Source organism: Microcoleus sp. T3_B1, assembly GCF_036700445.1.
Taxonomy (GTDB): Bacteria; Cyanobacteriota; Cyanobacteriia; order Cyanobacteriales; family Microcoleaceae; genus Microcoleus.
Genome location: NZ_JAUBOX010000046.1, coordinates 1 through 56596 on the forward strand (window position 1 = coordinate 1; position 56596 = coordinate 56596).

A 56596-nucleotide genomic window follows, 5' to 3' on the forward strand; every position below is an offset into this window, starting at 1 on the left:
TCCCGAACAGGTGCACCTCGAACCGGAGACTAAATTAGTAGATGCACCCTGATTAATTAACTCCCGACCAATTTTGGTTTGGGTTTTTTTTTTGTGATCGCACTCTATACCACAAATCAGCACTAAATCAACGCCTGTCAGTGTTAATCTGCGTGTATCGCGGTTAAAAATCAGATTTGTCCTGAAAAAGGTGCTGTGAGGCTGGAGAAAAGTTTTAGTCCACAAAAGCAGATGGCGAGATGTGAAATAACTCTCCGAGTTTTTTTAATTGACCGACAGTTAGTTCTCTCTTGCTCATCATAACTTCGTTGAAAATCTCTTCACTCTCAAAGATTTCTAACAATTTTTCTGGCGAAACGTTATCTTCATGTATTAATGTTTTCACCAGGCCAATTCCTTTCAATGTAGGCCAAACTTCGTGTTCTTCTTCATAGTCATACACCAGTGTACCCAACACTTTTAAATAATCCCGATCGTCCGAGGTGATACTTGCTCGATCGAGAATTTCATTAATGCGAGTTTGCGTGGCGATTAATTCATCATCATTAGTGATTGGACGCGGTGGAAAGGTGGTAATGAGTTCCATATAGTAGTTGCTAGGAGTTTTTAAACCAACTGTCATTTTTCCAATTCTCCTTGTTATATTCGGCATGAGTTAGTACGCGACGGATGAAAATTAGCTGATATTCATAATCGATAAAGGTAATGAGTCGGTAGTTGTTGCCACTGATATTGAAAATTGTAAAATTTCCTACGATATCGGCCCAGAGAAAAACTTGGCGGACTTCGGCTAGGTTTTTCCATGCTGCCTCGGACGTTCGCTGATACCATTGTAATAAATTGGGTTCTGCATTGGGGTGTTTGTCCCAAAAGTCTCTCAGGGTTCTTTTGCTGATAACTCGCATAAATTTAAAAAAACAATCAGGTATCAATTCATCAAAATAAACTCATTGAGTATATTTTAAACTGTTTTATAAATGATCGCTGTAAAAACGAGAACTAGATTAGTAGATGCACCCTGATTAATTAACTCGCGACCTTCTTAAGGCGGGTTTTTTTTTTTGATCTATCGCACCCCAAACCACGAATTTCCCCAAATTTACCCAAACTGTCCCGAACAGGTGCACCTCGAACCGGAGACTAAATTAGTAGATGCACCCTGATTAATTAACTCCCGACCAATTTTGGCCGGGTTTTTTTTGGCGATCGCACCCCAAACCACAAATTCTCGCAAATTCTGCCAAAGTGTCCTGAAAGAGGTGGTGTGAGGCGGGAGATTAAATTAGTAGATGCACCCTGATTAATAAACCCCAGCCAATTAAGGCCGGGGTTTTTTTTGCTCGAAAGCTGGATTAGTCGATCGACCTACAACACCTCAAAAGACTGCACCTCAAGAACCGGGCCGATCATAGCAAAAGTCATCACATCCTTGCGGACTTCACCTTTGACACTTACTTTCAAACCAGCTTTTTTCAAGTCAGAAGAAGCATCCTTAAGTTCGTAAGTTTCGCCATCTTCGCCCACCAAAGCCCAAGTGCCCGGGCCTAATCCTTTGCGTTCAATTTCACCTTTGACAGTAATACTCATGCCGATCGCACCTCTGTTTTAATTGCTAAACGTGCCAGTCCGAAACACAGAAAAGCATTGACAATCAAGAATGTTTGTGCTACCAAACCTGTGCCCAATCCCCAGACTGCGGGAGACACAAAAGCATTCACCGCTAAACTGCTGGCAAAACCGATCGAAATTGCGATCGCGATCCACTTCCACTGTTGATGTCCCAACAGCAAAGCAATCAAAATCCCAGGAACCAAAACGCTAGCAAAAAAGGGATTCAGCATACTGCTGCCATTAATTGCGCCGCCGAGTTCGGGAATAGAACTGCCCATCACCCGCAGCGGCCACTGCGGCAAGTCAAATACAAACAAGTTCCGCAGGAAAAAGAATCCAGAACTACCAGCCATCAAGCCGCCGGAAAAGCCCCAAGTCCACTGGAACGGAAAATAATTCCGCAAAAAGAAAGCCAGCAGGTAAGAACCGAGCACCATTGCAATTTTAGGCAACAGGGCGACTGCACCGCCGTCAATCCAAAAGCGGGGGTTGAGATACCCGTTATCGCGCAGCCAGCGGAAGAAATCGCGGAAGTTGATTTGTCCGCGTTGGGCTAGCTGAACTGCTGCGGCTGCGTCTAGGTGTCCTGAACCAAAATGGTTTAACGGATCTTCAGTGACAGTTCGCGAGGATTGCAAGAGTACGCTGCGAATTTCGTCTGGTTCTGTGATGCCGGAAGCCTTGACAAGGGCTGCAACGGCAGCAACGTGGGGAGAAGCCATGCTAGTGCCTTGGTAGCCTTCAAAGACTTCAGCGCCAGTTTCCGGGTCGATCGTACTTTGCAGGATTTTGCCCATTTCAGAACCGCCGGGGGCTGCAATGTCAACCCCTGCGCCGAAATTGGAGTAAGAGGCTTTTTCCTCGTCGGGGCCGAGGGCGGAAACGCCGATGACGTGGGGATAGCGGGCGGGATAGGAAGCGGAACTGTCGCCGGAGTTGCCGGCGGCTGCGATGATGACAACGCCTTTAGAGTGGGCGTAGTCGATCGCCTCTTCCATTAACTGACTTTCACCGCCACCGCCAAGACTCATGTTAATCACATCAGCGCCGTTGTCAGCAGCAAATTTAATTGCTTCGGCGATGTCGGAAACCGTGCCACCACCGCTGCCGCTTAACACTTTTAGCGGCATTAAAGCTGCTTCGTAGGCGATGCCCGCAACGCCGTAATTGTTGTTAGTTGATTGGGCGACAGTACCTGCGACGTGAGTACCGTGGCCGTTGTCATCGTAGGCTTGGGCGCGATCGTTTACAAAGTCGTAGCCCGGTACAAATTTGGTTTCTTTTAAGTCAGCGACTGGAGTAATACCCGTGTCAATTATCGCTACTGTTGTGCCGCTGCCTTTGGTTTCGTTCCAGGCAGATTCTACGTTGATGCTGCGGAGATTCCACTGCTTGGTATACATGGGGTCGTTGGGAATCTCGAAAGCGCTGTAGACAAAGTTCGGTTCAATGTATTCGGTATCTTTAGCCAAATTTGATTTTCTCAGGGCGTTTAGCAAAGTGCGATCGCCCTTAACTACATATACATTGTCCCCCGCTGAGAATTCGCTGTTGAGTTGCGGTGCGACTTGGTACTGTTGGGCGATCGCCTTTACTTGCTTGGCGATCGTGGCATTACCGACATCTTCGCGGAAATCCAGCACAATCGAGTCGTAAGTGCCTTGAGTAGCAAGTCCTGGGAAATTAGAAATCGCCCAGCCGAGACCGATTAAAAATAAGCACAGAAGGAAAAACTTTTTCATTGCCGATCGTCCGTTTAGGGAAGGCGTGTTCACCACAATAACCCACTTTTCACCGCCAGCGCCAGTTTTCCTTGCTGCGACTTGTGGGGCTCTCGCACGCGGGCGTTTGGTAGTTTTCGGCGGTGGCTGTTGCTAGATCAAAAATTGCTCTAATTTCTAGTTGAAATTGCAGAGCAAGTTTTAGGACTTCAATTAATTGTATCATTAGAGAAGATGAGAAACAGAACAAGCGAGTATTTTCAACAAGGGTATTGCATGGAAAGAGGTTTAATGTGGCTGCCGCTGCTGGCAATTTTTATTGGGCTAGCTTGGGCTGGATGGAACGAGTATCAAAAGCTGGAAGCGTATCGCGTCTGGGCCGAACAATTCGCTAAAGCCAAGTACGATATTTATGCTGTACTCGGTCAGCAAGAAGACAGTTTAACTTGGGGAAAACCTACTCGCAGCGGGCCTGTGAATTTGCAAACTTTTTCTTTAAAAGATGTGCAGTCGCTGCGGTTGTTAGTCAACTCTCAGGCAGTTGATTTAGAGTCACCGCCGAATTCGGGAAGTCCAATCGCCCTCGAATTTTTGTTGAAAGATGCTGCTGCGGTGCAGGTTCCTTTTACAGAAATTCCTCTAGCGACTAAATGGGGAAAACACTTGCAGCAAGAATTGCAGCGCTTTAGGTAAAAACACTCTCCGGCTGGGCAGCGTATCAGATAGGAACTCGGCTACTTGAAAGGGAGCATCTCACCTTTGCAGCCCTCCGCTAGAAATTGGAGTTTTGAGGCAGGAGGCAGGAGGCAGGAGGCAGAAGGAAAGAGGCAGAAGGAAAGAAGAAGAAGGAAGGAGCCACAAGAAGGAATGAGCCAGAAGAAGTATTTTTACAAATATGAGATGCTCCCACTTGAAATTACAAAAGTCTGTAAAACTGGTAGTAGAAATAGAACTTAGGCAACAAATCCTTTGAACTGCCATCTATAGGGGTAAAGTACGCACGGATCACCCGGAGGACATGAGTTCTTGCAGTAAGTAATAGGAGTAGTGTTCCCGTGCTTAGCCCGCTCGTGTTCCGCGCGTACCTTACAGTTCAAGTTATTGACCCCCTCGCATCCAGGATACAAGCCCCCGGATTCATTCCTTCGGAGACTCAGGACCTGGGAAATAAAAAACCTGTATCCGATGAAACTTGCCGAACGTATTTATCTGTGGGGTCAATGCTTTAATCTAAAATCTAAAATCTAAAATCTAAAATCGATTGACCCGCGCGTCCTAAAACAGCTAAATTGCCAGCCCCCCAATCTGCGGAATGCAAACACAAGAATTTTTACAGCGCTATCAACAGGGAGAGCGCAACTTTGGTCACATTGACCTCAGTGGCGCTAGTTTAAGCGGTGTTAACCTGCGAGAAATAGACCTCACTGGTGCTAACTTGACCGGTGCTAATTTGAGCTGGTCTTTTTTGAGCAATGCCAAGTTGATAGGGGCTTGTTTGCGGCGCGCGGATCTCCGCAGTGCGGGGCTGGCTGGGGCGAATCTGAGCGGGGCAAATTTGAGCGGGGCAAATCTTGCTAAAGCGGATTTGCGCCTTGCTTGTTTGGAAGCAGCAGAACTCAATTGGGCTGCGTTCCCGGAAGCGGATTTGGGGGGTGCTAATCTTCAAAAAGTTAAATCTGACCAAATTAATTTTGCCGGGGCTAAACTCGACGGCGCGAAGTTGATGGCGGCGGAATTGATGGAGGCGAATCTCAACCGCGCCAGTCTTGTTGGTGCTAATTTAACGGGCGCTAATTTGCGGGAAACGCATTTGGTGGAAGCGAATTTGCGATCGGCAATTTTGAGCGGTGTAAATTTGATTGAAGCTGACTTGAATGGCGCTCAAATGCGATCGACAAATCTGACGGGCGCTGACTTGCACCGAGCTGTGCTGGCGGGGGCGGATTTGACTGAGGCGGTGCTGGATAACGCTGATTTGAGTCGAGCTAATCTGGCGGGTTCTTATTTATTGAAAGCGAGTTTTAAGAAGGCGCTTTTGCTGCGAGCTAACTTGCAAGGAGTGTATTTGCTGCGAGCTGATTTGAGCGAAGCTAATTTGCGAAGTGCTGATTTGCGGAAAGCTGATTTGAGTGGCGCTTATTTGATGGATGCGATTTTGGGTGAGGCGGATTTAAGAGAAGCTTGTTTGATTGAGTGCCGTTTGATTCGGACGAATTTGGAGGGGGCGCAGCTTACGGGTTGCTGTATTCAAAATTGGCAAGTTCAAGATGTCGATCTGTCGAGAGTTGAATGCAGCTATGTTTTTACTGGGTTTGATTATACTGCGAAAGTTGCGGCAAATCGCTTTCCGGTCGATCGCGATTTTGAGTCGGGGGAATTGGGGCGGCAGCATCAAGAGGACAGTTCTACTGTGAAGGTGTTTTTTGATGAATCTCCTAATTGGGAGGCTTTGGTTTTTACGCTGCGTCGCGTGGAGTTGGAAAGCCACGAACTCAAATTCAACGTTCAATTTTTTGAGTCTGCCGGAGAACAAAATTTACTGCGGCTGAGCGCGAACCGTTTGGTGAACGGCAAGATTTTGGGCGATCGCATTTTGGAGCTTTATCCAGATATGTTGGAAAAGGTTTTAGCCAAGGGCGCTGAAATTTTGAGTTTGCTCGACTTGGCTGTTCCTAGTAACAATGCGGAGCCGAGTAACAAGGAAGCGTTGCTCAGAAGACAGGAAATCTACCAGCGAATGGTGCGCCAAATTTCGTTTATTTTGATGTCTCAGACGCCGGATAAATTCTCCGAAAGCGTGCAGCGGCTGTTGGATTATTTGAAGCAGCAAGGTATCCCGACAGAGCAGATTCAAAAGAAAGTCATCAGTCAGGCGATCGTGCAGCGGGCCAAGCAAGACCCGGTTTTTCGGGAACAGTTGCTCACGTGGCAGAAAACGGCATCCGATCGCGTTCGTGGTTCGATGATGGGGGAAGCGGTGCGGTATGCCATCACCCTTTTGATCGATTATTAACAGTTAATTGTTAAAACTTGAAGCCGGCGGCCCGCTAAAGCCCGCACTTGCTCTTCTGCGTCGGAAACTGCAAGCCTCGTGCAGCGGGGCAAGCAATACCAAGTTTTTCGGGAACATTTGCTGGCGTGGGAGAAAACGGCTTCGGATTGCGATCGATGTTCGGTAATGGGGGAAGCGGTGCGGTATGCGATCGGCCTTTTGTGGGAATGAATAGACATAGGAGTGAAAAGCCGCTCTAGGGAGGGCTGGATGCCTGTCCCACAAGAATTGTTGGAGATGTCTTAATGTATAGGATATACTAGACTGAACAGCAAAAAAAATTAAAATTAAAAAAAATGTTAGAAAACATTTCTTTAGAGAACTTCAAAGGGTTTAAAAATTTACAGGACTTGAATGTTAAACCAATCACAATTTTATGTGGAACCAATAGCTGTGGCAAAAGCTCCATCCTCCAAAGCATACTTCTGCTCAAACAAACTCTGGAAAGCCAAGATCCCAACCAAATTCTTTTACTAAATGGAAGGTTCGTAAATTTAGGCTCATTTGAAAACATAATTTTCGAGAAAAACTTGGACAATCGCCTAGTATTTGAATTTACTTTTAAACTGCATAACGAAAACGAAGAATCACCTAACTATATAAATACTATTCAACTAAGAAGGTTGCTTATAGATTTCGCACCAAAAATAGGATTACTCCAGACTGAAGATATTTTGATTTATATCAAACTTGTGGTGAAAACGCCTAAACTTAAAATTAAAAACAGAATTAAAAGTAAAAATCATATAAAACGAATTACTGTTGAGCAGCTCCAATTTAGGATTGAGACAATAGACTCAGATAAACAAAAAATTCCAGGTTCTTCTATTGATATACAACTTGTTGTCGATAAGGATTTATATACAGTTAGCTGGCAGAATATAAAAAATAGAATCAGACGAGATGAGGAAAGTAGTCAAGACGGAAGACTGACTGCAAAAGTTGAATTTACAAATTTATTTTCATTTTTATCATTCTCAGTGAGTGAAACTGACTCTACAAGCCTAACAGGTTTATCAGATATTGCATTTTCATTTGACAGGATAAATAATTTATTTAAAAGACTTTTTTCATCCTATAGCTATATAGGTCCATTAAAAAAAGGACCTTCTAGAAGATACATAAACGAACAAGAAAAGACAGAAATTGGTGTAGAAGGTGAAAATGCTGCATATATTTATTCAACAGACAAAGATCAAACTATTTCCAATCATTATTTTTATGATACTAAAAGTAATTCTTTTAAGCAAAAAAAGGAAATGACCTTATCTAATGCTGTCGAAGAATGGCTAGATTTGATGAATATAAAAGGATTCAAGTCTGAGCTTAGTAATGAAATTGTTTATCTAAACCTTAACTCAAACTCTGCATCCAAAACTCGTGTTAGCATCGCTGATGTAGGTTTTGGAGTAAGTCAAATTTTTCCGATCCTTTTAGAAGGATTAAGGATGCCACAACGGCATACGCTCTTACTTGAGCAACCAGAAATCCATCTACACCCCAATCTTCAAATGCAATTATCTGATTATTTTATTGCACTAGCTCTTTCTGGGAAGAAAGTCATGGTTGAAACTCACAGCGATCACATTATCAATAGGTTAGTGAGAAGAATTGTTGAAGATGACACAGGTACGTTAAAAGATTTAATTGGAATCTATTTTATTAGTGCAACCGATTCGGGATCTGTCTACGAAGAAGTTTGCATTGATGAAAATTTTGGAGTTACTAATTGGCCTGTAGACTTTTTTGATCAAACGGCATTGGAGCAAGAAAAGATTTTAAAGGCCGGCCTAAAAAAAAGACAACTTGCCAGAAGCAGTGCTAGTAAGAATGAACAGGAGAAGCAATGAAAGCTGTCTTCGAGCCTGAAATTCTTTTTATATCTGAATCAGATTGGCAAGATTCTGAAAAAAGAGATACTTTTTTAAAGCATTTGTTAGATAATTTGGAAAATATTAATAACTATCAGATTACAAGGGTATATTGGACAGATGACCTCGAGGGATTACTTTGGGATCATCCTCAATTGCCACCTTGGCGTCAAGATAGAGATTGGAAGTTACAAATTGTTCCTATTATATATAAAGCTTTTAATACCGCCAGACAATTTATACAAAGCCAGGAAAATTTATCTTCATGTCTAATGCAGCCAGTTTTGAAGTGTAGCTGCTTTGAAGGTTTAGCTTTGTGTGCTTTTTTGGAGTTAATGCACATAGTTATAGAGCGAGAAGAAAATGTGTACTTGTGTTTGGGCGTTAATAGGATAAGGGAAGAATTTACCTTTCTTTGTGACTGCCATTCTTTTCAAGTTAATCCTGTGGTGATTGCTAAACCAATTGAATGGCTTGACCAGATTGACTTAACAGAAAGTTACTGGCCTAGTAATATTGATGAGGAGGGAAAATTTAATACAGCTTTAGAGATTGCATTTAAGAAGCTGGATAAACAACCGATCTATGAATACGAATTTTCAAAATCTTTCTTAAAGGATATCATTAAAGTTCAAAATCACAGAACGTCTATTATTGAGCGGACTGCAAAAAGACTAACATTAACTAAGCAAGAAGCAGCTAAAGACTCAAATTTACAAGATGAGTGGCTGACGAATAAAAAAGAGTCTCGTTTTAGGATTACCCAACGACCATCCTCAACCAGGATTCATTACAAGTATGTTAATAAAAAAATGAAATTTTTAAGGTACTACGATGAAGGTGAACACGATGACGGCTTGTAGAGCTTTATTACAGAATACCCGCCGTAGCTACCAAAAAACGGGCTGATATCGCCAATTTTTACTCCTATGTCTAAAAGATTGTTTCTGTTTACCAGTCTTGGCTGCGTAGTCGGCGACCCGCTAAGGCACGCACTTGCTCTTCTGCGTCGGAAACTGCAAGCGATCGCAACAACGGCACAACTCCCGGATTTTCGGGATAATGTTCGATAATCGCTTCGAGCGCTGTAAATCTGGGATTGTAAGGAAAAGAACCGTTTTGATTGTCAGGATCGCTCAAAGCTCGATCACGCAAAAACTCAAACATTCCCGGCTCGTCTTTCCATCCCCGCATTAACTCTACCAGGGCGATCGCCCGCACCTGCGAATCTTCATCCTTTTGAGATCTACTTTTGAGCCACTCGAAAGTTTGAGACTGATTTGTCCGTGCCCGGGCTAACTTTTGCAAAGCGATTTGCCTGACAGCGGGACTCTCATCGCCCTCTGCTTTAGCCTCCAGCAGCATCCAAGTTTCAGGATTGTCTGGCCAGTTGTAAGCTAGTTCAAGCACCACCGCTTGCCGCACCAGCGCTTCCCCAGAATCGAGCTCAATTTTCAGCCAAGGCAAGGTTTCCGGGTGGTCGGGCCACCCCCGCACGATCGATCGCACTAGCACGCTCAGCAGGTGAGAATCATGCTCCAACTCTACCCGGCTTTTGAGGAAAGGCAGCGTCTCGCCCCGGTGAGACCAGCGTTTTGCGATCTCTTCCACCGCAGTTTCTCGGACGTTGAGGTGTCTGTCTGACGCGGCGAGATTTTGCAACCAGCCAAAGACTTCGAGACTTCCTGACGCCACTGCGGCGACAGCCTCCACTACTACTTGCCGCACAGTCCAGTAATCCTCGGAATCAGCTATTTTTTGCAGCAGGGGCAGGGTTTCTGGGTGGTCGGGCCAACCTGCGGCTATCTGTTGTAGGGCTATTTCGCGCAGGTCGGCGTCGCGATCGCCCAATGCTATATTTTTCAAAAAAGTCAGAGTTTCGGGGTTCCCGCGCCAGCCAGAGGCAATTGCTTGCACTGCTGAGCGCCGGACGCTCGAACTCGCGTCGGACTCGGCTTTAGTCTTCAGCAGCGGGTAAATGTCTGGTTCGTCGGGCCAGTGCGAGGCCAATTCTTCTAAAGCTGCTGTCCGCACTTCTTTGCTGCTGTCAGATTCGGCTAGGCTTTTCAGCAGCAGGCAAACGTCGGCTGCAGCAGGCCAGCCCGCTGCCAACTCCCGCACCGCTACGGTTCGCAGGATAGAACTTCCTGTCTGGGCAAGGTTTTTGAGCAGGGAGGCCGTGCCTAAAAGGCTGTGCCAACCTCTGGCTATTTCTTGCCACGCACAGACTCGCACTCCCAAATTTTCGTCGGATTCGGCGGCCTTTCTCAGCAGCAGCAAGGTATCTGTGCGATCGGGCCAATTAGAGGCCAACTGTTCCAGTGCTGCGGTGCGAACTGCGGGACTTTGATCTGACTGAGCCAGGGCAGTCAGCAGCGGCCAGGTATCGCTCGTGTCTGGCCAACCACAAGCCATTTCTCGCACACAGGTCGATCGCACTGCCCAGCTTGGATCGGATTTGGCGAGTTTTTTGAGCATCAGGTAAATTTCTGGCTGGTCTGGCCAACCACGGGCTATTGCTTCGACTGCTGTGGATCGGACTTCGCCACAGTCGGTGGAGTGAGCGAGTATTTTCAGCCAGGGCAGGGTTTGCGGGTCGTTTTTCCAAGTTTGGGCGATCGCGACGATCGATCGATTACGAATTTGATAAGTTTCCTGCAATTCTTGAGCGCTTTGATAAAGAATCAGGAAACCCGTACCGTATTGCGATAACTTTTTTAAAGCGTTTAACAGTTTTTTTTCGGTTTTTTTATTAACATCATTTTTAACTTTTAACAAGCATTGCGCTGCTAAAAACAAATTAATAAATTTTTCTTGTTGACCGTTCTGATCAGTGAGATATTCTATAATTTGGCTCGCTGTTTCTTTGTCGAGCTTAGCTGCAATTTCTCTGAGAACTTCGTGCAAAGATTCGTCCCGCCAGTGCTGGCCGAAAACTTGTATGTTGAGTTCGCCCCAAGTCAGTTGACCGATTTTGAGTTGGGCATGGATTAACTCTGCTACAGTCTGGGGATTATTTTCGGAAACAAGTTTTTTTAACAACATACTGATACCCTGCCCCTGAAGTTTGTTTGCATTGACAATCCTCGCATCAGCTCCGATATTAGTTGAGATTTTTTTGAGCGAGCGTGGAGTATGGAGCCAATCGACTCTATTTTATACGAAAAATACTGAGTCGGGAGGGCCCCAATGCAAAATCCGCCAGCACCCACAGGAATGTTAGGTGGTGGCGGATGGCGATCGAACAATTAAGCCGCTGAATCTAACTAACAGCTACTTGGACGCGATCGGCTACAACCCGAACCGCAAAAGTAGGAATCTTTACCGTTTCATCATCCAGACATTGCCCGGTAGTGAGACTAAAGTTTTGCTTGTAAATGGGAGAAGCAACTTTGAGAGTGCCGTTGCGATCGCCCACAATTCCCCGCGACAAAACAAAAGCTTTACTAAACGGGTCGTAATTGCTAAGCGCATAAACTTCATCCCCGTTTCCCACTCGGAAAATCGCCACTTGTTCGCCTTTAACTAAAGCGCAAACTCCAGTATAAGGGGCGATCGCATCCAGAGAACACACATCTACCCAAGTAGTCACAGTATCTGAAACTTGTAATGATTGAACCATTTTCTTTTCCTGTTATTTTACTTCAATCTCGTTCCCAGTCTCCGGCTGGGAACGTAGGTTTCGAGGCTCTGCCTCGCCTCGCCGAAGGAGGCAGAGCCTCCCGGAATTCATTCCCAGGCAGAGCCTGGGAACGAGATTAATACTCTTGTCCCCCCCTTATTAAGGGGAGTAGGGGTTGAGTAGGGGGCAAGCTAAGGGGGGATCGATTATTCCGAAACTCCAGCCAGAGCCTTTTCATGTTCGTTAGCCGGCCGCGTTTGTCCCCGTTCCGCAACACGAACAATACTCGGATCTGGCAAATCGGAATTCACAAAATGCTGGAACCGCTGCACCTTTTGTGGATCTTCAATCGTCGTTTTCCACTCACATTGATAAGTATTCACTAAATGTTCCATTTGCGCTTCTAATTCAGCACAAATGCCCAGAGAATCCTCAATTATTACCTGTTTCAAGTATTCAATCCCGCCCTCAAGTTTGTTCAACCAAGTAGCAGTGCGTTCCAATCTGTCGGCCGTGCGGATGTAGAAAACCAAGAATCGATCGATATACTTAATCAGCGTTTCCTTATCGATATCCGTCGCCAGCAAAACCGCGTGTTGTGGCTTAATACCGCCATTGCCACACACGTACAAATTCCAACCATTCTCTGTCGCAATTATCCCAAAATCCTTGCTTTGAGCTTCGGCGCATTCGCGAGTGCAACCAGAGACAGCAGATTTGAGCTTGTGGGGCGATCGCAAACCACGATACCGCAATTCAACTTCGATCGCCAAACTCGTAGAATCCTGCACCCCAAAGCGGCACCAAGTGCTACCCACACAAGATTTTACAGTACGCAGAGCCTTACCGTAAGCGTGTCCCGACTCAAATCCCGCATCAATCAACCGACGCCAAATATGCGGCAATTGATCCACACGAGCTCCAAACAAATCAATCCGTTGCCCGCCAGTAATCTTAGTATAAAGCCCAAAATCCCTGGCAACTTCACCCAAAACAATCAACTTATCCGGCGTAATTTCTCCCCCCGGTATTCGGGGCACCACCGAATAAGTACCGTCGCGCTGAATGTTTGCCAAAAAGTAATCGTTCGTGTCTTGCAAACCGACGTGAGACTTCTCTAAAATATGGTCATTCCAAGTAGAAGCCAACATCGAACTAACAGCTGGCTTGCAAATTTCGCAGCCCTTACCTTTGCCGTGTCTTTGAATCAACTCCTCAAAGGTTTTAATCTCTTGAGAACGCACTAAATGGTACAATTCTTGACGAGAATATTCAAAATGTTCGCAGAGATTATTTTTGACTGCAAACCCAGCTTTCTTCATCTCCGACTTGAAGATATCTGTCACTAAAGGCACGCAGCCACCGCAACCCGTCCCAGCTTGAGTGCATTTCTTGACGCTGGCAACATCGGTTAAATTATGATCGCGAATCGCTGCACAAATCTGCCCTTTGGTAACATTATTGCAAGAACAAATTTGAGCCGAATCCGGCAAACTGTCTACTCCGAAACCGGCCGATCTTCCCCCTTCTCGCGGTGGCATCAACAAATCTTCGGGATGCGGCGGCAGAGCAATTTCATTTTGCATGAATTGCAGCAAAGTGCCGTAAGCCGAAGCATCTCCTACGAGAATTCCGCCTAAAATCCGGCTGCCGTCTTGATTTAAAACTAATTTTTTGTAAATGCCTTGGAAGGTGTCAGCAACAACAATTTCTTTAGCATCGCCCGACTTGGGAAAAGGCTCTCCAAAACTAGCAACATCCACCCCCAATAATTTGAGTTTAGTGGACATATCTGCACCTGTAAAAGTGCTTGTGGGACGGGCATCTTGCCCGTCATCCGCTACACTGCTCAAAATATCTGCTGCTACGCTTGCCATTGTATACCCAGGCGCAACTAAGCCGTAGATGCGATTTTGATAAAGGGCGCATTCTCCGATCGCATAAATGTCAGGATCGGAGGTTTGGCAGCTATCATTAATCAAAATGCCACCGCGTTCTCCTACTTCTATACCGCAACTTCTGGCAATTTCGTCGCGGGGGCGAATGCCAGCAGAAAACACTATCATATCTGTTGCCAATTCCGAACCGTCAGCAAACAGCATTTTAGTAACTTTGCCATCTTCGCTAACAATTTCTGTTGTAGATTTGCTGGTGTGAACCGAAACCCCCAACTCTTCTATTTTGCTACGGAGAATTGCCCCGCCAATTTCGTCAACTTGCACGGGCATCAGCCGCGATGCAAACTCAACCACGTGAGTTTTTAGACCCATATTTTGCAGAGCATTAGCACACTCTAGACCTAACAAACCGCCGCCAATTACTACGCCAATTTTGCAATTTTTAGCGTAATATGACATCGCTTCCAGGTCGTCAATTGTCCGGTAAACAAAAGTTCCTGTAGCGTCTTTGCCTTTAATTGATGGCACAAATGGATAGGAACCGGTCGCGAGAACAATTTTGTCGTAGGGAACTTCTAAACCGTTGGCTGAAGAAACTATTTTTTTTTCCCGGTTGATGGCGACTGCTTTGTCGCCAATGTGAATCTGGATGCCGTTTTGTTGATAAAATCCCGGTGCAACTAAAGATAAATCTCCCGCTGTTTTGCCAGAGAAAAATCCGCTGAGGTTTACGCGATCGTAAGCAACGCGCGGTTCTTCACAAAAAGTAATTAAATTCCAGTGTTTGGTAGCATCCGAGCTCACCATTAACTCCAGGAACTTGTGACCTACCATGCCATTGCCGATTACAATGAGGTTTTTTTTGGCTGTCATTAGAATCTCTTTTATCCCGTTTATCAGTCGTTGGGTTAATTAATATAAGACTTTATTGTAAACTTTTGTACTTATATATACAAAAAATGGAGATTTATGCAATTGTCGAATACTCCCGATTGCATTTTTGCATGATGTCTGCGATCGACTTAAGTAGGTGCGTCAGTCGATTTTAGATTTTAGATTTTAGATTTTAGATTTTAGATTTATATCATGTCAGGTCGATTACCCGAAATCAGGTAGGGGCGGGTTCACCAACAATATCTGCCAATAATTGACAATCTCAAAAACCCGCCCGGCCGGGATATTATGGTCAATCGATCAGACATGATATTACTCGACAGTTAAGTAGGGTGCGTCACGTCTTTTTGACAAAACAATTAACATTTTTACTGTGACGCAGCTTACAGTTTTCTAATTTTTAATTATTATTTAAGCTCCCATGCCCGAATACTGCTTCAAACCCTGCCGCCAAAGCCAGCGATTCCACACAAAAAACACCGCACTCCAACCCAACATTACCAACAAACCACGGCCTACATCTACGGGTAATCCTATCAAGATTGAAGCGGGAAAATGAATCAAATAAGGAAACGGCGTCCACAAAACTACTTCGCGCACGGGTGCGGGAAACACTTGTAGCGGCGCGATAAGTCCCGATAAAAATAGGTAAATTAAAAGCCAGAATTGTTCGATCGCACTTGCCCTTTCCAGCCAAAAAGCAAACAGCGCAAAGGTATACTGTATCAAGAACCGCAAGCAAAAAGCCAAGACGATAACCAACAAAAACAGCAAAAACCTGCCCAAACTCGGCAGCCAAAAAGCCTGCGGGTAAAGTGCAAAAAACAGCAGCACTAATCCGCATATAAACGGCAGCCTCGCAAACCTTTCGGAAACGTGAGATGCAAAGTGATGCCATACGGGATCGAGAGGCTGCAACAATCTATTAGATAGCTCGCCTTTCACTACTTGCTTTTCAAAATCCCAAATCACCCAAACTACATTTGTTTGCCTGACAATGAAAGCCGCTAAAAAATAACGGGCAAAGTCGATCGAATTCAGCCCAAATTGACCAGTTTCGGCCGCCTGCATCCAGACGCCCATCAAGATAAACGGCAAAGCTCCCGACAGCGCCCACAAAAACAACTCTGCCCGATATTCGAGCATATAAGCGTAGTAGGTAACTAGCAAAGTTTTAGCAATTTTGATGGATTTTGTCATATCAATTGTAGATTTAATTTTTCGGTGTTAGCAACGGGCAAGATGCCCGTTCCACAAAACATTGAAACTTTAGTGGAACAGGCATCTTGCCTGTTCAATTTTTCGGTGTTAGCAACGGGCAAGATGCCCGTTCCACACAACATTGAAACTTTAGTGGAACAGGCATCTTGCCTGTTCAATTTTTCGGTATTAGCAACGGGCAAGATGCCCGTTCCACACAACATTGGAACTCTAGTGGAACAGGCATATTGCCTGTTATGGAGAATGAAGCCAGCCAAAAACATTAAACTTTTCCCGTGCGAAAAACTCTACCAATAACCTCTTCAATGGGCGGATCGGTAACAGTCAAATCTATCACGTCCAAGTCCGCCAAAATCTTCGCCACGCTCACCGTCAGCTCTTCCCTTTTCACCAAAAAACGCACCGATTGTCCCTCAATAGATTCTACCTCCCCGTAAGCAAAAGCACTATCTTTGGCCAGCGGCTTAGCTAATTTTACCTGAACTTCCCGATAAGGTGCAAACCTGTCGAGCAATCCGTCTAAACTGCCATCATAAACTAATTGCCCTTCATGGATTAACAAAACGCGCTTGCACAAAGCAGTAATGTCAGCCATGTAATGGCTCGTCAACAACACCGTTGCTTGATAGCGCTCGTTATATTCTCGCAGAAATTGCCTGACGCTAAACTGTGCGTTTATATCCAAACCTAAAGTCGGTTCATCTAAAAATAATACCTCTGGCTGGTGCATTAGTGCGGCCATCAATTCCGCTTTCATGCGTTCGCCTAAAGACAGCTTTCGCACCGCCTGATTTAACTTGCCTTCTAGTGACAGCATTTCGGTCAATTCTCCGACGCGCCGCCGATAATCTGTATCGGGAATGCCGTAGACAGCGGCATTAATTCGGAGAGAGTCAAGCACAGGTAAATCCCAAATTAACTGCTGTTTCTGCCCCATCACTAAGGTGATTTTTTGCAGAAAATCTGCTTCCCGACGGAAAGGAGTACGATCGCACACACTCACCGTACCCGCAGACGGATAAATCAAACCCGTCAGCATTTTCAGCGTAGTAGTTTTGCCCGCACCGTTAGCACCGAGAAACCCCACGACTTCCCCCGGTTCAATACTGAAAGAAACGCCCTCAACTGCTTTGATATTGCGGTAAGTGCGACTAAAAAAGTGTCGCACTGTTCCTTTAAGCCCCGGTTCTTTAATCGCTACCGGATAAACTTTGCTCAAGTCTTCAACTAAGATAATTGGCATCGGCTCAAATTTTAACTTTTATTTTAATCTAGGGTATTTCCATCAGGCTTGTGCCAAGATGGAGCGATCGAGCTATCTAGTAGGGTGCGCCAGCGATTGCTCGATCGCGAGTGAGGAAGTAACTGTGTTCTGGCGCACCCTAATAAGCTGTAGAATATTGCACAATATCCATGCTCACATCGCATCAAGTTTACAAATATGGTACTCACACCAGATAATTCAGGCATCTCTCGTTTGGTAGGAGACAATTCTCCTGAAAATATTACACTTGCACCAGGACAGCTTGCTAGTTTTCCTGGGGGACTTTGGATGCTGGGCGGCAATGATACTGTCAGGGGCTCGTCAGATGTAGAACGGATTTTCGGCAACGATGGTAAAGACAGTCTGTTAGGCGGTGTCGGCAATGATTCTATTTACGCCGGCAAAGATGATGACGATGTTTTGGGAGAAACTGGCGACGATTTCTTGACAGGAGATAGAAATAGCGATTTCCTAGATGGGGGTGCGGGAAATGATTTGTTGCGCGGAGGACAAGGCGTTGATTTGTTAGTGGGCGGTGACGGTAATGATACTTTAATTGGCGACAGAGATGTGGATATTTACCAAGGTGGTGGGGGGAGCGATGTATTTGTTTTTAGAGTCGATCAAGCGGGAATCCGAGTAGTTGGAATTGAAGTTCCTGACGCGGTAATTGTGGATTTTGATAAGTCTAGCGATTCGATTGGAATTAGTGTGGCATTTACCAGCAGCAATATCTCCTTGGAAGAGGTAAGTTATAGCTTGAACGATCCGAGACTGCTGCTGATCGATCCTGCAAGTATAGCCGGTGGAACTAGCTTATTAGCCAAGGGCGGCATCTCCCAGCGAAGTCTCGATCCCGATGGCAACGGCCGTGTGGAAGCTACTAATATTAGATTCGGTTTTACTAATGCTTTGTTGGGTACTGTTTTGAATGTGACCCCAGCCGATTTAAACGGCCGTTTTATTAATGCTAATTCTTTGCTTTAATTCGTTGCTTATATATCTCTAGTAGGGTGCGCTAGGCGCACCTTACCCATTACCCATTATCTAACTCACCGTCAAAACTGCGCGATAGCGCACTTGATTGTCCCGGACTTTCTGAATTGCTTCATTCGCTTGTGCGATCGCAAAAACTTCGACAATCGGCTCAATCTCAAACTTCTCTGCAATTGCCAGCATTTCATTAATCATAGCGCGACCGCCGATGAGAGAACTCACAATTCGGCGTTGCTTCATCAGCAGCGAAAATAACGGAATGCTCAAAGGTTCGTCGGGAACTCCCACAAAAGCAAGCGCACCGTTAGAATCGAGAAAATCAATGTACGGAACCCAATCTAAAGAAGCAGGAACAGTGCTCAACAAAATATCTAATTTGCTGCTGGGGGCTTGAGGAATTTCGCCTTTTCCTACTACAATAGCTTCGTCCGCCCCCATTTTATGTGCAAATTCTGCCTTATCTTGGGAAGTAGTAAAAACTGTAACGCGGTTTCCTAATTTTTTCGCAAATTGCACCGCCATGTGTCCCAAACCGCCGATGCCGAGAATGCCAATTTCTTGCCCGGAACTCATCCCTGCATTTCGCAAACCGGCGTAAACTGTAATTCCGCCGCACAACAGCGGCCCCGCTACGTTGGAATCGATGCCTTTGGGAATAGGAAAAGCAAAGCGGGAATCTACCATCAAATAATCGGCAAAACCGCCCGGGCCTGTAACAATTAATCCCTGGTTTTCATCGCAGAGATTTTCGTTACCGCGCAAGCAGTCGCGGCACTGCAAACAAGACGACCGTTGCCAGCCGACACCAACGCGATCGCCCACTTTTAAATGAGTCACTTGCGGCCCTATTTCTGCCACTTCTCCGATAACTTCGTGGCCCGGAACGAGGGGATATTTTGATTGACCCCAGTCATTGTCAATCATGTGCAAGTCAGAGTGACAAATGCCGCAGCTTAACACTTTTATAATACATTCATGTACTTTTGGAGGGGCGACATCGAATTTGTATTCTTCAAGCAATCCGCCTGTTTTTGTAACTGCAAGTGCTTTGATTTGCATGGTGTATGTCCTGGTTTGTTTGCCATTATTATAGTGTTCGGGCGGCTTTCACAGTCTCTTTCTTTAGTTGTATATATTCAGGTGAACAGATCCCTAGGACTGATGCGCGTTACTAATAATTTGTCTGGTGCTTATGGCGCACCTTACCAATTAGCAATTACCAATTAGCAATTACCAATAAGTCTCACAGCTTGCCCTTTTCCATTGCCCACTGCATCAAACCGGGGAACAAACGATAAGCTTCCGACGCTACAAAAGCAGGGCCGACGGTAACTTCTGCACGCTGATTTTTCACAGCATCCCAGATAGCTTTAGCAATATCTTCGGGCTGAGTTGCCCACTCAGATTTCAGCATTTTGCTCATTTGCTGGCGGCGCGATTCGACTGCGGGTTCGTCTCGATCGCGAAATTGAGCTCTTTCTAAAAAATCGCTGTTAATCAGGCCCGGATGCACGGCGCAAACGTGAATACCTTGAGGCGCTAATTCCAATCGCAAAGTTTCTGTTAAACCGGTTACTGCATATTTGCTGGCGCAATAAGCAGTCATTTGAGGCAAAGGCATTTTGCCGCCAATGGAACCAACATTGACTATTGTCCCTGTTTTTCGTTCCAAAAAATGTGGCAACATTTCTTGAATTGTGTTAACGCAGCCCCAAAAATTGGTATTCATTAATTGCTGCCAGTCTTCGGAGGTAGTGTGCTCGATCGCCCCCGTGAGACAAATGCCAGCATTGTTAACTAAAACATCGATGTGGCCGCAGGCATCTAGGGCTTTTTGGACGATCGCCCGCACTTGTTGAATGTCGCCCACATCCCCCGGAATAGCTACAGCGGAAGTGCCTTCTCGCTGCACTTGGGCCGCTGCTGCTGCCAATCTCTCTGGCTGGCGAGCTACCATAACTACATCGTAACCTTTACTTGCAAATAAAATTGCTGTTGCTTTGCCGCTTCCTTGAGAAGCGCCTGTAATCAAAACTGTCGGAGCCATAGATAGTTATAAATTGTAATATCAATTCCGGCTGAACCGGAATGAGTGTTGACTGTTGACTGTTGACGGTTGACTGTTAACTGTTTGAATAATACCGATGCAACCGGAAACGAGATGATTCGGACTTGTTTGATGTTGAATTTTGTAGGGCGGGTTCGCAAACAATAATTGCCCGTAATATACAATTTCATAAACCCGCCCTGCCCCTACTATACATTAATATTTCTTGGATATGGGAATTTTTTAAGAAGGGCGATCGGTTTTTTTTTAACGAACCACGAAGACGCGAAGGAAGAGAAGGGAAGAGAAGGGAAGAGAAAGTCTTCAGAAAGTGTTCAGCATTATGTAAAAATTGCTATATAAATTTTCCCAATGCCCAATGCCCTGTTTGGCCAATGCCCTGTTTGGCCAATGCCCAATGCCCTGTTTGGCCAATGCCCAATGTCTAAAAAATGAATCTTCCGAAACAAACGCCGAATTGGTCGATCGCCCTAGTGTTAATTATCGGCGTTTTAGCCGTCTCAACTTCCTCCATCTTAATTCGGCTGGCTAACTTTTCAGCAGGGGCGGGCGGTTTGGGTTTCAGTCTGGTGCTCGCGGCCTCTCGTCTGACTTTATCTGCTTTAATTCTGCTTCCGGCTTGGCGGAAAATTCAGTGGAACGCCCTGCAACCGGGAGCTCGGCGCTATGCTGCTACTGCGGGTTTGTGTCTCGCCCTGCACTTTGCCCTCTGGATAACCTCACTTTCTTATACTTCGATCGCCGCCTCGACTGCTCTCGTCACCACTAATCCTGTCTGGGTAGCGCTTTTGTCGCGCTTCTGGTTCGGGGAAAAACTCAGCAAACTGTCGATCGCTGGCATTACTATAGCCCTGATTGGGGGAATGGCGATCGCTCTGGGAAGTGCGGGCGCAGCTAATGCTGGCAGCAGCCAACTGCTAGGCGATTTCCTTGCTCTGGCTGGTTCCTGGGCTGTTAGCTTGTATTTGCTGCTGGGCCGGGAAGCTCAGCGGCGGGGGCTGGGAATTGGCGGCTATATCGCGATCGCCTATACTGTGGCTGCGATCGTCCTGCTCCCTCTCCCCTTCGCCTTCGGCACTACTTATACTAATTACCCCCACATTGTATATTTTTATATTTTGTTAACGGCCGCTGTGCCTCAGTTAGTCGGCCACACCATTTTGAACTGGGCTGTAATGCAGATTTCCCCAACTCTGGTAACTCTTGCTATCCTGTTTGAACCGGTGGCGGCGAGTTGGTTGGGTTATTTGCTGTTTGGGGAAATGCCGGCGCCGGCGGTACTCGTAGGTGCTGCGGTGCTGCTGTTGGGGGTAGCAACCGCTACCGTCGGAGCCAAAAAAATTACTGTCAACAGTTAAGAGTTAACAGTTTTCGACATTGCCACTACAGTTGCCGTGAGTCAGAATAAAACAAATTAGGGCTTAAAAACAAAAATAACTCGTCAGTTAAATATCGGTTCCCAACTATCAAATGTCTGATTAATGACAACAGTCAACTGACAACAGTCAACTGACAACAGTCAACCGCTCCTAGGGTGCCTTTCGGAGAATAAAATTATGCTGCCAGAACAACTACAGCGGATCATCGGCTACTTTATCGAAGAAGCCACAGAACAGATCCAAATTATCGAACCAGGCTTGCAGGACCTGCAAAACACCGTGCCAGCTCCCCAAAGAATACACCAGCTCATCCGAGCCTCGCACTCGATTAAAGGGGGAGCAGCTATGCTCGGATTTAGCAGCATTCAGCGCATTGCTCATCGTTTGGAGGATTATTTAAAGCTGCTGAGAGAATGTCCGATCGCCATTGATAGCAGGCTACAATCGCTCTTAACCGAAGTTTTTGATATTTTAGCAGCCCTCGTGTCCAAGGTTTCTAAGGGTTTTGGGCTCAACCACGAAGACGCAAGCCAAATGCTCTCCCTCGCCGAACCGGTTTTTGACGAACTCGACGCTTACCTGAGAGTCCGAATTCCCACTCGCCTGACGGTGAGAGCTACTACGGACGAACATATTCACGTTTTCTCCGGTTACTGCACCTCCCTGAGCGAATTTTCCTCGGCTATCGCTTCGCGCGTCGGTTTGCTCGGAGGCACTATTACCCGCCACGAACAGGATAGCCAGGGCCTACGCCTTTGTGTTGACATTTACCTGCCGCCTTACACCAGGATCGAAAACATCCGCCAAGCTGTCGAACTATCCGGTGCTATTATCGGGAATGTTCAGACGCAGCGCGACTTTTCGCTGCTGGCAACTGCGGATTATCCGGTTTACCAAAGTGCGATCGAACCTCCCGCAATTTGCATCGGATGCCGCTACTATTACGGCAGAAGCGACGGCGGCTACCTGCTCAACTGCACGATCCATCCCCGCGGCCCGGAAACAGAAGATTGTCGCGATCGCGAACCGGAATAACCGCTGAAAACTCAGCCCTCGGAAGCACGATTGGCCACCCGAAAAACTATTCAGAAACCAATATTTTCCCTGAAACTTTTCACATTACCCCCTCCAAATTCTTTTTGAGTTGCTAGATAACGAGATATTTGTCTCTTAGACAACTAAATCCTTCTTCCTTCTGAAACCTCCCCTAACCACTGATACCGCAACTCGAATTAATTGCATCATGCTTGCAGGATGAGCGATCGCCCAGACATTGATTGTCAGACAAGTGATTGCCATAACTAGCAAGATGTATGTCGGAGGCATTACTACCCCGATCGCGAACCAGGTAAAAACGTGAAATATCATTGCTGTAGCCCAAAGGCTGGCCACACCCACAGACGCCCAAATTTGCATTCGAGGTCGGTTTAGTCCTGTCAAAATCGCTGTCAGCAAAGTATTCAGCAAGTTTGCCGGAACTAAAAAGGCACAGATAGCTATGCAGTAGGTATGAGAAAATTCAGTAACTGTATTGAAGTCGATCATCAGTCTAATTGTCGGGCCTGTTGGGTATACTTAAAGAGCTTAGCGTGACTTGACTTTCAGATATTGTCACCCTTACCTTAACTTAATATTTCAGTAAGTAGGCCGCTCTGGAGACGCATTTCTCTCGGGAGCATCTCATATTTGTACAAACACTTCTTCTGGCGCCTGACTTCTTCCTTCTGACTCTTTTCTCCTGACTCCTGACTCCTGACTCCTAACTCCAATTTCTAGCGGAGGGCTGCTTTCATTGAGATGCTCCCTTTCTCTCCCCCTTTTCCAGCAGGAAAAATTTTACCACAAATATTAAAGTTTGGGGAAATTATTAAACATACTGGAAGAATGGCAAAAATAGCTGTGATAATTAACATCGGGAAGCGATAGTATAGAAGAGCCAAGTCTGTAAAATTTCTAGAAGGCTGAGGCTGCTAGAACAGCAACACATACGGCAGGCTGATTTTCGACTCAATCATTTTTGATTCGCTGATTCTCGGATGATGGATTCTCAGTGTCCGTCAAGGGAGCGAGCCGTTATGCGATCGAACAATATGAGATTATTATGGAAAAGCCAATTTGCTCTCAAATCTCAAATCAATAGAACCCTCTAGAAATTTTACAGCGGAAGACAAAGAAAATGGATCTACAAATCACAATTCCCGCGCTCGAAGAAGTTGACTTGACAAACTGCGACAGAGAACCGATTCACATATCGGGGCACATTCAGCCACACGGGGTGCTACTTGTTGTACGAGAACCTGAACTAGAAATACTGCAAGTCAGTGAAAATACGCAAGATTTGTTAGGAGTAGAGCCGGAAAGTGCGATCGGTCAAGATTTGAGCTTATTATTCGATAGAGTTCAACTAGAAAAACTCAATGCCTGTTTGCGGAATGAAAACTTAAAAACAGTCAATCCCATTAAACTCTCTGTTCATAAAGCAGGTAAATCTTTAGAATTTGACTGCATCCTTCACAGAGTAGAAGGAGTTTTGATTGTCGAGTTAGAATTAGCTACCAGCCAAGAAAATATTTCGGTTTTTAGCTTTTATCATTCAGTAAGAGCCACTGTTAGCAAAATTCAAAGTGCTAAAAATCTCAAAGAATTATGCCAACTGACTGTAGAAGAAGTCAGGAAAATATCTGGTTTTGATAGAGTTATGGTCTATCAATTTGACCACGAAGGCAACGGGGCTGTGATCGCTGAAGACAAAGCAGAAATGCTGAGTCCTTTCTTAGGATTAAACTACCCCAGCTCAGATATTCCCAAACAAGCCAGACAACTGTATGCGTTAAATTGGCTGAGGTTAATCCCAGATATTAATTATCAACCAGTCCCCCTTGTTTCAGGAAACCATGCTCTTACCACCCAGCCCCTCGACCTGAGTTTCAGCGTGTTGAGAAGCGTTTCTCCCATTCACATAGAATACCTGCAAAATATGGGCGTTGCAGCTTCGATGTCAATCTCGTTAATCAAAGACAAAAAACTGTGGGGATTGATTGCTTGCCACAACTATACACCAAAATACCTCAACTATGAATTGCGTGCCGCCTGCGAATTTATCGGGCAAGTAATGTCCTTAGAACTGCAATCAAAAGAAGGAAACGAAGACTACGACTATCAACTACACTTAAAATCTATTCTCACCAAGATTTTTGAAGACATATCCACCTCCGAAAACTTGTCACAAGTCTTAGTTAAATGTCAGCATAATTTGCTAGAAGCAGTCAACGCCCAGGGAGCAGCAATAGTATTTGGAGACAATTGCTATCGAGTCGGGCAAACACCCCAGGGAGAAGCGCTCAAATACTTAACTCAGTGGGTGCAAAATCACCTAAACAAAGAAATTTTTTCTACAGACTCGCTGACCAAATGCTATCCAGAAGCTGAGGAATTTAAAGACACGGCCAGCGGGTGTTTGGCCATAGCAATATCCCCGACTCAGAAAATCTACGTTTTGTGGTTTCGCCCGGAAGTAATTAAGACCGTAAATTGGGCAGGCAACCCCAACAAACCAGTTGAAAAAGATGAAGAGGGCCACCCTCGACTGTCTCCTAGGAAATCCTTCGAGCTGTGGAAGGAAAATGTGAGGTACAAATCGTTGCCTTGGAAACAATGCGAAATAGACGCTGCATTGGAACTGAAAAAAGCAATGATTAATATAGTGCTACGCCAAGCCGACAAACTCGAAAAATTAAATACAGCACTAGAAGCATCAGTCGCCAGAGAACGAGAAAAAACTGCTAATTTAAAAACAGCGATGTCCGAGCTTAAGCGGGCGCAAACTCAATTGGTGCAAAGCGAAAGAATGTCAAGTTTGGGACAGTTGGTGGCGGCGGTAGCTTATGAAGTCACTAACCCGATTAACTTCATCTACGGCAATCTTAGCTATGCTAATGAATACAGTCAAAAAATGATTAATTTATTGCAGCTTTACGAGCAGCACTATCCGTCGCCTTCGCCAGAAGTTCAAGCACAAATAGAAGCAGTAGAATTAGAGTTCATAGTTGAAGACTTACCGAAGTTGCTGGGCTCAATGAAAGTAGGAGCTAACCGCATCCGCGAGATAGTTCAGTCGCTGCGAAATTTCTCTAGAATTGACGAAGCAGAGATTAAACCAGTTGACATTCACGACGGATTGGACAGCGCTTTGTTGATTTTGAGCAACCGACTCAAACCGAAGCCCGATCGCCCAGCAATTCATCTCATCAAAGAATATGGCTCTCTGCCTTTGGTTGAGTGTTACGCAGTTCAAATCAACCAAGTATTTATGAATGTACTGACAAATGCAATTGATGCTCTCGAAGAGGCCTTTGTCAACAATAATTTATCGTCGCACTGCGGGGGCGAAGAAGAGCCAGTGACGTGCGGACAAATTCGGATTGTGACTGAAATTTGTCCGGGAGGAAAAGCCGTAGCAGTTCGGATCAAGGACAACGGTTGGGGCATGGAAGAAAAAGTTTGCCAGAAAATTTTTGAGCCGTTTTTTACCACAAAACAGGTGGGCAAAGGTGCGGGGATAGGTTTGGCGATTAGCCACGAAATTGCGGTAGAACAACACGGTGGCAAATTGACTTGCATTTCCGCCCCCGGAGAGGGAACCGAGTTGATTATTGAGATTCCCTTAAGCCAAACTCATCCCCAACCCATTGTCAAGTGAAAAAAAGTCCGCGCAAGCGAAGCTATCTTCCCGCAGGGGTTCCCGAAGGGTAGGCGAGGAAATCGCCCAAATTCAAAAATCGAAAATTCGATTAAAATACAAAAGCAGCTAAGTAGATTTGAGCCAATTCAGAGGAAGCTAATATGACTGAAAAAAAAACCGCCCAATGGGATGCCGGCCGGTTTCTCCAAACCTTGGCTTATTTCGGCGTCATTCCCTTCATTGGCAGCATTAGCTGGCTGCAACAACTCTTTGGAAGCAGCAGCAAAACTAAAAAAGACCAACCCAAACTAATACTGGTAGCCGGTGCTACCGGCGGCGTCGGGAAGCGAGTTGTCAAGCGGCTGCAACAGCGGGGATATAGAGTGCGAGCTCTCGTCAGAGATACCAAAAGAGCAACAGAAATTCTCGGCCAAAATGTCGAGTTAGTCGAAGGAGATATCACTCTGCCAGAAACCCTAACACCGTTAGTAACCGAGGGCATAGAAGCAGTTATCTGCTGCACCGGCACGAAAGTTCAACCGGTAGAAGGAGACACCCCCACCAGGGAAAAATACTATCAAGGCATCAAATTTTATATGCCGGAAGTTGTCGATGTTCCCGAAATCGTGGAATACAAAGGCCTCAATAATTTAGTGCAAGCTGTTCGCCGCCAGCTAATTCAAGCAGGCGAAAAAATAATTTTTGACTTCACAAAACCCAGCCAAGATTTAAAAGAAACTTGGGGAGCCCTCGACGACATCGTGATGGGCGGCACCAGCGAAAGTTCGATTCGGCTGACAGACAATACTGCTTTATTCACAGGCAATGTTTCTACTGCCAACTCGGGCGGCTTTGCTTCGGTGCGTACCCGCAACTTTGATACTCCGCTCAATCTCGCAGGATTTAGTGGCCTCCAACTACGTGTCAAAGGGGACGGCAAGCGCTACAAGTTGATTGTTCGCAACGAAGCTAAATGGGATGGAATTGGCTATTGCTATTCGTTTGATACTGTTTACAATATCTGGATTACTATCACTGTTCCTTTTGACCAATTAATCCCAGTATTCCGCGCGAAAACTGTTAAGGATGGCTCTAAATTTGATGCCAGCACTATTTTTTCTTTTCAGTTAATGTTGAGCAAGTTTGAATATGATGGCGCGCTCAACCCGAAATTTACACCGGGTCTTTTTCAACTGGAGTTAGAATCTATTAAAGCTGATGGGGGACAGACTTTGCCGCGATTTGTGATGGTGAGTTCGGCAGGAGTTACCCGCCCTGGCCGCCCTGGAATTAACTTGGAAGAAGAACCGCCGGCTGTCAGGATGAATGATATGTTGGGGGGGATTTTGACTTGGAAGTTGAAAGGGGAAGATTGCGTGCGATCGAGCGGCATACCTTATACTGTGGTCAGACCTTGCGCTTTGACTGAAGAACCGGGAGGCAAAGCTTTAATATTTGAGCAAGGAGACAATATTAGGGGCAAAGTCAGTCGGGAAGATATTGCAGAATTGTGCGTGGAGGCTTTGGAACAACCTCAAGCTTGCAACGTTACTTTTGAGGTAAAAGAGGGGGACAATGCTAGTTCTCCCGGAGACTGGCAGGGTTTGTTTTCGGGAGTTAAATAAGTGTTAATCCCTTATTACTCGGCGGTTGAAACCGCGTCTACACAAACCAAGTCTGCCTCCGCAGACTAAGAAATAACTGGTTCCCAGGCTCGGGCTGGGAACGAGTAATAACTAATAACTAATAACTAATAACTAATTTATGCCTTTGACTTTTTTGCGACAAAACCTGACTCCTTATTTGTTTTTACTTCCGGCTTTATTTATTTTGAGTTTGACTGTTTTGTGGCCGGCGGTGCAAGCTTTTTATTTGAGTTTTACCAACTACGAATATGATTTAACTCAAATGCCGCAGTGGGTGGGGTTGAAGAATTTTTACAGGTTGTCGGGCGATCGCACATTCTGGCAAACTTTGACGAATACCCTGCTATATCTGACCTGCGTTGTGCCTGTATTGGTTGTTCTACCGTTGGGAATGGCGATTTTGTGCAATCAAAAACTTAAGGGGATGAACTGGTTTCGTGCAGCCTACTACACGCCGGCGGTGATTTCAATGGTTGTCGCCGGGATTGCTTGGAAGTGGCTGTTTGCTGAGACTGGATTGCTGAATCAGTTGGGGGAATTGTTGGGTTTACCTCCTGTTTCTTGGCTGGCTAATCCGAAGTTAGCAATCTTTAGCGTCATGGCGGTTACTATCTGGAAAGGATTGGGCTATTACATGGTGATTTATTTGGCAGGGCTGCAAGCTATTCCGGCAGAACTTTATGAGGCGGCTGCTATTGATGGTTCTGATGGTTTGGGCAAGCACTGGGATATTACTGTGCCGCTGATGAAGCCTTATTTAGTTTTAGTGGCGGTAATTTCGGCAATTTCTGCTACTAAGGTTTTTGAAGAAGTTTATATTATGACTCAGGGCGGGCCTCGCAATAGTTCTAAGACGGTTGTTTATTATCTTTACGAACGGGCTTTTAAGGATTTGGAAATTGGCTATGCTTGTACGATCGGGCTGGTTTTGTTTTTGCTAATTTTGGGTTTGTCGATTTTGCAAGTTAGCCTTCAGGGTTTGACTCGCAATGATTAAGATTTATGACTGATTAGTAGTGACTGAGATATTGCACCATTCTCATCTCAAGAACAGGCAAGATGCCTGTTCCACAATACATCACATCTCCAGAACAGGCAAGATGCTTGTTCCACAATACATCACATCTCAAGAACAGGCAAGATGCCTGTTCCACAATACATCACCTCTCAAGAACAGGCAAGATGCCTGTTCCACAATACATCAAATTGCTTGTGGGGTGTCCCGCCCTTCTAATTTCTACTAATTTTAGACTTGAATCTCTAAGTAATGCGATCGCTCACGGCTTTGGGCAGGTCTTATTGGTGAAATCACAGGTATAAATATAAGGTTTCTGCCAGTTCAGAGGAATTTCTAATAAATCCCTGGTTCCGGTCATTCCCTGTCCCAGAAAGAGCAGCACAGCGATCGAATTCAATACTACATGGATAGTGCGCCAGCGATTTGAACGGTCTTTGTAAATGTCTTCAATGATGGCAAGGGAGAAAACCATAATTAGCGCAGCGGTGATGCCAATGTAGTAGTGAGACCAATACCATTCATTGGTTCGCCGATAAACGCCATCTTGAGTGCCAAGAATCACCAAACCAGTACCTGTTAGGGTCGCAAATATGCCGCGCCATAAAGCGGGTGTCGCTCGATATAGCATCACCAAAGAGGCGACAGTTGCAACAAACATCAGGGCAATGAAAATGACCTGAAAGGAGTTTTTGCTCCAAACATCCTTGCTCAAAATATGCTCAAAAATCGGGTAGGCTAGACCCACCAACGTCACTCCTACCACAGAACCTGACAGCATTCGACCTGCTTTGACGTGTTCTGAACCGACTACAGGTGGAATTTTGCTCTTGGTGTCGATCGCAATTTGCTTCCGACGCTGCATGGTTTGCCACCCCATATTGAGAACAACACCAAGCATAGGAAAAACAATCGCTACAGCTAAAATAGGATGCAGCAAACCCAGAAAATCTTTAAATTCCATAAATAACCTTTTTGTTGAGGAGGGTTGGCTTCATCAACCCGGTTTTTGCCATACATAATATCATATCCGGCAATCTAACCACAGTAAGTTTGTAGTCAGGACTCATAGTAATTGTTCATCTGCCTAGAGATAACTGAAGTCCTGACTACAAACACGCTTTATGAAGGGTAACTCACCGGAAATGTTGATAAATCAGAAAATATAGCAGTTGTCAATTGGGCGAGCTACAGGTTTCTCAATTACGCAATGGAGCAATTACAATTACCTTGTTCTCAGGTAAACGAAAACTGCTGGTGGTAATGTCCGTGGCGGTTAGCCACTAATTCCCTGCATCGCTTTGAACCTATATCTTACTAGCCTTTCATTATGGAATAACTCTTCGCGAGAGTGAAAACACGTCGGCGCCGAACTCAACCAAATTACCCGGATAAGTTATAATTTGAAGACCTAATTTTTAAGGGTTTAACCCCTTTAATTTATAGAATTAATTAACTAATTGGTACACTAAAAAATAGTTTAATTTGTTATTATTTATGCTACGAAATTACCGGGAAGTCATTACCCGCGAGCCAATTTTATAAAAAATCTGGGGTTACGATTTTATGGGTGAGCCAAACATTATTAAAGTGTATATTCGTGCGTTACGGATTAAGTTAGAAGCAAGTAAGCTGTCGCGCATTTAAATTGTAGGTTCAGGGCGGGCGGGACGCCCACCCCACAATAGTTTGATTATTTTTTGACATCCAATTTAAATGCAGAACAGCTTAACTCAAAACGTCGGCTGCATACTGTTCGGGGAGTTGGATATGTGCTGCGAGAGCAAAAGTGAGGAGGGGCGGATTTACAAATACTTGGGATATGAAGTATGGATACTGGTGAACCCGCTCCTATTATACTACCTATTTTCTGGTAAAAAATTGACCTAAAAATCCGGTCGTTCCTGATAATCTTCCGCAGAACTCGGATCTAATTCCCAGCGACTTTCATCTCGATGTTCAAGCATATTTGTTGTGTTCAAAATAGCGCCATCGGGCATTTCTATGCCCGCAGCGGCTCCGAGTTCGTCAACAATATCCAGGTCGGGAGTAGGCGTGGTTCCGCCCACCGATTGCTCGCCAGTGGCACTTTCTTGTTCCGCAGCAGGATCGCCCTCCTCGCCACCGATTCGGGAACTGGTGGAAGAGTCTTCTGAACTGCTGTCCTGCAAAATTGTTATGTCGTCTTGGCTCAATCCCGGTTGATCGATGACGCCAGTACCGTAAGATTCGGTAATTTCTTGAGGCAATTCGCCCAAATTATCACCATCTCTTGTTGTTTTTGCGTTGCGTTCCTTTTGCTGTGCCACGAGACTTGCTCCTGTTGGTTTTTGAACTCAATTAAATTAAAAGTGTCCGACTTTCGCTTGAGCTGAATTATTTTTAGTTATTGCCAATTGATGTCATTAAGTGGCATCATAATTGCTATTTAAGCTAAAAGCTTCTATCCCAGGAAATATATGGATTACGATCGGCTATTTCATTGGGAATACAAAAAGCGATCGCCCTTTTGCAACGGGCGATCGCTTTTTAATGGGGATGTTAATTCTATTCGGGAAAATCAGGAATTATCCATTTGGGGGGTTCCGTGCGTTTCCTTCTCACCGCTTCCTCTGCTATTTCTAGCATTTTATCCAGAGAAGTATTTTCAATAAACTGGGACGTTGCTTCTGCGTATTCCCGCTTCGGGCACTTGTCGCCCAGAACGCAGCCATTGACGCAAGCTACAGCACAATCGACAGTGTTCTCCACCATAACTTTTTTCCTTTCACGGTTCCAACAACTAATAGGCAGCTACTCTGGGTGAATTTGTCAAGAGACAGCTCTATATCTTTATTTTACTTCACAAATTGTCATCAAAGGTCGATCGTCATGGCAAAAGTGTTATAAAATCAAAGCAACCTACCTAATCTGCCGATCGTGAGTAATTTTCTGCGGCGCTTAAAACTTTTACCTTGGCGAGAAATGCTGCAAATTGCCGCCCTCGTCAATTCAATCGTGATTGGATTGGAGTTATTTTTAGCCTGGGGTTTCACGCAATCCCGACCAATCCGCAACGTCGTGACGCTTCTTTACGGTTCCTCCCTGGGGACATTGATACCTTTCGCTGCTGCACTGGGAATGGGAGCTTTAGCAGTGTACTTTTTAGAGTATTGGCAACAACAATTTTTGCTCAACCGAATTAGTTTGTGGGTTTTAGTTTTCTGCGTACTCTTGGGTTTGGTGTTAAAGTCATTCCTACCCATCCCTCCTTTATTAGCAAGTTTATCGGAAGCTGCACTAATCGGAGTTACGGTGGGAGTTTTTTGGAAGGGCCGGCCTTATTGGCGATAGTCATGCCATTTTAGATTTTAAATTTTAGATTTTAGATTTTAGATTTTAGATTTTAGATTGGCTATGACTGATGAATATTCTGGTTTGGGGGTTGTCTATAGTTACATTTTTTTGTGAATCTAGTATAAGGTGCCAATAGCGGACACTAGCCAGAAAAATTGTGCGCTATTGGCACCTTACAGAAGATAAATTGTGCAGAATTACCGATCGACTAAAAACACAATTAATTCCCAATTCCCCAATTTCATCGCATCTCAGGAACTCTCACAGTCTCTGTAGGAGGCATAATTGCCTCTTTAGCATTCAACTTTTGATTCAACTCCCGAATCCGGCGCGACAGCAAGCGAATAATATTCACCGCAATTCCCGGCGTTTCATCAATCGCATCATATAGCTGCATTTGAGTCAGCATCAAACACTCGGATTGTTCGAGAGTAGAAATAGAAGCCGATCGAGGTTCTGCATCAAACAGCGACATTTCCCCGAAACAAGCCCCCGCTTTCAACTGTGCCAAATCCCGATCGCCTATATGCACGCGCACCGTTCCCGATACCAAAATATAGAGAGATCGACCTTCTTGTCCTTCCGTAAAAATCCTGTGCTTAGAAGGAAACGAAAGTTCATCCATTACCGATGCTAGACGCACGAGAAAATCATCCCGCAGTTCCTTAAAAATCGGAACCTCCCTCACAAACAATAGGCGTTCGACGCTGGTTAACATAATGAGATGCAATGATTAATTTAAACTTAAACAAAGGAAGAGGCATTGGGCATTGGGCATTGGGCATTGGGCATTGGGCATTGGGCATTGGGCATTGGGCATAGTTTCTTTTTGTTCCCTCTTCCCTCTTCCCTCTTCCCGACATCCGTTACATCCGTTACATCCGTTACAGAATCCGTTGCCGAACTTCCTTCTTCCTTCTTTACCTTTTTCCCCCAGCACCCAACTCTGCCATCATCTCTTCAACTTGAGCGGATACCAAATTATCGGGGTCATTTTGCAGCCTGGGCAACAATTCGACCAAAGCCCGGGGCGAGGCTATTTTCAAATAGGCTAACACTGCTTCGCGGACAAAACCCGTCGGGTGCTGCAGACAGACAAGAGTTTGTTGAGCCGTCAGACTCCAGCGCGCTTCTCTCGCCAAGTGAAAGCAGCAGGCCAAGGCCCAATCCGAAAGGAAGTGGCGCAATTCTAGCAAGCGGCGCAAACGATCGCTAGGGGCTAGAGGTTTGTAAACCATCAATTCCGAGAGGTTGCTCAATTTTTCTCTTTCCGAGTGTTGATCTAACAAATTGATGAGCGATCGCTTCCTAGCTATATCCACAGTATTGTCGAGAATTTCCAATCCCCTAGCAAGCAAAGAAGGTTGGCCAGAAGCGATGTTGAAAGCAGCCGCTTGTACTGTGTCCAGCGGATAAAGAAACTTCATCAGCAAAAAACACCGATCCTTAGCGTCCGCTTCCAACCCCGCCAGAGCACGCTGCAACAATTGAGCCGTATCGCCCCCATGTGCCCCAGTGCTGTTAGCACCCCCCGACAAATTGCCGTAGCTTGTTACCCCAGACAAATCTACCAGACCTGCATAAATTTGACCGATAAACATTAACTCCTGTTCGATAAGAGTTTCCAAGCCGCTACGGCCGATGCGGTCTAGAACCCCTTCTATCCCCGCTTCCGAAGGCATTTTCAACAGGATGCGAAGGATGTTGCGCCTGGTCGTGCCCCAAGTCGTCATCAAATTGCTCACCAAAATGTCGATCGCCTCATTTGTCCCAATTTGACCCAGAGCCGTCCAAGCTTGCAACCTGACCAAATCCGACTTGTGGATATCCTCAGCCAAATACACGAGCAAAGGAATGGCATCGTTGTGAAGTTTGACTATAGCCTGCAAAGCCGCTTCCCTAGTCGATTTGTAACCGAGTCCGCGCAGCAGCGAAGGATAATATTCTTCCGAATGAGTAGACGAAATCACGTCTAACAGAGCACAGCGCACTCGCAGAGATTCATCTTGCAACAGATTGGGGATGTACAGCCGCAGTCCTTGCAAATAATCAGCCTCTCCCAGAGCCCGCGTCCCCATAACACGTTCCCGCTCTTGTTTGTGCGTCAGCATTTGGCGCAGCGTGTTAGTAGCCTCTGCCTTTTGCAGGCGATCGCCCCTTCTCATAATTAAAGCAGCCGCCGTACCCCGCACCACCGGATCGACCGTCGGCTGCAAGTAAGGCCGCAAGCTCTCAATATTCGGTTCAGCTTCCGTCAGCCAGATGTAGCGCAAAGCCAAAGCCAGCACCTCCGGCGGCAAGGATTGCTGCGAAAGTGCGCGGACAGCTTCTAAATATGCGGGGTTCGGGTGTTGCAGCATCGTTTCCAAGCTCTGGCGCTGCAAACCTGGGGACAGCGAATCGAGGATGGGAGCCAGAACTTCTCCGACATTTTTGGGGTCAATTTGCGTCAGGAGTTCTATGCAAGAGCGCTTTTCATCTTCGCCCCCCGGCTTTTGTAGAGTTTCCACCACTGCGCGCTTGAGAGCTTTGAGGTCAACGTCTGTGACGCCCAAGCGCCCCCGTTCTGCACTTTTGACCAACAAACCCACGTATTGAGAGCGGATCAGCCAGACCACAAACACCCACACTAGGGCCAATATTACGATCGCGCCAATAAATATCAAGCTTTGCTGGTCGTGAAATACATCTATATCTTGCTGGGGGAGTATCGTGCCTGTCACCCACAGCATAATCAGGATGCCGACTCCTGTAACTCCGGTGGACAAAGGTTCGCCTACACCGTTGACCAGGGTTTGAATGCCCGATCGAATATTGTCGGGAATCGGTTGAAATAAAACCGGGCTAACAGTTTCCAACAGCGTGTAGTGCAGCAGTTCGTCTAAAAATCTCAGCAATATCAGCCCGATGAACACAGATACTAGCTGGCCCAGAGAGGCTCCTATCGTCAGCACTCCGAGTATAGCGATGCCCGCCGGCAAAATCATCGCCGTCACGAATACACCGATTCTTTCCACCAACCGGCTCGAAGCGAACCACTGAGTCGCCACTTGAAACAGGCCTTGTATGCCTTCATAAATGCCCAGGAAGCTAGCGATCCAGCTAGCTCCGTCCCCCGGGTTTTGGTATTCTAGCTGGCTGTAGAATTGGAAATCTACCAGCACGTAGACGACTTCTGCGAGGATGAAGAAACTGACTAGAGGTACGGCGTATTTTTGGAGCGGGCCTGTAACTTTGCGGGCGGTAAATTCTTCTTGGTCGTCGTCTTCGTCGTCATCCGTCCAGTGAGCCGTTTCCGGGAATGCTTGGCTGTATTTTTCCGTGAGGTAGTAGAGCAACACCGAGCCTGTCGCCACCATCAACCCCGATATGAGGGTAACGTTTTTGAGTCCGACTACGTACAGCAAAACAGGCAGAGAAAATCCGCTGACTACTCCAGCTACTAGATAGCCGCTACTGACTAGCGGATAGGTGCGCTTGATTTCTCTAATATTAAACAGTTGGTTGGAAGTGATAGAAGTATTAAGGTCGTTGAGGACATAGCAAGCTTCTACCCACAGCCACATCAAAAAAATAGTAATAAAAGCGATGCTGACGCCAGCTATCTGAGTATTTTCGTAGCCGATGCCGAATCGAAACAAAAATAGCGGTATCGACATCATTGCCAGAACAACCACTACGGTGCGCCTTAGCGGCAGGATTTTTTGCAGCCACGAGTAGACAAATCCCAAGCCAGAACCGATAAACGCGCTGGCTATGTAAATCCAGGGCATTTTGTCTGCACCAAATTCATCTAGAAAAAGACCTACTGTGCTGAGTTCCAGCCAGATCAGCCCGACGGAGGTTAGAGTGTAGACCACGAACATCAGTACGGTTCGCTCTACTTCTTCCGATCGCAGGTTGAGCGATCGCAGCACTCCTTGTCTTACTCCCGCCGAACCGCTGATTTGAAAATTTTCCATGCAGCGTTGATTTCCCTGTGTGGTAGCTTATTCCTGACTAACTTCGGAAGTCATCAGCTATCAGTCACCAGTTTATGACTGATGACTGCTTACTAATGACTATCTATTTATACTTTCTTTGGCGACAGCAGCATCATCATACTGCGTCCTTCTTTTTTGGGGGCTTGCTGCACTTCTGCGATTTCCTGCAAATCTGTGGCCATGCGCTTAAGCAAGTCCTCTGCTAGGTTGCTGTGTTGGATTTCCCGACCTCTGAACATGATCGTGGCTTTTACTTTGTCCCCAGATTTGATAAAGCGGTCTGCTAGTTTGAGGCGCACTTGGTAGTCGTGTTCTTCAATTTTGTAGCGCATCTTCACTTCTTTAACATCGGCAGTGTGCTGCTTCCGCTTTGCTTCTCGCGCTTTCTTTTCCTGCTCGAATTTGTACTTCCCATAGTCCATTACCCGGCATACGGGCGGGTCAGCTTTGTCGCTGACAAGTACGAGATCGAGTTCTTTTTCTTCTGCGAGGCGCAGCGCTTCTGCAGGCGTCAATATCCCTAGTTGCGCGCCGTCGGTATCGATTACCCGGATTTTGGGGTATCGAATATTTTCGTTAATCTGAGGTAGGTTGCGATTTTGTCTTCTTTCAATCACAGGCATGAATGGTTTTACAAGCAGTAGTTTAATAGCGAAGCTTCTTGATAGTTACAGGTTTGAGCGGTCAATTTTTCACGATTGACGATCGAACTGTTTTATAAGGTGTTACCCTTACCGGACGTACTACCGCGCCCTGTGTCCCCTCCGCTAAAGCGTTGGGGAATATTTGGACTGATCGTAAATGAATTCTTACAATACTTGCTATTCTACTCACTCTGGCTGAGTTTCTGCCTAGTTTTATTTTAACTTCACACACGATCGCCCGCCCCCTTGCCCGATCGATGACAAAACCGTCAAAAATTCAGGGTAAAAGCTTAAGGATGAGGTAAAACCGCTTTTCCTAGCCCATCTCGCCCGGTCTGGCAAGTCCCCCAATTCGCCTGATGTGCCTTGTAGAATAGGTATAAGCAAGTGTAAATTTATGTTGCGAGCTGAGGCAAAATTGACAAATTCTCTGCTGTGGCACCAACGGGTGGGAACTCAACGAGACTGGATGTGGCGGGGTTGGCAAACTCGCTACACTTATTTGCGGCCCGATGGGGTACGAAATCAAGGCGCGATCGAATCTCAAGATTCTGCGGCCGAACCAAGGGCCCCGCGCGCATCGGGAACGCCGATTATTTTACTGCACGGGTTTGGAGCTTCGATCGGTCACTGGCGACAAAATCTCGCCCAACTAGCCGAAAACCAAACGGTTTACGCCTTGGATTTGTTGGGGTTTGGCGCTTCCCAAAAAGCTCCGATCGACTACTCTGTGTCTTTGTGGGTTGATCAAGTTTATGATTTTTGGCTAACTTTTATCAGAGAGCCAGTAATATTGGCAGGAAACTCGATCGGCTCGCTAATTTGTCTGGCCGTAGCTGCTGCTCACCCGGATATGGTGGCCGGCACGGTGATGATTAGCCTCCCAGACCCCTCTGTGCGAGCCGAGGCGGTGCCCGGATGGCTGCTTCCGGCGATCGAAGCGGTTGAAAGTTTGTTTGTTTCTCCGATCGTACTCAGGCCTTTGTTTTATTTTGCCCGCAAGCCTTCCTTTGTCCGTCGCTGGGTTGGCTTTGCCTACTCCAACCCCGAAGCTGTTACCGACGAATTAGTGGAAATTCTAGCAGGGCCTGCGGGCGATCGGGGAGCAGCCCGCGCCTTCTGCGCTTTATTTAAAGCTGTAGGGAGTACACAATTTTGCCCCAGTGTCAAGACTGTGCTGCGAAATTTAAGAATCCCGATGCTATTAATTTGGGGCAAACAAGACCGGATGATTCCCCCTCGGTTCGCCCGACCCCACCAATTTGTCGAATGCAACCCCAATTATTTAGAGCTAGTTGAATTAGACAATGCGGGCCACTGTCCCCAGGATGAATGCCCGGAACAAGTAAATCAAGCCATTTTGAACTGGATGAGCCGGAATTTTGCACCTATGGGCGAGAGCGAATTGCAGCACTGTTGATTAGACGTCAACTACCGCACACCAACCCGAAGGGTCTGGTGTGGGCTTGAAAAAGCCTGTTGACCAGACGGCTAGTTCTTGACTAGCAGGCGTTAAGACCAAGCGTTAAACTTCGTACCTTGAAATGCGTGCCAGTTTCAAGCTCTACAACCGAGCAATTAAACAGGTGATTAAGGGAAAGCCAGTGTTGCTCAGATAGTACCGAGTCTTAACATCGTCGAGGCAAACTTAACCAAGAAATTGAGTGATGCAGTAATGCGTACATTTGTCCTAGATAAAAACTTGAAACCTCTTGACCCATGCCACCGGGCACGGGCAAGAGAACTATTGAAAAAAGGGAGGGCTAAGGTTTTTAAACGCTATCCGTTTACCATTGTTTTACAGGATAGGATTCTCGAAGATTCGGTAACTCACTGTCACCGAATCAAAATTGACCCAGGTAGTAAAACTACGGGTATTGCCGTGGTTCAAGAGCAAACAGGTCGCGTCACGAACGCATTAGAAATTGCTCACCGAGGGCAACAAATTAAAGATACTCTCGAATCTCGCAGAACGCTCAGAAGAGGGCGTCGCAACAGAAAGACCCGTTACCGCCAACCCCGTTTTTTAAACAGAACCCGTAAAACAGGATGGTTGCCACCATCTCTTGATAGCCGTGTTGCCAATATTGAAACCTGGGTTAGGCGAATCAGAAAGGTCTGTCCCGTTACCGCCATTTCTCAAGAATTGGTGCGTTTCGATTTACAACAGTTCCAGAATCCTGAAATTTCTGGAATCGAATATCAAAGGGGCGAATTATTCGGTTTTGAAATTAAGGAATATTTACTGCAAAAATGGAATAGGAAGTGCGCTTATTGCGGTGCGACAAATGTTCCTTTCGAGGTTGAGCATATTCTCGCCAAGTCTAAGGGAGGAAGTAATCGGGTCAGCAATCTGTGTCTTAGTTGCCATTCCTGCAACCAAGCCAAGGGAAGTAAACCCGTTGAAGAATTTCTCAAGAAAAAACCTGAAATCCTTCAGCGGATACTAGCCCAAGCCAAGACACCTCTACTGGATGCAGCAGCCGTCAATGCTACTCGTTGGGAGCTATACAGAAGACTACAGTTAACCGGACTGCCCGTGGAATTGGGTTCAGGGGGACGAACAAAATTCAACCGCCAAACCAGGGGAATAGAAAAACAGCATTGGACTGATGCAGCTTGTGTCGGGGAATCAACTCCCGAAAGACTACTGCTAAATAGCGTGAAACCTTTGCTAATTAAGGCTAAGGGACACGGAAGAAGACAGCGCTGCGGAACCGACAGATTTGGGTTCCCCATTCGTCATGCACCGGCCCAAAAGTTCTTCATGGGTTTTCAAACTGGGGACTTGGTGAAAGCTAACGTCCTCACTGGAAAATATGCAGGAAGCTACACAGGCAGAATTGCAATTCGGTTTAGACCAAGTTTTAAGCTAACCGCAAGAGACAAATGTTTTGACGTGCATCCAAAACATCTGACAACTATTCATAAGGCTGATGGCTATGAATATTAGTCCTAAAAACAAGGATGCCCTGTCGGGCAACTTATTTATTGGCGACAATTTCCCAGACGCTAATCCGTTGGCGGTACTCGCGGAGCTCGATATATCCGCCTCGGTTATAGCGTCCGCCCCCTTGTCGCATTTTAGGTGGACGACTCATGGAGCAAAGTAAGTCTGCGTCTTTCTGTGATGTCATGTATCTACTGTTATTGATGGTTGCTTCTTTGAGAAGCTCAGAGATTGACACAATCACCAAGATAGTGTATCTTCTCTAACTGGTAGTACAGATCCAAGTTATGCAGTTAGTCGAAAGGCAAGTCATTAAACCAAATCACAGGTTTTACCCAGAAGCCGATCGATTGTCTTTGCTGTCCAACAAACTTTACAACTGCGATAACTACTATATCTACGGTCAAAACTTTTTCTCAGGTCAACTAACCAATGCTCTGGGTGTCTATCGAACACTCAAAAAGAGTCTAAAGTACAAAGCATTGCCGGCCCAAGTAACACACAAAACTCTCCCGTTACTGCTGAAAACATGGACTAGCTATCATAGTGTTAAATTGGCGGGCGCGATCGCGATCGCCCCACTAAGTTTCAAGCAGCACCGAAAATCCATGATTAAAAAATTCAGAAAAAAGAGAGCAGGGGCGATATGTAGTTGTATTTAACTGTCAATCTGTTAGCAAAAAAGCTTTACCCAAAGAATATGTCAGTTGGTCTGGGACTAACATTTGGAGGCCTTGAAAAGTTACCTAAATCTTGAAAATCCGGATTGTTCGCGAGGTAAGTTGTTAAGTTATTGAGGTAGTTTAGGAAAAGTTAGAACAAAACGCAAGTGTAAAGCGGATTATAACCCTGGCCGTAACGAGCTTCGCCAACATTAAAGAGCTATGAAACCCCTCCCTGGAAAAACGGTAAAATTCTACCTTCTAACTTGTACCTTCTAACTTGTACCTTCTAGCTTCAAGAAACACCTTGTTTCTTGCTCCTAAAAATAAATACCTTCCCTTGTGCCAACAATCTTTCAGTCTGCTTATAACCGATCGCCCCCAAGTATACGGGAAAGTTCAAAAATGCCGGGATCTGGCATTTTGGAGCCTGTTAACGCATAAAAAAGTCAATTTAGCCAACAACTGACGGCCCCCGTGCCCCCGGTCTGCTGGCGGCTAACTGCTGAAAGCCTCTGAGGGCAAGCAGCGCCCTTCCAGCTTTTGGCAGTAACGCAAACGAGGAAAAAACTGTCGTGAAATTCCACTGGCTACTACCGAGTTTCTTAAGTGTATTTTTGCTCGCCGGAGCCGCCGAAGCAGCTAGACTGCAATCTTGGCGGTTTGATGCTTCAGAGAACCGGCTTTACATTACAACAGACGGGGGAGTACAACCCAAGGCTCAACTGATTTTCAACCCGACGCGGTTGGTAATCGACTTGCCGGGGACGAGTCTGGGCCGTCCCTCGGTCAGCAAACCGCTCTCAGGGGCGATCGAATCGGTGCGGGTAGGGCAGTTTGACAACAATACGACCAGAATTGTGGTCGAGATCAGAGACGGGTTTACTATAGACCCTCAGCAAGTAAGATTCCGGGGTATTTCTCCGAGCGAGTGGACAGTGGATTTGCCAACGCCGGTGCGGGGAGAAACTCAAAATCCGATTTCAGAGCCAGGGGGAGAAAGGTTATCGGTTGAACCTTCAGCATCCCAAGCCCAGTCTGGCGAGGCGACTGTAGTTCAGAACGTTCAGGTGACGGCGGACGGTTTTTTAGTCCGCACTGCGGGCGGTCGCCCCCAAATTAATTTTGAACAAAGTCGCGCTGGGGACATCGCCACCCTCGATATTGAAGGAGCGAGTTTAGCGCCGGGTCTAAGCAGCCAACAGCCTCAAACGAACGGCCAGCACGGGGTTGACAAGATTGAAGTCCGGCAACTGCCAACAGACCCGCCCGTTACCCGCGTGACTTTGCGGATGAAGAGTCCTAATACTCAGTGGCGGGCGTCTGTGAGCAATTTGGGCGGGGTTGTGCTATTGCCTGGAAGTGTAAGACAGCCCTCGGTTCCCCGCAGCCTGACTGTAGCTCCTCCGGCGAGACAAGCTCAAGGAAATTTAGCGAGAGTTCAGTCAATTGATTTAGCCAGTAACGGCACGCAACTGGTGGTGAGAACTGACCGCCAAGTCTCCTATACCAGCGGGTGGGATCAGGGGTCGAGAGCTTACTGGATCAGGATCGCCTCTAGTGTCCTGACGGGCGAAATTCCTCAGCTCGATGCCAACAGTCCTGTATCGTTTAGTGCCAGCCAAGAAGATGCGGAGACTGTGGTGGTTTGGGTGCAGCCGCGATCGGGGGTAGAGGTCGGCAGGGTGACGAGGCCGAACCCGCAGTTGCTGTCTTTGCAGTTGCGATCGAATGCTAGCGCGCAGCCTTTGACTCGCACTCCCAATTTGCAGCCTTTGCCGAGAAGGACTTTCGGAACCGATGAGTTGCCCCAAGCTTCTAACCGCCGCGCCGTAGTAGTGATCGATGCTGGTCACGGTGGCCGCGATCCGGGGGCAGTCGGGATTCAGGGCATTCAGGAAAAGGAGATTGTTTTGGATATCTCGCTTCAGGTGGCGAGGCTGCTGGAACAGCAAGGGGTGCAGGCGGTGATGACTCGGACTGACGACAGGGAAATCGACCTGGATCCCCGAGTTTCTTTGGCGGAACGGGTGAATGCTAGTGTGTTTGTCAGCATTCACGCTAATGCGATTAATATGAGTCGGCCGGATATCAATGGCATTGAGACTTATTATTTCAATAACGGCCAAGATTTGGCCAGGGTGATTCACGCCAGTATTTTGGAGGGGACGGGGGCGAGTGACCGCCGAGTGCGGCAGGCGAGATTTTATGTTTTGAGGAAGACTTCTATGCCTTCTGTTTTGCTGGAGGTGGGTTTTGTTACGGGTGCTGAAGATGCTGCTAGGCTTTCTGACCCAGCTTACCGCAGTCAAATGGCGGCTTCGATCGCTCGCGGCATTTTGCTTTATCTTCAACAAAGATAATGGGCAGTGGGCAGTTGACTGTTGACTGTTGACTGTTGACTGTTGATTAATGTTATTGGTTATCTGTTATTAGCCACTGCAAACGATTAACAAATGACAACTGCCAACTGCCAACTGCCAACTGCCAACTGCCAACTGCCAACTGCCAACTGCCAACAGATAACTAACTATTAACAAATGACAACAGACTCTGGACAACAAAGAATCGGTATTTTTGACAGCGGCGTGGGCGGTTTGACTGTTTTGACCCAGTTGTACCGACAATTGCCCAACGAATCGATACTTTATTTTGGAGATACGGCGAGGCTGCCTTACGGCACTCGCACGCCGTCGGAAATTGTGGAGTTTGTCCGCGAAATTATGGCCTGGTTGGTGGAACAGGATGTGAAAATGGTCATTATGGCCTGCAACACCAGTTCTGCTTTGGCGATGGAGATGGTGCAGGCTGAATTTGATATCCCGGTGCTGGGAGTAATTCTGCCGGGGGCGCAGGCTGCGGTGCAGCAAGGCAAGCGGATCGGGGTCATCGCAACTCCTGCTACGGCTGCTAGCAATGCTTATCGAAATGCGATTTTGGAGATGGACGATTCTTGCCTAGTTTGGCAGGTTAGCTGTCCGGCTTTTGTGCCGCTGGTGGAGCAAAACCGGATTCACGACCCTTATACTTGTGAGGTGGCTCGGGAATATTTGGCTCCTTTGATTCAGCAGCGCATCGATACGCTGATTTACGGCTGCACTCATTATCCGCTGTTGGCTCCTGTGCTTCGCTCGCTTTTGCCTGCTGGGGTGACATTGATAGATCCTGCGGTACGGGTGGTGGCTGCTGCTGCCAGAGAATTGGAGCTTTTGGGGCTGCGGAATCCTGGTACTGCGCTACCGACTCGTTTTTGCGTGAGCGGCCCCCCGCAGCAGTTTGCCGAGTTGTCGGTGCAGTGGCTCGGTTGTACTCCTGCTGTTGAGAAAATATCCCTGCCGACAGTTGTACGTAGCGAAGCGGGGCGTAAGCCATCGCCCGTATCGCTGGAATCTGCCGAATAAGCCGGAAAATTTATAGGTTAATCAAACCCCCCAAAACTCAGGTAAAGCTGGCTCTGGGGGGTTTAATTATTGCGATGTAACCTAGCCATTACACATCAATAGGTAATATTATTGAACAAAAGCTTTGATGAACAATGCAAATAATGTCCTATACGTGCTGGAGCTCTTCAGCCTTGAACCATGTCACTCTATGTATCACAAGCAGTTTTACTTGTAGACGGCTATAACATAATTGGACTTTGGCCTCGACTCCGAGAGAAGCGCGATCGCGACGAACTCGAAACAGCTCGCCGCGAGTTGATTGAGGTTTTAGTTAACTACAGCGCCGTTCAAGATTTTGAGGCCAGGCTGGTGTTTGACGCCCACTATCGAGATACTCCCAGCGTTAAAGAAATTATTACTAAAAATTTATCGGTGCACTACACTGACTTCGGTCAGACAGCAGATACTTATATTGAAAAATCTTGTGCTAGTTTGCGCTACGAGTTGCGATCGGTCAAAGGTAAAGGTCGCATGATTGTCGCCACCTCAGACCGAGCGCAGCAATTGACCGTAGTCGGCTACGGTGCCGAATGGATGTCCGCCGAACAATTAGCGGCTGACGTAGAATCCACTGCCCGCCGCAGCGAGCGCCGGCACAAATCCCGCAAACAAAATTCCAGTCGCTTTCTCGCCAGTTCCCTCGATCCAGAATCCCAGCAGCGCCTCGCCAAGTTGAGAATGGGGCTGCATTAGCTGCTGAAACCCGCTCGCTGTCTGATAAAAAAAAAGTTTCTCAAAGGCCTTGCCAAATCGAGTAAGTTCAGCTATTGTTAGTAAATGTGGGTAACAAAAACCCCCAATCCTCGGTAGCTCAGTGGCAGAGCGGTCGGCTGTAATGAATGCAAGCCTTTGGCATCAACCAAAAGCCCTAGTGACATAGCAGCTCTATCCGGTAACGGATACTGAAAAATCGGGTGAATTCAAGGAAACCGCAGCACTTCGGGTGGCGGCAATCTTGAGCCAAGTCTGGCGAAAGGCAGCGGTTGCGATCGCAAGTAGCCGGAAAGGTGCAGAGACTAGAGATGAGGAGCCTAACCAATAAATCTCATAGCGCCCGACATCCGACGACAGATCACAAACATGATTTGTAGGGATGATGAAATAGTCCACCCCCTTCGGAAACGTTGGGATAAGTGTAACCGATTGGTCGTAGGTTCAAATCCTACCCGGGGAGTTAGTAAAAGTCTGAAGTTGGAATTTTCCCGCTTCAGACTTTTTGTTTTTTAAGATTTGAGATGGTTTGGGGTCAAGCTTTCTGGTAGCGCCTTAATTCACATCGCTGTGAGTGTGAATTAACTCACCTTCCATAGGTATGGAAATATTCAACTTAGACAACTCCGGGTTTAATATCGCCTTGACAATACCAGAACTCACCATCACCTCCAAACAACCAAGGGCTTGATGAAGAGCTAGTCGAGCGTGTTGCACAGAAAAACGCTCCCTAAACACCAGCACCAACTGCCGATAAATTTGTTCAATGTACTGAGTGCGGCTCAAAATTTCAATCAGCAAACCATAGAAACCTGTAACAGGCAACCGCTGACCGTTCTTAACATAACACTTGATCCGGTTAATTTCACCAGCATTATAAACAGCTACAAACTCAACATCAGCCTCCACTAGGTCTAACTGAAACACATTGTACGCCGAAAGTAGCCAAGGAGCCTCCTGCTGCGAGAAGCGCTGCATCACCTGCTTAATTGAACTCAACTCAACTCCAGCAATCACAGCTTGACCCAAAATATCATTAGTAAATCCCCCTTGAGCCAACCACTGAAAAGCTTTTTCCGGGCTTAAATTCAACCCCGAATCCCGCGCAATTTCCCTTGAATGTTCTTGTAAATCAGTGAATTGACCGTTAGCAGCGTACCAGTAATCGGCGAACCGAATGTGCTGTTTAACTCTGCTTCGCTGATTGTGGTCATATTGAGATTTAAGCCAGTTGCTGTCGTGTTTCTGCTGCTCTAATGCCAAAATCGTGTAAGCCAATTCACGAGCGCCGGTATGAGCTAAAGTCATGCCCGCCGCTAAAATCGGGTCAGCAAAACCCGCAGCTTCACCCACCAAAAACCAATTTTCTCCAACTGTTTTATCAGCCAAAAATGACCAATCTTTTGTAGTTTCAATCTTTCCCGTACTGGTAGCATTAGCGATTAACTTGCTGATGCGGGCTTCGCTGTTGAGGGCTTCGGAATATATCTCCTCTGGCCGCTGTTTCATTTGCTTGTAATGTTCCGCAGGGCAAATAAAGCCGATACTGGTGCGAGTTGCGCCCAAGGGAATAAACCAAATCCACCCGTGACTCAAACTCATCACCTGTACGCGGGTGCCACCAACGCCAATTTCATCGGCCCATTCAGCGTTTGTCCAGTAGTCCCAGATAGCGATATTTTGCAACCGCGTCGGGCAGTGTGTTTCAATGCCTAACACTCGCCGCAGTACGCCGATGTGGCCGGAGGCATCGATGTAGTAGCGGGCTGTTATTTGTTCTTGCCGCAGTTGCAGGGCGGTAATGCGCTCGCCCTCTGTATCTACTTTAACAACGGGTGTTTCTTCTCTTACTAAGCATCCCATTTCTTCCGCGTGACGCAGCAAAATTTCGTCATATTTTGCTCGATCGACTTGGAAAGCAGTTTGCCGTCTCTGTCCCTCAAATTTAGCAGGACGCTGCTCATCTTTAAACTGTTCAGGCTTGATAAAATTAAAATCCCAAGGATGCGGATCTGTTCCCCAGCGATAGGTAGCACCGATTTTAATTGGGAAGTCTGCTGCTTCTACTTTGTCCCAACATCCCATTTCTTGAAGCACATCACTAATTTGAGGCAATTGACTTTCCCCAACGTGATCGCGAGGGAATTTTTCTTTCTCTACGATTAGCACGCTCAGATTGGGATTATATTTCTTTATCAGAGTGCCAGCAGTGCTCCCAGCGGGACCGCCGCCCACAATTACAACGTCGTAATGGCTCATATCCAATAGAGATAGTAGATGCTAATTTTGGGAATTGACGAGACAAAGGTATGACTGTTCAGCCTCGTCGGAATGAGCGAGGCTGAAATTTGTTTGCAACAGGTTTTATCCGACGGCTAGTTTTTCCTCTTCCGGGATATGAGAAGTGTGGGAAATATCCAAATTCTCAGTCCAACTATGAGCAATATCTAAATTCTCAGTCCAAGTATGAGCAATATCCAAATTCTCAGTCCAAGTATGAGCGATGTCCAATTTCTCAGTCCAAGTATGGATAAGAGTCGGTGCGAGTTCATCGAGCGCAGTTGAAGAATTGCTGTTAACTTCTGACATTATGAGTCTCCTTGTAAGTAATAAATTTTGTCTGGTTCTAAGAGTTGAAAATTTTACATCGGGTAAGCTATGCAGCTTTTAAAGGTTGCAAAATCTCGCGAGGTTTGGCAAAAGGTTGCTCAAAGCTATGCGTTTTTGCATAAACCAGAAGCTCAGCCGTCAGTTCTGTGAAAACTTCAAACAAGTTCTCAACTATCTCAAAAGCCTCTTGACGGCTTTCAATAGTCAGTTGTATTGTTTCGCTGAATCGCCTCTGCTGAGGTAAATCCTTACTGTGGTTGTTTTCCACCTCCAAATGAAAGCAGCCAAAATAAAGAAGCTCCTTTTGAGTAATTGTTCGCAGTTCTTCGGCAATTGGTGCTGCCGTTGACAAGAACACATTACCAGTTGCTTCTATCACTTCCAGGATTGCTAACTTAGCGATCGGACTGGCCCCAAAAGCGGAGCGAAAAATTTGATGTGATACCCACCGCGAAGCTTTAGCTTCTTCATTCCAGAGAAAATTTAAAGCATCACTGAACTTAACCGCTTTGTTAATACCCAGTGTTTCCAAATCTTCCAAAAACCACAACCAGTGATGATCGTCTTCATAAGTATGATTGTTAACTATTACCTGAAGAGGATCGTTGGTTGGTTCTTCTCGGAACACATACTTGTTAAATTCACCAAAACTCATCACGAAAGGAGCAATGCAGGGAGCGAAAGCTAGGCGTTGTCTTGGGTTTATACTTTTGTCTCGCATAAACTCAAATAGCCCAGATTTAGCAAATTCGTGCTTCTTCTTTTCAATCAATGCTAGGACTTCTTCCATGGGGATGCACCTGATGATGGCAACATGGTAGCAAGTTGATCATTCTCAATCTATGATCTGAATCATGCTTGTTTATGATGCAGGTCATATTAGATTGTATTGTCGATCGCCTAAACCAATGTTTTCCAGCCCCGGGCGTCCCATTTTTTCTTGGTGACAAGGCTCAAAGCTAGAGCTAAACCTTGAAGTTATAGGGATCAGTCTGTCATGTGTGCGATCGGCATCACAGAATTTGTTACAATATTGCAATCAATTCGGTGAGGTGTCAGACCGTACATGATTAAGTCGGAGTTCAAACCAGATGTTCGGCTGTCCGTCCGGGCACTTTCAAAGTTTAGGCATCACGCTATCTAAAAAATCCCTGAGTAATTACTGATATTTTAAAGTATCCCCAATTACCCCATTTACAAAAAATACTTAAGTACGATCCGCCCGCGCTCCGATCGATATCAAGCGCAATGTTAACCCAAAACTTCGTCACAGAATAAAAACCATGAATGCACTTCCCGGTTACAAAATCACAGAAGTTGTTCAACTTGGTGTGAAGTCCATCATTTATCGCGCAGTCAGGGAATCTGATCGAGCGTCAGTTATTATTAAAACACTCAATACTGAGTACCCCACAATAGAAGAAATTACCCGTTTGAGACATGAATACAAAATTAGCTCGAATCTCCAACTCGAAGGGATTGTCAAACCCCATAGCTTAGAAAAATATAAAAACAGTTTCGCCCTGATCTTAGAAGATTGCGGCGGTCAATCTCTCCGACACCATCTCGCGGGTAAAAATATTAAAATTCAGAAGTTTTTGCCGCTGGCTATTCAAGTGGCTCAAACTCTCGGAGAAGTGCATCAAAACCAGATTATTCATAAAGATATAAAACCATCAAATATTATCATTACCCCAGATTTTCAACAAGTAAAAATCACCGACTTTAGCATGGCAACGCGCCTATCTAGAGAAGTCCACCAAAATAGCAATACCAGCGTGCTAGAAGGCACTCTAGCCTATATATCCCCAGAGCAAACTGGTCGGATGAACCGAGACCTCGACTACCGAACTGACTTGTACTCTCTAGGCATCACCTTTTATGAAATGCTGACCGGAGAGTTGCCTTTTAATTCAACCGACCCGCTAGAATTAATTCACAGCCACATTGCGGTGACGCCAGTTCCTCCCCATCAACTAAACAATGAAGTCCCGCAGATAATTTCATCTCTTGTCATGAAACTATTAGCTAAAAATGCGGAAGACCGATATCAAAGTGCCTTTGGAGTAAAAGCAGACCTGGAAAATTGTCTAACTCAGCTACAAACTACTGGCAAAATAGAAAATTTCATTCCAGGGACACTTGACAAATGCGGTCAATTTTTGATTCCCCAAAAACTCTACGGCCGCACACAAGAAGTCGCTGATTTGATGGCATCATTCGAGCGAGTCAGCTTTGGTAAAACAGAGATGGTGTTGGTAAGCGGTTACTCAGGCATTGGCAAAACCTCAGTTGTCAGTGAAATTCACAAACCAATTGTCAGGCAGCGGGGTTATTTTATAGCTGGCAAGTTTGACCAATTTAAGCGAGATATTCCTTATGCTGCACTGACTCAAGCCTTTGAGTCATTGATGCAGCAGTTATTAACAAAAAGCTCAGACGAGTTGGCAATTTGGAAAGAAAAGCTTTTGTCGAGGCTAGGTCAAAACGGTCAAATTATTATTGATGTTGTCCCTTCTGTCGAACTAATAATTGGTTCGCAGCCTGGTGTTCCACAATTGGGGCCGACAGAATCTCAAAATCGCTTTAATCGATTGTTCAAAGAATTCTTGAAGGTGTTTGCCCAAACAGAACACCCCTTAGTTCTATTTCTGGATGATTTGCAGTGGGCAGATTTAGCTTCCTTAAAATTGATTCAGGAATTAGTTACTGACCAGGATAGCCGATATTTTTTAGTGATAGGGGCCTATCGAGATAACGAAGTAAATTCGACTCATCCGTTAGTTCAAACTGTCGATAAAATTCAACAGACTGGTGCTGATGTGCATCACATTATCCTCCCATGTTTAGATTTGAGCAGCGTCACTGAGCTAGTATGCGATACTTTGGGTAATCAAACTGAAAAGTTAAAGTTTTTGAGCGAGTTAATTTTTAATAAAACTGGCGGAAATCCATTTTTTATAACTCAACTTCTTTCAACTATTCACTCAGAACAAATGTTAGTTTTTGATTTCCCTGTTGGTGCATGGCAGTGGGACATCACGGAAATTGAAGCCGCTGGCATTGCAGATTACAGTGTCGTTGAATTAGTTGCTCGGAATCTTCAACAACTGCCGGAGGAGACGCAGCAAGTATTAAAATTAGCGGCTTGTATGGGCAACCGTTTTAATTTAGAAAATTTGGCAATTGTTAGAGAAAAATCCGGTTCTGAAACGGCGGCTGATTTATGGGATGCACTTCAAGCTGGTTTAATTTTGCCAATGAGCGATGCTTACAAAATTCCGATGCTTGATGAGGAAATCGTGAAAACACACGGGAGGGGTGGGAGGCCCATCCCACAAAACAATCAAAATCATCCCGCAATTATGCAACGCTCAATTGATTACAGGTTTTTGCACGATCGCGTACAGCAAGCCGCCTATTCTCTCATCCCTGACTCCCAGAAAAAACAAACCCACTTAAAAATCGGCTCCCTGCTATTGCAGGGCGGGCACGGGGGCACCGCCCCTACGGCATCGGAAATAGCAGAAAATATCTTTGATATTGTCAACCAACTCAATATCGGGGTGGAATTTATCACAAATGATGAACAGCGATATGAACTAGCTAACTTTAATCTCATAGCAGGCAAAAAAGCTAAGAGTTCTGCCGCCTATGAAGCAGCACTCAAATATTTTAATGTAGGTCTAGAACTTCTACCAGAACAAGCTTGGCAGAGTCACTACGATTTAATAATGGAACTCCATACCGAAGCGCTGGAATCGTCCTATATAAATACCGATTTTGAGCTAGCGTTCCAGTTATCAGAAGTTATTATATTACGCGCAACAAATTTGCTCGAAAAAGTCAAGGTTTATGAGCTAAAAGTTAGTTTCTACTTTAATCAAAATCAATCCCAAGCTTCGCTAGATATAGCTCTAAAAGCTTTGAAAATGCTGGGAGTCTATCTCCCTCAAAAACCCACTAAATTAAATATTTTTATGGGGCTAATACGGACAAAATTAGCTGTGGGAAACAAACGGATTGAGGATTTAGCTGAGTTGCCACCAATGACTGACATTCATAAAATTGCGGCTATACGGATTTTAACGAATATGTGTCCGGCTGCTTCTGTAACAGCACCCGATATGTTCCCACTGATCTCCTTTAAGATGGTTATTCTTTCTCTTAAGTACGGGAATGCGCCGCTGTCTAGTCACGGGTATGGAAGTTACGGGCTGATTCACTGTGCAGTATTAGGTGATATGAATTCTGGATACCGATACGGTCAACTAGCCCTGGCACTTTTAGAACGATTCCACACCAACTTGCACAACTCTCAAGTTTCACTAACTTTTAATGGTTTTATCCGTCACTGGTCTGAGCAGGTCAGGGAAAGTCTTATCGGTTTACTTGAGGGTATTCAGAGCGGACTAGAAACGGGAGATATCAGTAATGCTTGTTATTGTGCGAGTTTTTACAGCAATTATATATTTTTGAGTGGCGAACCTCTGGATTCTGTGGAGACTAAGCAGAGTCAATATATTCAAATGTTGGTTAATTATCAGAATGAATCTATGATTTATAAAGCAAAAGTTGGGGCGCAAGTTGTCTTAAATTTGCAAGGTAAAACAAAAAATTCTTGCCTATTGACGGGCGAAAAGTTTAATGAAGAAACTATGCTGCCAGCATTAAGGGAGGGTCAAAATTATTTAGTATTATTTGTAGTGTTTTTGTATAAAACGTGGCTAAATTATATATTTAAAGATTATGCTATATCTGCTGAAAATGCGGTGACAGCATCAAATTATTCTGAGGGGGCGATGTCTACGATGTATGTTCCCATCCACAATTTTTACTATTCCCTAGCGCTCTTAGCTTTGTATCCCACAGCTTCAAAAAGCGAACAGAAAAAACATTTGAAAAAAGTTGCTTCGCTTCAGAAAAAAATGAAGCATTGGGCTTTGAACTCTCCGGGAAATTATCAGCACAAATATGACTTAGTAGAGGCCGAGAAAGCGCGAGTATTGGGACACTATGAAAAAGCGGCTCTGTATTACGATCGAGCGGTGACAGGATCCTCGAAGAATGAATACATCCACGAAGCAGCGCTAGCAAATGAACGGGCGGCAGAATTTTATCTAGCTAACGGTCGAAAAAAAGTGGCTGAGAGTTATCTGATAGATGCTTACTACGGCTATATTTACTGGGGAGCAACCGCCAAGGTAAAACATTTGGAGTCTGAGTATCCGATGTCTTTACCCCCTGCATCGGCGGCAAGACCCAGCGGCGATCGAACTATTACTAGCACTAATTATAGCACTAGCAGCAGTCACAGCAGTTTATTGGATTTGACAACTGTTGTTAAAGCATCTCAAGCACTAGCTAGTGAAATTGTGTTGGACAAGTTGTTAGAAAAGTTAATGAAAATGGCGATCGAGAATGCTGGGGCCCAAAAAGGTTTTCTCCTGATGCCCAAGAAAGGAAAATTGCGGATTAAAGCAGCGGCATCGGTGGAGTCTTCGGATGTTGCAGTTGAACAAGACCCTAGAGTATCTCCTGCAGAGGTTTTGCCAATAACGATGATTAATTATGTTGAAAAAACGCACTCTGATGTAGTTTTAAGTCAGGCTGCTAGGGAAGGTCTATTTACAGATGACCCCTATATTAAAAGGCAGCAAGTGAAATCTGCGCTTTGTACTCCTATTCTGAATCAAAGCAAACTCGTAGGCCTCCTTTATCTGGAAAATAATTTAGCTACTGAAGCGTTTTCTCCAACTAGGTTGGAGGTTTTAAAAATTCTTTCTTCCCAAGCTGCTATCTCTATAGAAAATGCGGTACTTGTTGCTAATTTGTCGGAGGCTAAGGAACAGTTGGAGGATTATTCGCGGACGCTGGAGGTGAGAGTAGAAGAGCGCACGCAGGAATTAAAGACTAAAGAAGCTAAGCTGCAAGAAGCTCAAAAACTGGCGCACCTCGGCAACTGGGAATTTGATTTGGAAGGGGATAAATTAACTTGGTCTGAGGAAGTATTCCGAATTTTTGGTCTTGACCCTAAACTACCAGAACCCACTATTTTAGAACATAGGAAGCAAATTCATCCCGATGACCTACAGTTGTGGTTAGAGGCAGTAGAGCAGATTAGTCGGTTAGGAAATCCTTGCGAGTATGAGATGAAAATTTTGCGCCCTGATGGAGCTGTCAGATATATTTATGTTAAGGCGCAAGCTATTTTTGATGGCAGTAAGGTGATTAAATTATTTGGGACTATACAGGACATTACGGATCGCAAGTTAGCGGAGGATGCTTTGCGACTGTCGGAGGGGCAATTGAGAGAAAAAGCGACACAATTGGAAGTTACTTTGTCCGAATTACGATCGACGCAGACTCAACTAATTCAAACGGAAAAAATGTCTTCTTTGGGGCAGTTGGTGGCGGGGGTTGCTCACGAAATCAATAATCCAATTAATTTCATTTATGGCAATGTTCTCCATGCTAACGATTATAGCTCGGATTTGCTGGGATTGATTGAGCTTTACCAGGAGTCTTATCCGAATGCTAATCCTGAGATTGTTGCTAAAACAGAAGATATTGACCTCGCTTTTATTCAAGAAGATTTGCCCAAAATTCTAAAATCAATGCAGGTTGGGGTCGATCGCGTTCGCAATATTGTGCTGTCGCTGCGGAATTTCTCACGCCTGGATGAAGCCGAGATGAAACCAGTGGATATTCACTCCGGGATTGATTCGACTCTGCTAATTTTGCAGCACAGGTTGAAAAAGGATGCAGTCGGACATGGCATTGAGGTAGTTAAAGAGTACGGTCAACTGCCGAAGGTAAATTGTTATGCTTCGGGGTTAAATCAGGTGTTTATGAATATTTTGAGCAATGCAATTGATGCAGTGGAGTTAGGAGTTGGGCGACCGGGGACAACTGCCAAACTAGAAAATCCTTTGTCTCCAATCTTTGAGCGAAAGATTGAGATTCGGACTGAGGTATGCGACCAAAACAAGGTGAGAATTTATATTGCTGATAATGGTCGGGGGATGACGGAGGAAGTACGATCGCGAATATTTGACCCTTTCTTTACTACAAAAGCTGTGGGCCAAGGTACCGGTTTAGGGTTGAGTATCAGTTATCAGATTGTAGTAGAGAAACACGGCGGGAAGCTAATGTGCTTTTCCGCGCCCGGTGAAGGGGCTGAGTTTGTGATTGAAATTCCCGTGAAGCAGTGAACTTTTTTTAAGTTTTTATATAAGTTTTTTTAACCGCCGATAAACGCAGATGAACGCAGATAGAATTGTATCTGCGTTCATCTGTGTTTATCGGCTGATATCAAATCCGTTAGCATCGGAATAGTAAGGATCGTCAATTAAATAATTTCCCTTTTTTCTTGTGGGATGGGCGTCCCGCCCGTCTATCGGGGACGGGCGGGACGCCCATCCCACAACAAACAGGAAAAGTGGATTTTATTTAATTCTCATTCCTAAATTCGAGTTCACTGTTCACTCTCAACAGTCAACAGTCAACCGTCAACAGTCAACATCATTCCGGTGTTACCGGAAATGATATGATATCGGCCGTTAAAAATTCTCAATCTAAATATTAAACATCGCGTTCTGTCCGCACCCATTTAGTTTGCCGCTTCAGGATAAAACCTAAATACAAAGGGATTTTCCAAAGGATGTAAAAAGGTACAGATAAAAGAGTTGAGCCAGAAATATTCGCACGCCCAAATTTTGCCCAAGCGGCGACAATGGAAACTAAAATCAGCAATCCTTGTACTGCTAACAAGACGGCTGGAATTGGGGATGTTCCCAAAATTGCTGCTAGTAAAGAGGCGGCAAAAGCAGCTAGCCAGATAGCGACTAAAAGCGATAGGGGAGGGACGGATAAGTCGAGGGCGATCGCCAATAAGTCAAAACGTTTTTGCTCGACTGAAGCTGCTGTCAGGCGGGGAGTTTGAGTTAACAATGTCTGTATGTGACCGTGTTCCCATCGGGTTCTTTGACTTGTGGCTGCTTGCTGCTGCTGTGGCAAACACCCGGTGACGTTTGCTTCGGGGCAGAATACTGTTGGATGTCCGGCGATCGCCAAATCCAAACTCATCTGCATATCTTCAACAATATTGCCGCTCGCTAGGGAAACCGATCGAATTATCGACCAGGGAAAAGCCATGCCTGTTCCTGTTAGTAAGGATGGGAATCCTAACTGTTTTAATCCGCTGGGACGGACTAAGTTTTTCACGAGAAAGGCTAAAGCAGAAATGGAATCTTTGGGGGTAGGATTGGGTGGCTGTTCCATTAAATAAGTCGCTTGTACGGGTCTTTGTTCGGCCATTGCCACCCGGGCTAATTTTTCTATAGAGTCTGGCTGACAGATGCAGTCTGCGTCAACCATGATTACTACTTCTGGGGGGTCTGATTCGATCGACTGCAAGCCGAAATCCAGTGCGTATCCTTTGCCCTTGCGTTGTGTGTCTTGGCGCTCGATCGCACTTGCACCGCAGTTACGGGCGATTTCTGCTGTGGCGTCCGTGCAGTTGTCAGCAATCACTAACAGGCGGTCTTGAGGTGTTAGCTGCGGCAATATGGTGGAGATGGTGGCGGCAATTCCTGCTGCTTCGTTGTAAGCGGGAATTAAAACTGCTACTTTGGGGCGGGGCGCTTTAGTTTCCGCTGTCTCGCCCTGGCCGGACAAGAAAGCTGCACTGCATTCTAGAAATAGAACTGTAACGGGAATTAGAAGGATCAGGGCGATCGCCCATAGCACAACATCAATCAATAGGAACATTAGCTGATTAATTTCCACAAGTCTACTACCTTAATTTAATTTAATTTCTTGCGTTCATTGAGTTTATTGAATCTTATTGCACCTTTGTTAACTCACTGCGCCACGCTATCTAAAGTATCATCATATCATGCCCGCAAAAAATCACCCTTCTCACATTTGTTGTGAGAACTTAAGTCCTCCTAAAACTACTAGAACTAGCGTCCTCACTACAAATTAATTTGATGGCGGTTGTGCGATAGCCAATAAGATCATATCATGTCAATTCTGACAATGTTAAGTCACTCAATTTAATTAAACATCAAACAAGCCCAGACTGGAGAAACCCGGTTTCTAAAAGAAACCAGGTTTCTGGGTGTTCTATTTTTAATCAACTAAACCCTTAGTCGATGTTTTACATCAAATCCGGTTGCATCGGAATAATAAAATCGAGTCAACAGTTAACACTCAACCATTCCGTTTTTCAACATCGAGTCAACTGTCAACTGTCAACTGTCAACTGTCAACTGTCAACTGTCAACTGTCAACTGTCAACTGTCAACTGTCAAC

General features: G+C 45.7%; 45 protein-coding genes. 20 read left to right on the forward strand and 25 right to left on the reverse strand.

Features of this window, described 5'->3' with window-relative positions:
* Window positions 1-214: 214 nt before the first annotated feature.
* The 4 genes from QT990_RS22205 to QT990_RS22220 all read right to left on the reverse strand — a co-directional run bounded on the left by QT990_RS22205 (window position 215) and on the right by QT990_RS22220 (window position 3353).
* Window positions 215-622: a transcriptional regulator gene (locus QT990_RS22205; RefSeq protein WP_333142873.1), complete on the reverse strand. Its 408-nt coding sequence runs from the start codon at window positions 620-622 to the stop codon at window positions 215-217.
* Window positions 597-905 (reverse strand): type II toxin-antitoxin system HigB family toxin, encoded by a 309-nt coding sequence (locus QT990_RS22210; protein ID WP_333142874.1) that lies wholly within the window; start codon window positions 903-905, stop codon window positions 597-599. Before QT990_RS22210 ends, QT990_RS22205 begins: the two co-directional genes overlap by 26 nt.
* A 460-nt stretch (window positions 906-1365) precedes the next feature.
* Entirely contained in the window at window positions 1366-1587 is a 222-nt protein-coding gene (locus QT990_RS22215; protein ID WP_333142875.1) for a hypothetical protein, read from the reverse strand.
* On the reverse strand, window positions 1584-3353 hold the full coding sequence (locus tag QT990_RS22220) for a S8 family peptidase (RefSeq protein ID WP_333465762.1): 1770 nt from the start codon (window positions 3351-3353) through the stop codon (window positions 1584-1586). Before QT990_RS22220 ends, QT990_RS22215 begins: the two co-directional genes overlap by 4 nt.
* Before the next feature lie 255 nt (window positions 3354-3608).
* Between QT990_RS22220 and QT990_RS22225 the strand changes: the two genes are divergently transcribed.
* A complete protein-coding gene (locus tag QT990_RS22225; protein ID WP_333035636.1) occupies window positions 3609-4025 on the forward strand; it encodes a hypothetical protein in 417 nt (138 codons plus the stop codon).
* Window positions 4026-4644: 619 nt separating this feature from the next.
* Complete coding sequence (locus QT990_RS22230) at window positions 4645-6345, forward strand: pentapeptide repeat-containing protein (protein WP_333142879.1); 1701 nt, start codon at window positions 4645-4647, stop codon at window positions 6343-6345.
* On the opposite strand, the gene QT990_RS22235 is transcribed toward QT990_RS22230, so the two are convergent.
* On the reverse strand, window positions 6342-6563 hold the full coding sequence (locus tag QT990_RS22235; protein ID WP_333142880.1) for a hypothetical protein: 222 nt from the start codon (window positions 6561-6563) through the stop codon (window positions 6342-6344). The two genes, QT990_RS22230 and QT990_RS22235, sit on opposite strands and share 4 nt — an antisense overlap.
* Window positions 6564-6680: 117 nt before the next feature.
* Between QT990_RS22235 and QT990_RS22240 the strand changes: the two genes are divergently transcribed.
* A complete protein-coding gene (locus QT990_RS22240; RefSeq protein WP_333142881.1) occupies window positions 6681-8234 on the forward strand; it encodes a DUF3696 domain-containing protein in 1554 nt (517 codons plus the stop codon).
* On the forward strand, window positions 8231-9118 hold the full coding sequence (locus QT990_RS22245; RefSeq protein ID WP_333142882.1) for a hypothetical protein: 888 nt from the start codon (window positions 8231-8233) through the stop codon (window positions 9116-9118). The genes QT990_RS22240 and QT990_RS22245 overlap by 4 nt, the downstream gene beginning before the upstream one ends.
* 88 nt (window positions 9119-9206) lie before the next feature.
* Here QT990_RS22245 and QT990_RS22250 read toward each other — a convergent pair whose 3' ends face one another.
* The 4 genes from QT990_RS22250 to QT990_RS22265 form a co-directional block, all read right to left on the reverse strand.
* Complete coding sequence (locus QT990_RS22250) at window positions 9207-11300, reverse strand: HEAT repeat domain-containing protein (protein WP_333465754.1); 2094 nt, start codon at window positions 11298-11300, stop codon at window positions 9207-9209.
* A gap of 217 nt (window positions 11301-11517) precedes the next feature.
* A complete protein-coding gene (gene nirD, locus QT990_RS22255; RefSeq protein WP_333057424.1) occupies window positions 11518-11877 on the reverse strand; it encodes a nitrite reductase small subunit NirD in 360 nt (119 codons plus the stop codon).
* 206 nt (window positions 11878-12083) lie between these two features.
* Window positions 12084-14648, reverse strand: coding sequence for a nitrite reductase large subunit NirB (nirB, locus tag QT990_RS22260; protein ID WP_333465755.1), 2565 nt, complete (start codon window positions 14646-14648; stop codon window positions 12084-12086).
* 432 nt (window positions 14649-15080) lie between these two features.
* On the reverse strand, window positions 15081-15869 hold the full coding sequence (locus QT990_RS22265) for an ABC-2 family transporter protein (RefSeq protein WP_333142885.1): 789 nt from the start codon (window positions 15867-15869) through the stop codon (window positions 15081-15083).
* Window positions 15870-15911: 42 nt separating this feature from the next.
* Between QT990_RS22265 and QT990_RS22270 the strand changes: the two genes are divergently transcribed.
* On the forward strand, window positions 15912-16187 hold the full coding sequence (locus QT990_RS22270; RefSeq protein ID WP_333465756.1) for a hypothetical protein: 276 nt from the start codon (window positions 15912-15914) through the stop codon (window positions 16185-16187).
* Here the strand turns inward: QT990_RS22270 and QT990_RS22275 are convergent.
* Complete coding sequence (locus QT990_RS22275) at window positions 16153-17133, reverse strand: ATP-binding cassette domain-containing protein (RefSeq protein WP_333142887.1); 981 nt, start codon at window positions 17131-17133, stop codon at window positions 16153-16155. The two genes, QT990_RS22270 and QT990_RS22275, sit on opposite strands and share 35 nt — an antisense overlap.
* A 198-nt stretch (window positions 17134-17331) precedes the next feature.
* On the opposite strand from QT990_RS22275, the gene QT990_RS22280 reads away from it, so the two are divergent.
* Window positions 17332-18141: a calcium-binding protein gene (locus tag QT990_RS22280; RefSeq protein ID WP_333142888.1), complete on the forward strand. Its 810-nt coding sequence runs from the start codon at window positions 17332-17334 to the stop codon at window positions 18139-18141.
* Window positions 18142-18201: 60 nt separating this feature from the next.
* On the opposite strand, the gene QT990_RS22285 is transcribed toward QT990_RS22280, so the two are convergent.
* From QT990_RS22285 to QT990_RS22295, 3 genes are all read right to left on the reverse strand, one after another.
* On the reverse strand, window positions 18202-19209 hold the full coding sequence (locus QT990_RS22285; RefSeq protein ID WP_333142889.1) for an NAD(P)-dependent alcohol dehydrogenase: 1008 nt from the start codon (window positions 19207-19209) through the stop codon (window positions 18202-18204).
* Window positions 19210-19393: 184 nt separating this feature from the next.
* The gene (locus QT990_RS22290; RefSeq protein WP_333142890.1) at window positions 19394-20197 is read right to left on the reverse strand and encodes an SDR family oxidoreductase; all 804 of its coding nucleotides are present in this window, start codon (window positions 20195-20197) and stop codon (window positions 19394-19396) included.
* The gene (locus QT990_RS22295; protein WP_333142891.1) at window positions 20179-20388 is read right to left on the reverse strand and encodes a hypothetical protein; all 210 of its coding nucleotides are present in this window, start codon (window positions 20386-20388) and stop codon (window positions 20179-20181) included. Before QT990_RS22295 ends, QT990_RS22290 begins: the two co-directional genes overlap by 19 nt.
* Window positions 20389-20649: 261 nt before the next feature.
* Between QT990_RS22295 and QT990_RS22300 the strand changes: the two genes are divergently transcribed.
* A complete protein-coding gene (locus QT990_RS22300) occupies window positions 20650-21576 on the forward strand; it encodes a DMT family transporter (RefSeq protein WP_333142892.1) in 927 nt (308 codons plus the stop codon).
* Window positions 21577-21774: 198 nt separating this feature from the next.
* Window positions 21775-22632, forward strand: a complete 858-nt coding sequence (locus QT990_RS22305; RefSeq protein ID WP_333142893.1) for an Hpt domain-containing protein — start codon at window positions 21775-21777, stop codon at window positions 22630-22632.
* Between the two features lie 135 nt (window positions 22633-22767).
* On the opposite strand, the gene QT990_RS22310 is transcribed toward QT990_RS22305, so the two are convergent.
* Window positions 22768-23142, reverse strand: a complete 375-nt coding sequence (locus QT990_RS22310) for a hypothetical protein (RefSeq protein ID WP_333142894.1) — start codon at window positions 23140-23142, stop codon at window positions 22768-22770.
* Window positions 23143-23773: 631 nt separating this feature from the next.
* On the opposite strand from QT990_RS22310, the gene QT990_RS22315 reads away from it, so the two are divergent.
* The 3 genes from QT990_RS22315 (at window position 23774) to QT990_RS22325 (ending at window position 28921) form a co-directional block, all read left to right on the forward strand.
* Window positions 23774-26296 carry an ATP-binding protein gene (locus QT990_RS22315; RefSeq protein WP_333142895.1) on the forward strand — a complete coding sequence of 841 codons (2523 nt, stop codon included), beginning with the start codon at window positions 23774-23776 and terminating at the stop codon, window positions 26294-26296.
* Between the two features lie 143 nt (window positions 26297-26439).
* Complete coding sequence (locus QT990_RS22320; RefSeq protein ID WP_333142896.1) at window positions 26440-27903, forward strand: CIA30 family protein; 1464 nt, start codon at window positions 26440-26442, stop codon at window positions 27901-27903.
* Window positions 27904-28042: 139 nt separating this feature from the next.
* Window positions 28043-28921, forward strand: a complete 879-nt coding sequence (locus tag QT990_RS22325) for a sugar ABC transporter permease (protein ID WP_333142897.1) — start codon at window positions 28043-28045, stop codon at window positions 28919-28921.
* 280 nt (window positions 28922-29201) lie between these two features.
* Here QT990_RS22325 and QT990_RS22330 read toward each other — a convergent pair whose 3' ends face one another.
* Window positions 29202-29903 carry a DUF4079 domain-containing protein gene (locus tag QT990_RS22330; protein ID WP_333142899.1) on the reverse strand — a complete coding sequence of 234 codons (702 nt, stop codon included), beginning with the start codon at window positions 29901-29903 and terminating at the stop codon, window positions 29202-29204.
* Window positions 29904-30505: 602 nt separating this feature from the next.
* Between QT990_RS22330 and QT990_RS22335 the strand changes: the two genes are divergently transcribed.
* The gene (locus QT990_RS22335) at window positions 30506-30586 is read left to right on the forward strand and encodes a hypothetical protein (protein ID WP_333142918.1); all 81 of its coding nucleotides are present in this window, start codon (window positions 30506-30508) and stop codon (window positions 30584-30586) included.
* Between the two features lie 239 nt (window positions 30587-30825).
* Here the strand turns inward: QT990_RS22335 and QT990_RS22340 are convergent, their stop codons facing one another.
* Together QT990_RS22340 and QT990_RS22345 are read right to left on the reverse strand one after the other, a co-directional pair.
* Window positions 30826-31248, reverse strand: coding sequence for a DUF6335 family protein (locus QT990_RS22340; RefSeq protein ID WP_333142900.1), 423 nt, complete (start codon window positions 31246-31248; stop codon window positions 30826-30828).
* Window positions 31249-31486: 238 nt separating this feature from the next.
* Window positions 31487-31693, reverse strand: coding sequence for a hypothetical protein (locus QT990_RS22345; protein WP_333142901.1), 207 nt, complete (start codon window positions 31691-31693; stop codon window positions 31487-31489).
* Window positions 31694-31858: 165 nt separating this feature from the next.
* Between QT990_RS22345 and QT990_RS22350 the strand changes: the two genes are divergently transcribed.
* Complete coding sequence (locus tag QT990_RS22350) at window positions 31859-32272, forward strand: peptide chain release factor 1 (RefSeq protein ID WP_333103423.1); 414 nt, start codon at window positions 31859-31861, stop codon at window positions 32270-32272.
* A 244-nt stretch (window positions 32273-32516) separates the two neighbouring features.
* Here QT990_RS22350 and QT990_RS22355 read toward each other — a convergent pair whose 3' ends face one another.
* The 3 genes from QT990_RS22355 to infC all read right to left on the reverse strand — a co-directional run bounded on the left by QT990_RS22355 (window position 32517) and on the right by infC (window position 36881).
* Window positions 32517-32993, reverse strand: coding sequence for a Crp/Fnr family transcriptional regulator (locus QT990_RS22355; RefSeq protein ID WP_015176146.1), 477 nt, complete (start codon window positions 32991-32993; stop codon window positions 32517-32519).
* A 202-nt stretch (window positions 32994-33195) separates the two neighbouring features.
* Complete coding sequence (locus QT990_RS22360) at window positions 33196-36237, reverse strand: HEAT repeat domain-containing protein (RefSeq protein WP_333465757.1); 3042 nt, start codon at window positions 36235-36237, stop codon at window positions 33196-33198.
* Window positions 36238-36344: 107 nt separating this feature from the next.
* Window positions 36345-36881 (reverse strand): translation initiation factor IF-3, encoded by a 537-nt coding sequence (infC, locus tag QT990_RS22365; RefSeq protein WP_006635262.1) that lies wholly within the window; start codon window positions 36879-36881, stop codon window positions 36345-36347.
* Between the two features lie 418 nt (window positions 36882-37299).
* Between infC and QT990_RS22370 the strand changes: the two genes are divergently transcribed.
* Both QT990_RS22370 and iscB read left to right on the forward strand, forming a co-directional pair.
* Window positions 37300-38322 (forward strand): alpha/beta fold hydrolase, encoded by a 1023-nt coding sequence (locus QT990_RS22370; RefSeq protein ID WP_333465758.1) that lies wholly within the window; start codon window positions 37300-37302, stop codon window positions 38320-38322.
* A gap of 255 nt (window positions 38323-38577) precedes the next feature.
* Window positions 38578-39855, forward strand: a complete 1278-nt coding sequence (iscB, locus tag QT990_RS22375) for an RNA-guided endonuclease IscB (RefSeq protein ID WP_333142905.1) — start codon at window positions 38578-38580, stop codon at window positions 39853-39855.
* Window positions 39856-39886: 31 nt separating this feature from the next.
* Here the strand turns inward: iscB and QT990_RS22380 are convergent, their stop codons facing one another.
* The gene (locus tag QT990_RS22380) at window positions 39887-40039 is read right to left on the reverse strand and encodes a hypothetical protein (RefSeq protein WP_333300717.1); all 153 of its coding nucleotides are present in this window, start codon (window positions 40037-40039) and stop codon (window positions 39887-39889) included.
* A gap of 100 nt (window positions 40040-40139) precedes the next feature.
* Here QT990_RS22380 and QT990_RS22385 point away from each other — a divergent pair, with 100 nt between their 5' ends.
* The 4 genes from QT990_RS22385 (at window position 40140) to QT990_RS22400 (ending at window position 44650) form a co-directional block, all read left to right on the forward strand.
* Window positions 40140-40514 (forward strand): hypothetical protein, encoded by a 375-nt coding sequence (locus tag QT990_RS22385; RefSeq protein ID WP_333142907.1) that lies wholly within the window; start codon window positions 40140-40142, stop codon window positions 40512-40514.
* Between the two features lie 575 nt (window positions 40515-41089).
* Window positions 41090-42877: an N-acetylmuramoyl-L-alanine amidase gene (locus QT990_RS22390; RefSeq protein ID WP_333465759.1), complete on the forward strand. Its 1788-nt coding sequence runs from the start codon at window positions 41090-41092 to the stop codon at window positions 42875-42877.
* 177 nt (window positions 42878-43054) lie between these two features.
* On the forward strand, window positions 43055-43915 hold the full coding sequence (gene murI, locus QT990_RS22395) for a glutamate racemase (RefSeq protein ID WP_333142909.1): 861 nt from the start codon (window positions 43055-43057) through the stop codon (window positions 43913-43915).
* Window positions 43916-44095: 180 nt separating this feature from the next.
* A complete protein-coding gene (locus tag QT990_RS22400; RefSeq protein ID WP_333142910.1) occupies window positions 44096-44650 on the forward strand; it encodes an NYN domain-containing protein in 555 nt (184 codons plus the stop codon).
* Between the two features lie 573 nt (window positions 44651-45223).
* On the opposite strand, the gene QT990_RS22405 is transcribed toward QT990_RS22400, so the two are convergent.
* The 3 genes from QT990_RS22405 to QT990_RS22415 form a co-directional block, all read right to left on the reverse strand.
* Window positions 45224-46927: an NAD(P)/FAD-dependent oxidoreductase gene (locus QT990_RS22405; RefSeq protein WP_333307223.1), complete on the reverse strand. Its 1704-nt coding sequence runs from the start codon at window positions 46925-46927 to the stop codon at window positions 45224-45226.
* A 105-nt stretch (window positions 46928-47032) separates the two neighbouring features.
* The gene (locus tag QT990_RS22410) at window positions 47033-47257 is read right to left on the reverse strand and encodes a hypothetical protein (RefSeq protein WP_333103435.1); all 225 of its coding nucleotides are present in this window, start codon (window positions 47255-47257) and stop codon (window positions 47033-47035) included.
* 67 nt (window positions 47258-47324) lie between these two features.
* Window positions 47325-48068 (reverse strand): hypothetical protein, encoded by a 744-nt coding sequence (locus QT990_RS22415; RefSeq protein WP_333103436.1) that lies wholly within the window; start codon window positions 48066-48068, stop codon window positions 47325-47327.
* A 493-nt stretch (window positions 48069-48561) separates the two neighbouring features.
* Here QT990_RS22415 and QT990_RS22420 point away from each other — a divergent pair, with 493 nt between their 5' ends.
* Window positions 48562-54492 carry an AAA family ATPase gene (locus QT990_RS22420; RefSeq protein ID WP_333465760.1) on the forward strand — a complete coding sequence of 1977 codons (5931 nt, stop codon included), beginning with the start codon at window positions 48562-48564 and terminating at the stop codon, window positions 54490-54492.
* Window positions 54493-54862: 370 nt separating this feature from the next.
* Here QT990_RS22420 and QT990_RS22425 read toward each other — a convergent pair whose 3' ends face one another.
* Window positions 54863-56050 carry a glycosyltransferase family 2 protein gene (locus tag QT990_RS22425; RefSeq protein ID WP_333465761.1) on the reverse strand — a complete coding sequence of 396 codons (1188 nt, stop codon included), beginning with the start codon at window positions 56048-56050 and terminating at the stop codon, window positions 54863-54865.
* Window positions 56051-56596 lie beyond the last annotated feature (546 nt).

What these genes read in the sequence shown, in the direction of transcription:
- QT990_RS22205 (WP_333142873.1), bottom strand. Translation starts at nt 622, where the DNA reads ATGACAGTTGGTTTAAAAACTCCTAGCAACTACTATATGGAACTCATT.
- QT990_RS22210 (WP_333142874.1), bottom strand. Translation starts at nt 905, where the DNA reads ATGCGAGTTATCAGCAAAAGAACCCTGAGAGACTTTTGGGACAAACAC.
- QT990_RS22215 (WP_333142875.1), bottom strand. Translation starts at nt 1,587, where the DNA reads ATGAGTATTACTGTCAAAGGTGAAATTGAACGCAAAGGATTAGGCCCG.
- QT990_RS22220 (WP_333465762.1), bottom strand. Translation starts at nt 3,353, where the DNA reads ATGAAAAAGTTTTTCCTTCTGTGCTTATTTTTAATCGGTCTCGGCTGG.
- QT990_RS22225 (WP_333035636.1), top strand. Translation starts at nt 3,609, where the DNA reads ATGGAAAGAGGTTTAATGTGGCTGCCGCTGCTGGCAATTTTTATTGGG.
- QT990_RS22230 (WP_333142879.1), top strand. Translation starts at nt 4,645, where the DNA reads ATGCAAACACAAGAATTTTTACAGCGCTATCAACAGGGAGAGCGCAAC.
- QT990_RS22235 (WP_333142880.1), bottom strand. Translation starts at nt 6,563, where the DNA reads ATGTCTATTCATTCCCACAAAAGGCCGATCGCATACCGCACCGCTTCC.
- QT990_RS22240 (WP_333142881.1), top strand. Translation starts at nt 6,681, where the DNA reads ATGTTAGAAAACATTTCTTTAGAGAACTTCAAAGGGTTTAAAAATTTA.
- QT990_RS22245 (WP_333142882.1), top strand. Translation starts at nt 8,231, where the DNA reads ATGAAAGCTGTCTTCGAGCCTGAAATTCTTTTTATATCTGAATCAGAT.
- QT990_RS22250 (WP_333465754.1), bottom strand. Translation starts at nt 11,300, where the DNA reads ATGTTGTTAAAAAAACTTGTTTCCGAAAATAATCCCCAGACTGTAGCA.
- nirD (WP_333057424.1), bottom strand. Translation starts at nt 11,877, where the DNA reads ATGGTTCAATCATTACAAGTTTCAGATACTGTGACTACTTGGGTAGAT.
- nirB (WP_333465755.1), bottom strand. Translation starts at nt 14,648, where the DNA reads ATGACAGCCAAAAAAAACCTCATTGTAATCGGCAATGGCATGGTAGGT.
- QT990_RS22265 (WP_333142885.1), bottom strand. Translation starts at nt 15,869, where the DNA reads ATGACAAAATCCATCAAAATTGCTAAAACTTTGCTAGTTACCTACTAC.
- QT990_RS22270 (WP_333465756.1), top strand. Translation starts at nt 15,912, where the DNA reads ATGCCCGTTCCACAAAACATTGAAACTTTAGTGGAACAGGCATCTTGC.
- QT990_RS22275 (WP_333142887.1), bottom strand. Translation starts at nt 17,133, where the DNA reads ATGCCAATTATCTTAGTTGAAGACTTGAGCAAAGTTTATCCGGTAGCG.
- QT990_RS22280 (WP_333142888.1), top strand. Translation starts at nt 17,332, where the DNA reads ATGGTACTCACACCAGATAATTCAGGCATCTCTCGTTTGGTAGGAGAC.
- QT990_RS22285 (WP_333142889.1), bottom strand. Translation starts at nt 19,209, where the DNA reads ATGCAAATCAAAGCACTTGCAGTTACAAAAACAGGCGGATTGCTTGAA.
- QT990_RS22290 (WP_333142890.1), bottom strand. Translation starts at nt 20,197, where the DNA reads ATGGCTCCGACAGTTTTGATTACAGGCGCTTCTCAAGGAAGCGGCAAA.
- QT990_RS22295 (WP_333142891.1), bottom strand. Translation starts at nt 20,388, where the DNA reads ATGAAATTGTATATTACGGGCAATTATTGTTTGCGAACCCGCCCTACA.
- QT990_RS22300 (WP_333142892.1), top strand. Translation starts at nt 20,650, where the DNA reads ATGAATCTTCCGAAACAAACGCCGAATTGGTCGATCGCCCTAGTGTTA.
- QT990_RS22305 (WP_333142893.1), top strand. Translation starts at nt 21,775, where the DNA reads ATGCTGCCAGAACAACTACAGCGGATCATCGGCTACTTTATCGAAGAA.
- QT990_RS22310 (WP_333142894.1), bottom strand. Translation starts at nt 23,142, where the DNA reads ATGATCGACTTCAATACAGTTACTGAATTTTCTCATACCTACTGCATA.
- QT990_RS22315 (WP_333142895.1), top strand. Translation starts at nt 23,774, where the DNA reads ATGGATCTACAAATCACAATTCCCGCGCTCGAAGAAGTTGACTTGACA.
- QT990_RS22320 (WP_333142896.1), top strand. Translation starts at nt 26,440, where the DNA reads ATGACTGAAAAAAAAACCGCCCAATGGGATGCCGGCCGGTTTCTCCAA.
- QT990_RS22325 (WP_333142897.1), top strand. Translation starts at nt 28,043, where the DNA reads ATGCCTTTGACTTTTTTGCGACAAAACCTGACTCCTTATTTGTTTTTA.
- QT990_RS22330 (WP_333142899.1), bottom strand. Translation starts at nt 29,903, where the DNA reads ATGGAATTTAAAGATTTTCTGGGTTTGCTGCATCCTATTTTAGCTGTA.
- QT990_RS22335 (WP_333142918.1), top strand. Translation starts at nt 30,506, where the DNA reads ATGGGTGAGCCAAACATTATTAAAGTGTATATTCGTGCGTTACGGATT.
- QT990_RS22345 (WP_333142901.1), bottom strand. Translation starts at nt 31,693, where the DNA reads ATGGTGGAGAACACTGTCGATTGTGCTGTAGCTTGCGTCAATGGCTGC.
- QT990_RS22355 (WP_015176146.1), bottom strand. Translation starts at nt 32,993, where the DNA reads ATGTTAACCAGCGTCGAACGCCTATTGTTTGTGAGGGAGGTTCCGATT.
- QT990_RS22360 (WP_333465757.1), bottom strand. Translation starts at nt 36,237, where the DNA reads ATGGAAAATTTTCAAATCAGCGGTTCGGCGGGAGTAAGACAAGGAGTG.
- infC (WP_006635262.1), bottom strand. Translation starts at nt 36,881, where the DNA reads ATGCCTGTGATTGAAAGAAGACAAAATCGCAACCTACCTCAGATTAAC.
- QT990_RS22370 (WP_333465758.1), top strand. Translation starts at nt 37,300, where the DNA reads ATGTTGCGAGCTGAGGCAAAATTGACAAATTCTCTGCTGTGGCACCAA.
- iscB (WP_333142905.1), top strand. Translation starts at nt 38,578, where the DNA reads ATGCGTACATTTGTCCTAGATAAAAACTTGAAACCTCTTGACCCATGC.
- QT990_RS22380 (WP_333300717.1), bottom strand. Translation starts at nt 40,039, where the DNA reads ATGACATCACAGAAAGACGCAGACTTACTTTGCTCCATGAGTCGTCCA.
- QT990_RS22385 (WP_333142907.1), top strand. Translation starts at nt 40,140, where the DNA reads ATGCAGTTAGTCGAAAGGCAAGTCATTAAACCAAATCACAGGTTTTAC.
- murI (WP_333142909.1), top strand. Translation starts at nt 43,055, where the DNA reads ATGACAACAGACTCTGGACAACAAAGAATCGGTATTTTTGACAGCGGC.
- QT990_RS22400 (WP_333142910.1), top strand. Translation starts at nt 44,096, where the DNA reads ATGTCACTCTATGTATCACAAGCAGTTTTACTTGTAGACGGCTATAAC.
- QT990_RS22405 (WP_333307223.1), bottom strand. Translation starts at nt 46,927, where the DNA reads ATGAGCCATTACGACGTTGTAATTGTGGGCGGCGGTCCCGCTGGGAGC.
- QT990_RS22410 (WP_333103435.1), bottom strand. Translation starts at nt 47,257, where the DNA reads ATGTCAGAAGTTAACAGCAATTCTTCAACTGCGCTCGATGAACTCGCA.
- QT990_RS22415 (WP_333103436.1), bottom strand. Translation starts at nt 48,068, where the DNA reads ATGGAAGAAGTCCTAGCATTGATTGAAAAGAAGAAGCACGAATTTGCT.
- QT990_RS22420 (WP_333465760.1), top strand. Translation starts at nt 48,562, where the DNA reads ATGAATGCACTTCCCGGTTACAAAATCACAGAAGTTGTTCAACTTGGT.
- QT990_RS22425 (WP_333465761.1), bottom strand. Translation starts at nt 56,050, where the DNA reads ATGTTCCTATTGATTGATGTTGTGCTATGGGCGATCGCCCTGATCCTT.